This window comes from Paenibacillus sacheonensis (assembly GCF_009909195.1).
In the GTDB taxonomy this organism is placed as follows: Bacteria; Bacillota; Bacilli; order Paenibacillales; family Paenibacillaceae; genus Paenibacillus_Z; species Paenibacillus_Z sacheonensis.
Window position 1 is genome coordinate 1 of the sequence record NZ_JAAAMU010000023.1, and the last position, 57,671, is coordinate 57,671.

41 protein-coding genes (1 of these 41 running past the window's edge) are annotated in these 57,671 nt (G+C 57.7%); 12 read left to right on the forward strand and 29 right to left on the reverse strand.

Features of this window, described 5'->3' with window-relative positions; genetic code table 11:
* The 4 genes from GT003_RS27790 to kapB form a co-directional block, all read right to left on the reverse strand.
* Positions 1–1,179 (reverse strand): YhgE/Pip domain-containing protein (locus GT003_RS27790; protein WP_161704169.1); only part of this gene is annotated, 1,179 nt, incomplete at its 3' end.
* A gap of 162 nt (positions 1,180–1,341) precedes the next feature.
* On the reverse strand, positions 1,342–1,932 hold the full coding sequence (locus GT003_RS27795; RefSeq protein WP_161704171.1) for a TetR/AcrR family transcriptional regulator: 591 nt from the start codon (positions 1,930–1,932) through the stop codon (positions 1,342–1,344).
* 632 nt (positions 1,933–2,564) lie between these two features.
* The gene (locus GT003_RS27800; protein WP_161704173.1) at positions 2,565–2,741 is read right to left on the reverse strand and encodes a hypothetical protein; all 177 of its coding nucleotides are present in this window, start codon (positions 2,739–2,741) and stop codon (positions 2,565–2,567) included.
* A 270-nt stretch (positions 2,742–3,011) separates the two neighbouring features.
* Positions 3,012–3,398, reverse strand: coding sequence for a sporulation phosphorelay system protein KapB (gene kapB, locus GT003_RS27805; protein WP_161704175.1), 387 nt, complete (start codon positions 3,396–3,398; stop codon positions 3,012–3,014).
* Between the two features lie 250 nt (positions 3,399–3,648).
* Here kapB and GT003_RS27810 point away from each other — a divergent pair, with 250 nt between their 5' ends.
* On the forward strand, positions 3,649–4,764 hold the full coding sequence (locus tag GT003_RS27810; protein WP_161704177.1) for an MGDG synthase family glycosyltransferase: 1,116 nt from the start codon (positions 3,649–3,651) through the stop codon (positions 4,762–4,764).
* 17 nt (positions 4,765–4,781) lie between these two features.
* Here the strand turns inward: GT003_RS27810 and GT003_RS27815 are convergent, their stop codons facing one another.
* A complete protein-coding gene (locus GT003_RS27815) occupies positions 4,782–5,081 on the reverse strand; it encodes a cysteine-rich CWC family protein (RefSeq protein WP_161704179.1) in 300 nt (99 codons plus the stop codon).
* Positions 5,078–6,184, reverse strand: coding sequence for a LysR substrate-binding domain-containing protein (locus GT003_RS27820; RefSeq protein WP_161704181.1), 1,107 nt, complete (start codon positions 6,182–6,184; stop codon positions 5,078–5,080). The genes GT003_RS27815 and GT003_RS27820 overlap by 4 nt, the downstream gene beginning before the upstream one ends.
* Before the next feature lie 101 nt (positions 6,185–6,285).
* Between GT003_RS27820 and GT003_RS27825 the strand changes: the two genes are divergently transcribed.
* Positions 6,286–7,215, forward strand: coding sequence for a DMT family transporter (locus GT003_RS27825; protein WP_161704183.1), 930 nt, complete (start codon positions 6,286–6,288; stop codon positions 7,213–7,215).
* 120 nt (positions 7,216–7,335) lie between these two features.
* Here GT003_RS27825 and GT003_RS27830 read toward each other — a convergent pair whose 3' ends face one another.
* Together GT003_RS27830 and GT003_RS27835 are read right to left on the reverse strand one after the other, a co-directional pair.
* Entirely contained in the window at positions 7,336–8,343 is a 1,008-nt protein-coding gene (locus GT003_RS27830) for a C40 family peptidase (RefSeq protein WP_161704185.1), read from the reverse strand.
* Positions 8,344–8,667: 324 nt separating this feature from the next.
* Positions 8,668–8,904: a hypothetical protein gene (locus tag GT003_RS27835; RefSeq protein ID WP_161704187.1), complete on the reverse strand. Its 237-nt coding sequence runs from the start codon at positions 8,902–8,904 to the stop codon at positions 8,668–8,670.
* Between the two features lie 194 nt (positions 8,905–9,098).
* Here GT003_RS27835 and GT003_RS27840 point away from each other — a divergent pair, with 194 nt between their 5' ends.
* Positions 9,099–10,055, forward strand: coding sequence for an L-lactate dehydrogenase (locus GT003_RS27840; protein ID WP_161704189.1), 957 nt, complete (start codon positions 9,099–9,101; stop codon positions 10,053–10,055).
* A 139-nt stretch (positions 10,056–10,194) separates the two neighbouring features.
* Here GT003_RS27840 and GT003_RS27845 read toward each other — a convergent pair whose 3' ends face one another.
* The 3 genes from GT003_RS27845 to GT003_RS27855 form a co-directional block, all read right to left on the reverse strand.
* Positions 10,195–10,683: a zinc ribbon domain-containing protein gene (locus tag GT003_RS27845; RefSeq protein WP_161704191.1), complete on the reverse strand. Its 489-nt coding sequence runs from the start codon at positions 10,681–10,683 to the stop codon at positions 10,195–10,197.
* Positions 10,684–10,885: 202 nt separating this feature from the next.
* Complete coding sequence (locus GT003_RS27850; protein WP_161704193.1) at positions 10,886–12,508, reverse strand: ABC-F family ATP-binding cassette domain-containing protein; 1,623 nt, start codon at positions 12,506–12,508, stop codon at positions 10,886–10,888.
* An 80-nt stretch (positions 12,509–12,588) separates the two neighbouring features.
* Entirely contained in the window at positions 12,589–13,539 is a 951-nt protein-coding gene (locus tag GT003_RS27855) for an MBL fold metallo-hydrolase (protein ID WP_161704195.1), read from the reverse strand.
* A gap of 635 nt (positions 13,540–14,174) precedes the next feature.
* Between GT003_RS27855 and GT003_RS27860 the strand changes: the two genes are divergently transcribed.
* Positions 14,175–15,347, forward strand: coding sequence for a virulence factor (locus GT003_RS27860; RefSeq protein WP_161704197.1), 1,173 nt, complete (start codon positions 14,175–14,177; stop codon positions 15,345–15,347).
* Positions 15,348–16,964: 1,617 nt separating this feature from the next.
* Here the strand turns inward: GT003_RS27860 and GT003_RS27865 are convergent.
* The gene (locus GT003_RS27865) at positions 16,965–19,382 is read right to left on the reverse strand and encodes an alpha-L-rhamnosidase-related protein (protein ID WP_161704199.1); all 2,418 of its coding nucleotides are present in this window, start codon (positions 19,380–19,382) and stop codon (positions 16,965–16,967) included.
* 131 nt (positions 19,383–19,513) lie between these two features.
* Between GT003_RS27865 and GT003_RS27870 the strand changes: the two genes are divergently transcribed.
* Complete coding sequence (locus GT003_RS27870) at positions 19,514–20,353, forward strand: AraC family transcriptional regulator (RefSeq protein WP_161704201.1); 840 nt, start codon at positions 19,514–19,516, stop codon at positions 20,351–20,353.
* Here the strand turns inward: GT003_RS27870 and GT003_RS27875 are convergent.
* From GT003_RS27875 to GT003_RS27890, 4 genes are all read right to left on the reverse strand, one after another.
* Positions 20,350–21,120, reverse strand: a complete 771-nt coding sequence (locus GT003_RS27875; protein ID WP_161704203.1) for a transglutaminase domain-containing protein — start codon at positions 21,118–21,120, stop codon at positions 20,350–20,352. The two genes, GT003_RS27870 and GT003_RS27875, sit on opposite strands and share 4 nt — an antisense overlap.
* Before the next feature lie 200 nt (positions 21,121–21,320).
* A complete protein-coding gene (locus GT003_RS27880) occupies positions 21,321–22,022 on the reverse strand; it encodes a general stress protein (protein WP_161704205.1) in 702 nt (233 codons plus the stop codon).
* A gap of 140 nt (positions 22,023–22,162) precedes the next feature.
* Complete coding sequence (locus tag GT003_RS27885) at positions 22,163–23,155, reverse strand: zinc-binding dehydrogenase (RefSeq protein ID WP_161704207.1); 993 nt, start codon at positions 23,153–23,155, stop codon at positions 22,163–22,165.
* Positions 23,156–23,193: 38 nt separating this feature from the next.
* Positions 23,194–24,144 carry a zinc-dependent alcohol dehydrogenase gene (locus tag GT003_RS27890; protein ID WP_161704209.1) on the reverse strand — a complete coding sequence of 317 codons (951 nt, stop codon included), beginning with the start codon at positions 24,142–24,144 and terminating at the stop codon, positions 23,194–23,196.
* Between the two features lie 197 nt (positions 24,145–24,341).
* On the opposite strand from GT003_RS27890, the gene GT003_RS27895 reads away from it, so the two are divergent.
* The 3 genes from GT003_RS27895 to GT003_RS27905 all read left to right on the forward strand — a co-directional run bounded on the left by GT003_RS27895 (position 24,342) and on the right by GT003_RS27905 (position 27,041).
* Positions 24,342–25,178, forward strand: coding sequence for a helix-turn-helix transcriptional regulator (locus GT003_RS27895; protein ID WP_161704212.1), 837 nt, complete (start codon positions 24,342–24,344; stop codon positions 25,176–25,178).
* Between the two features lie 345 nt (positions 25,179–25,523).
* Positions 25,524–25,838: a hypothetical protein gene (locus GT003_RS32315; RefSeq protein WP_204798941.1), complete on the forward strand. Its 315-nt coding sequence runs from the start codon at positions 25,524–25,526 to the stop codon at positions 25,836–25,838.
* Between the two features lie 333 nt (positions 25,839–26,171).
* Positions 26,172–27,041, forward strand: a complete 870-nt coding sequence (locus GT003_RS27905) for an aldo/keto reductase (RefSeq protein WP_161704214.1) — start codon at positions 26,172–26,174, stop codon at positions 27,039–27,041.
* Positions 27,042–27,242: 201 nt separating this feature from the next.
* On the opposite strand, the gene GT003_RS27910 is transcribed toward GT003_RS27905, so the two are convergent.
* Positions 27,243–29,384, reverse strand: a complete 2,142-nt coding sequence (locus GT003_RS27910) for a right-handed parallel beta-helix repeat-containing protein (RefSeq protein WP_161704216.1) — start codon at positions 29,382–29,384, stop codon at positions 27,243–27,245.
* Between the two features lie 206 nt (positions 29,385–29,590).
* Between GT003_RS27910 and GT003_RS27915 the strand changes: the two genes are divergently transcribed.
* From GT003_RS27915 to GT003_RS27930, 4 genes are all read left to right on the forward strand, one after another.
* A complete protein-coding gene (locus GT003_RS27915; RefSeq protein ID WP_161704218.1) occupies positions 29,591–31,939 on the forward strand; it encodes an AraC family transcriptional regulator in 2,349 nt (782 codons plus the stop codon).
* Positions 31,940–32,795: 856 nt separating this feature from the next.
* Positions 32,796–33,725: an ABC transporter permease gene (locus GT003_RS27920; protein ID WP_161704220.1), complete on the forward strand. Its 930-nt coding sequence runs from the start codon at positions 32,796–32,798 to the stop codon at positions 33,723–33,725.
* Positions 33,726–33,742: 17 nt separating this feature from the next.
* Complete coding sequence (locus GT003_RS27925; protein ID WP_161704222.1) at positions 33,743–34,687, forward strand: carbohydrate ABC transporter permease; 945 nt, start codon at positions 33,743–33,745, stop codon at positions 34,685–34,687.
* A 140-nt stretch (positions 34,688–34,827) separates the two neighbouring features.
* Complete coding sequence (locus tag GT003_RS27930) at positions 34,828–36,402, forward strand: ABC transporter substrate-binding protein (protein ID WP_161704224.1); 1,575 nt, start codon at positions 34,828–34,830, stop codon at positions 36,400–36,402.
* Positions 36,403–36,676: 274 nt separating this feature from the next.
* Here the strand turns inward: GT003_RS27930 and GT003_RS32735 are convergent, their stop codons facing one another.
* From GT003_RS32735 to GT003_RS27995, 12 genes are all read right to left on the reverse strand, one after another.
* Positions 36,677–40,801: a fibronectin type III domain-containing protein gene (locus tag GT003_RS32735; RefSeq protein WP_239565970.1), complete on the reverse strand. Its 4,125-nt coding sequence runs from the start codon at positions 40,799–40,801 to the stop codon at positions 36,677–36,679.
* Between the two features lie 327 nt (positions 40,802–41,128).
* On the reverse strand, positions 41,129–42,010 hold the full coding sequence (locus tag GT003_RS27950) for a TolB family protein (RefSeq protein WP_161704226.1): 882 nt from the start codon (positions 42,008–42,010) through the stop codon (positions 41,129–41,131).
* 28 nt (positions 42,011–42,038) lie between these two features.
* The gene (locus GT003_RS27955) at positions 42,039–42,251 is read right to left on the reverse strand and encodes a helix-turn-helix domain-containing protein (RefSeq protein ID WP_161704228.1); all 213 of its coding nucleotides are present in this window, start codon (positions 42,249–42,251) and stop codon (positions 42,039–42,041) included.
* A 10-nt stretch (positions 42,252–42,261) separates the two neighbouring features.
* Positions 42,262–42,744, reverse strand: coding sequence for a DUF2975 domain-containing protein (locus tag GT003_RS27960; RefSeq protein ID WP_161704230.1), 483 nt, complete (start codon positions 42,742–42,744; stop codon positions 42,262–42,264).
* Between the two features lie 202 nt (positions 42,745–42,946).
* On the reverse strand, positions 42,947–44,974 hold the full coding sequence (locus GT003_RS27965) for a Na+/H+ antiporter (RefSeq protein WP_161704232.1): 2,028 nt from the start codon (positions 44,972–44,974) through the stop codon (positions 42,947–42,949).
* Between the two features lie 260 nt (positions 44,975–45,234).
* Positions 45,235–45,369: a hypothetical protein gene (locus GT003_RS32940; RefSeq protein WP_275589179.1), complete on the reverse strand. Its 135-nt coding sequence runs from the start codon at positions 45,367–45,369 to the stop codon at positions 45,235–45,237.
* 90 nt (positions 45,370–45,459) lie between these two features.
* A complete protein-coding gene (locus GT003_RS27970) occupies positions 45,460–47,127 on the reverse strand; it encodes a type 2 periplasmic-binding domain-containing protein (protein WP_161704233.1) in 1,668 nt (555 codons plus the stop codon).
* Positions 47,128–47,236: 109 nt separating this feature from the next.
* On the reverse strand, positions 47,237–48,136 hold the full coding sequence (locus tag GT003_RS27975) for a carbohydrate ABC transporter permease (protein ID WP_161704234.1): 900 nt from the start codon (positions 48,134–48,136) through the stop codon (positions 47,237–47,239).
* 13 nt (positions 48,137–48,149) lie between these two features.
* The gene (locus GT003_RS27980; protein ID WP_161704235.1) at positions 48,150–49,124 is read right to left on the reverse strand and encodes an ABC transporter permease; all 975 of its coding nucleotides are present in this window, start codon (positions 49,122–49,124) and stop codon (positions 48,150–48,152) included.
* Between the two features lie 1,192 nt (positions 49,125–50,316).
* Positions 50,317–52,524: a helix-turn-helix domain-containing protein gene (locus tag GT003_RS27985; protein WP_161704236.1), complete on the reverse strand. Its 2,208-nt coding sequence runs from the start codon at positions 52,522–52,524 to the stop codon at positions 50,317–50,319.
* 238 nt (positions 52,525–52,762) lie between these two features.
* Positions 52,763–53,569 carry a phytanoyl-CoA dioxygenase family protein gene (locus tag GT003_RS27990; RefSeq protein ID WP_161704237.1) on the reverse strand — a complete coding sequence of 269 codons (807 nt, stop codon included), beginning with the start codon at positions 53,567–53,569 and terminating at the stop codon, positions 52,763–52,765.
* Between the two features lie 272 nt (positions 53,570–53,841).
* Positions 53,842–57,671: the 3' portion of a fibronectin type III domain-containing protein gene (locus tag GT003_RS27995; RefSeq protein WP_161704238.1), read on the reverse strand. 202 nt of this gene lie beyond the right edge of the window; 3,830 of the gene's 4,032 nt are visible here — the last part of the coding sequence; its start codon lies beyond the right edge, outside the window; the stop codon is at positions 53,842–53,844.

A 57,671-nucleotide genomic window follows, 5' to 3' on the forward strand; every position in this document is an offset into this window, starting at 1 on the left:
GGCGTCCGCCAGCTTGGCGGCGCCCGCCGCCGTGCTCTTGGCGCCGGCGGCCAGCTCGGCGCCGCTCTTGTTCGCGGCTGCGAGCTGCGCGTGCAGCGCGGCCAGCCCTTGCAGCAGGGCGTCCTGCCCCTGCTGCAGCTGCGCCCCGCCGGCGGCCAGCTTCGCGCTGCCGCCGGAGAGCTCGGCCGCGCCCGCGGATACCGCGCGGGCGGCGCCGAGCAGCCCTTGCAGCGCGCTGTCCTGCGCTGCGTCAGGCACTGCGGCAGCGTAAGCGTCCAGCGCCGCCGACAGCTTTGCGGCTGCGCCGGCGAGATCGGCGCTGCCCTGCTGCGCCGATGCGAGCCCTTCGGCCAGCTTCGCGCCGGCCGAGGCGGCTTTATCCGCGCCGCCGCTGAGCTGTCCGCCAGCGGCCGACAGCTTGCCGAGCCCGGCGGAGAGCTTCGCCGCGCCATCGCTGACCGCGGCCGTTCCGGCCTTCAATTGTCCGGCGCCGCCATCCAGCGCCTCCACTCCGCCGGCAAGCTGCCGCGTGCTGCTTGCCAGCTTCGCGGCGCCGTCGCGGATCTGCTCCGCACCTGCTTCCGCGCTCTTCGCGCCGTCCGCCAGCTTGCCCGCGCCGTCGCTTGCCTGCGCGATGCCGCCGGCAGCCTCGTCGATGCTGCCGAATAACGCTTTCGCATAAGCTTTGGTCACCTGCTGCGAAAGCTCCTTCTGCAGCTTCTCGATCGCGGAGGAGCCGATCTTCGCCGCCAAATAATTCTCGCTGTCGTTCGTGAGGTAACGAAGCGCCGCCGGATGGGGTTCCTTGTCCAGCAGCGTCGTCGCCTGCTGCGAGAATTCGGACGGGATTTCAATCACATAGTAATAGTCCCCTTGCGCCAACCCTTTCTCCGCTTGCTTCGCATCGACGAATGTCCATTTGAACGTGTGACTGTCCTTCAATTGGTCGACCAAATCTTCCCCCACGGCGAGCGGCTTTCCATCAAAATCCGCACCGGCGTCCGCGTTCACGACCGCTACCGGCATCCGATCGAGCTTGCCGTAAGGATCCCAGAACGCCCCGACCAGCATGCCGCTGTACATAATCGGAATGAACAAAATCCCCAAAATCGGGATGAGCAGCTTCGGATTGCGTACGATTCGTTTCATTTCCTTGCCAAATAACGATAGTCCCAGCATGTTATTGCGCCTCCATTTACCTTCATTCGTATGCCGACTGAACGATTGACCGAATTGTACTTTTGGTCATTTTGGAACAAAAAAGATGCAGCCCTCGCTGCACGTCTTGCAATTCGGTTAGTCGACTTCAATTCCATACACGAAGCTTCTGCCTCATCAACTTTAACGAACCGCCAGCCCATCACGCAGCAGCTCGCCGAAATAGCCAGCCGCTTCTTTACGCGACAACGGTTTATGCTGCTTGCTCCACTCCAAGCTCAATGCCAAGTACAGCCGAAGCATAACGAACGCCGTCAGCTGGGGGTTCGCGCCGCGCAGTTCGCCCTTGTCGATTCCATAAGAGACCTCCTGCTGAATAAAAGCCAAAATCCCCTGCTCCAGCCGGGCAATGCCGTCCTTGGCCATCGGCGTGCCGATGTCCCGCACTTCCTGCGAAAGCTTCACGATCAGCTCATGCTTCTCGCGGAAAAGCAGCAGCTCGTGCAGCGCCTCCGATAAATTGTCGAAGAACGGCCGGTCATGGTCGATCGTCCGTTCCGCCACCTCGCGAAGCTCCTTGGAGAGCTGGCCGATGATTTCGCTGAACAGCTCTTCCTTCGTGGCGAAAAACGTATAGATGGTTCCTTTGCCGACTGCGGCGATTTTGGACACCAGCTCCATCGTCGTCGCCTTATAGCCGAACATCGCAAACGATTTGCTCGCCGCCTCCACGATCTGCGCCCTGCGATCGACCGGTTTCTTCGCTGCCGCCATCGCCGCAGCCTCCTTTCGCTACCTCATCTATTGGAGAGCTTACCATGAACTGACCAAAATTTCAATCCGGTCATTCGGTCAATAAAAAACGAAGCAGTTGTATGGAGGAGGCCAATCCCCTCCATTTCATGCAAGCAGAAATTGAACGTCATACCTGAAGACAGCATTCGTGTCTCGCTCAACAGTAAATTTAACGAAACACGCAAACCTTATTCGGGTTTTTTTGACCGATTTGAATTCTAACGAAACCTACAATCGCTATTCACCGCAAACGGTCCCTTTTTCAGGCTATTTCGCATGAATAACGATATCTAGTTGCGTTAGATTCCCAACGCACGCTGAAAGGCTCCAATAGCGTTTCCTCGTTTCGTTAGAAAATGGTCCGTGCCGTAACCCGACTTTGGTTCGAAGCACCACAGGCACTCATCGGCATTGCCGGCATTGGAGCGCCCAACTGCCTCTCCCCCTCTAGCGCAAAGACAGCCACGCCTTTTACCAGAGGGCTGGAGCGCGAGGCGCAACACTCTTCTAACCTCAAGCGAAGCGCAGCCACACCCTTCAGCCAGAGGGCCGAAGCGCAAGCGCCGGCATACCGAAGGAGAGCAACTTTGGTGCGAAGCACCACGGGAGCACTAATCGGCATTGCCGGCTCTGAAGCGCAGCTGCCTCCTCGCCTCAAGCGCAAAGCGCGACCAATCTTCTAATCTGCGGCGAAGCGCGGCCAAGCCCTTCAGCCAGAGGGCCGAAGCGCAAGCGCCGGCATGCCGAAGGAGAGCGACTTTGGTGCGAAGCACCACGGGAGTGCTCATCGGCATTGCCGGCTCTGGAGCGCAGCTGCATCCCCGCCTCAAACGCAAAGCGCGACCATGCTCTTCTAATCTGCAGCGAAGCGCGGCGACGCCCTTCAGCCAGAGGGCCGAAGCGCAAGCGTCGGCATGCCGAAGGAGAGCGACTTTGGTGCGAAGCACCACGGGAGCGCTCATCGGCATTGCCGGCACTGGAGCGCAGCTGCCCCTCTTCTCGGCACTGCCGGCTCTGAAGCGCAGCTGCCTCTCCGCGTCAAGCGCGAAGCGCAACCATCAATATTCCTTCTCCAGCGTCCGCAGCGCATCAATTCCACGCTCTGCCCAGCGCTTCAGCCGGTCCAGCGACTCGATTTCCACCGCCAGCGCGCGAGCCCGGGATTCCTTATAGTCCGGCACGTCGCCGTGGAAAGGCTCGATATCGCCGAGCAGTACGTTCGTTTTCTCCGTATAGCTGAGTGCTCTGCGCTCGTGAAACATCGCGACGTCCGGATTATACGGATTGTGCAAATCGCCCTGTTCGGGATGCTTGAGCACGGCCAGTGTCTTGACCAATGCGCGCGCGCCATTTATTTCCATCAACTCGCCTGCATAACGACCTGTTTTGTTCGTGAACGCTACTAGCGTACCTGGTTCATAATTCCGCTTCTGCTGCTCCTGCATCTTCATCGCTCCATTCATTCGCTGCTTACGCAATCGGGGCGGCACCGGTTCAATGCGCTCCGCGGCCCGCCCTCCCAAATATGATGTAAATCCGATCGCTCATGGGCTCAAACGCCCATGATTTAGGATAATTTAAAGCCTCAATCATACGCAAGTCTTAATTCCGTCCTTGTGCTTGCCGTCTGCCCGTCGTAATATGAGAAGAGAGTATTACGGCTATACTGATCAGGTAAGAGAAGCAGGTGAGAAAATGCATAAAAAACGAGTGTTGCTGCTTTCCGAAGGTTTCGGTTCCGGACATACCCAGGCTGCTTACGCGCTGGCCGTCGGTCTGCGTTCGCTCGATTCTTCGATTCAAACCCGCGTGATCGAGCTGGGCAATTTTCTGAACCCCGTGCTCGGTCCGCTTATCGTGTCCGCCTATCGCAAAACGGTAACGAAACAGCCGAAGCTGCTCGGCAAATTTTATCGCCGCAAATATGAGAAATCCTTGAACCGCTTCACGCAGCTTGCGCTTCACCGTTTATTTTATACCAATACTTCGCAGGTGATCACACAGCTGAAGCCCGATCTGATCGTATGCACGCATCCCGTTCCGAATGCCGTCGTATCCCGCTTGAAGCGGCTCGGCCTGCGGACGCCGCTTTATACGCTGATTACGGACTACGACGCGCACGGCACATGGACAAGCTCCGAGGTGACCAAGTACCTCGTGTCCACGAACGAGGTCAAGAAGAAACTGACGGACCGCGGGACGTCCGCGAGCCGGATCCAAGTGACGGGCATTCCGGTTCACCCGAACTTCTGGCAGACGCACGACAAATCGGAGCTGCAGGCGCAGTTCGACTTGAAGCCGATGCCGACGGTCCTTATTATGGGCGGCGGCTGGGGGATTATGTACAGCGACGACCTGCTCAGCTATATGACGCGCTGGCGCGACCGCGTGCAGCTCATCTACTGCGTCGGCAATAACGAGAAGGTACGGGAGCGGATGCTCGCCGATCCCAATTACCAGCACCCCAACATCAAGGTGCTCGGGTTTACGAAAGAAATCAACAAGCTGATGGACGTGTCCGACCTGCTCATTACGAAGCCCGGCGGCATGACCTGCACGGAAGGCCTCAGCAAAGGCATCCCGATGTTGTTTTACGAGCCGATCCCGGGACAAGAGGAAGTCAATTGCGAGTACTTCGTCGCAAGCGGGTTCGGAGAGATGCTGGAATCGACGGAGACGATCGATAAATGGTTCGAGCTGATGCAGGAGCCGTACTCGTCCGTGAAATTCCGCAACGATCTCCTGACCAAACGCAATCAGCACTATAATCCGATGGAATGTTCGCGCGCCGTTCTGCAGCTGATGCAGTAACGGCTTTTTTTTGCCATTTATTCTCCTTTATTCTCCTTGTATTCTCCTTCGATGGTTGCTACCCGCGGCTTAGCCGCTTTATTCCCGTCCGATTCGGAATCCGATTCGGTGTCCGAGACTACGCGCCCGCGCCTCTCCTGCTTGAACCGAACGAGGCATTGTTTGCAAACGCACGCCTTGCCGAGCAGCTCCGCGGGAATCTCCGCGAAGACCGATTTCGGAAACTTCTCCTTGGCGCACCAGCAGTCCAGGCTGCCCGCGCAAGCGTTGCGATTCCCGCAAACGGGACACTGCGACGTATCTGCCTGCGAAGTCATGACGTTACCTCCCCTTTCCCGGCTCCGGCATCTGCCATCCCATCTTCCGCGGCGTTAGGCATCGACATCTTGCCCTCAGCGACGCTGATTTCAGACCGTTCATCAATCGCAGCGCCTAACCCTGTCAAATTATCATCCGCCGTGCTGCGTTTGGACGCTTCGTCTTCCGCCGTCCTGCTTTCGGACGTTTCATCTTCCGCCGTATTCTGTTCAGACGTTTCATCGTCGGGCACAGCGAAGAGCTCCCGCGCGGTCTTCATGAACAGCTTGACCGCCAGCGACGCATCCTTCATCGACGGCACCGCCAGCATGATTTCCCGCACGGGCATCGGCTCGATCGCACGCATTCGGACGTTGGGCGGCAGATGCGACATGGCCATGGAGGAATCGGACACAATAGCAATACCGAGTCCCTCCTGCACCATGCTCACGGCGGTATTGATGTTGTGGGATTGGAACTTCGTGCGGAGCCGGGCGTCGGATTGGGCGAACAGCTCGACGAGCGGCACTTCGTAGCCGCCCCTGCACAAGATGAGCGGCGCATCGTCCAGGTCCCGGATGGCGATAATCTCCTGCCGCAGCAGCGGGTGATCCTCCCTCAGCAGCAGATACAGCTTATCCGTCAGAAACGGAACGGTCTCGAGCTCCCCGCTCGGCGGGATGATCCACCCTACGTCGACGACCCGTGATTCGAGCCATGAGCGGATATCGTCGATCGTGCCCTCGTGCAGCGTGAACGTGATGCCCGGATACCGCTCGCCGATTACTCTCAGAATGGCCGGCAGGTAACGCGCGGATACGGCCGGGAAGGTGCCGATGCGAACCGTGCCGACCTCGAAGCCCTTCTCGGACTTAATCTCCTGCTTGATCTTCTCGTAGCCGTTCAGGATGCTGCGGCAATGAACGAGCAGACGCTTGCCGACGTCCGTCAGCAGCACGCCGTTCTTGCGGTCGCGGATGAGCAAGGTCACGTCCAGTTCGGCTTCCAGCGCGGCGATGGCCCGGCTTACCGCAGGCTGGGTCATGTTCAGCTCCTGGCCGGCCTTCGTAAAGCTTCCGGACTCGGCGATTTGCACGAATAACGACAATTGGGATTGATTCATATCGAAATGGTTATCCCCCCTATAAGAAACATTCATTTTATTTATTCTCGTCAGGAGTATAACATGGGTACCAGACCTAAACCAACTGGAGATGAAGAACGATGCAGCCATTATCACGACAACAAACCATCCTCTATCTGGCCTTCCTGGTCCTCGTCTGGGGCGCCAACTGGCCATTATCCAAATACGCGCTCGACTTCACGCCGCCGCTGCTGTTCGCGGGGCTTCGCACCCTGATCGGCGGGCTGCTGCTCGTGCTCGTCGCCCTGCCGCATGCCAAGCGCATTCGCTGGAAAGAAACATGGCCGATTTATCTGATCTCTTCCGTGCTCAATATTATGCTGTACTACGGTCTTCAAACCGTCGGCTTGCTGTATTTGCCCGCAGGGCTGTTCTCGGCCATCGTGTTCCTGCAGCCCGTACTGCTAGGGGTACTTTCTTGGCTGTGGCTGGGCGAGAAGATGTTTCCACTGCGCGTCATCGGCCTGCTGCTCGGCTTTGCGGGCGTTGCGGTCATCAGCGTCAGCGGCGGGATGGGTCAGTTCTCACTGCCCGGCGTGCTGCTCGCGCTCGGCAGCGCCGTATGCTGGGCATTCGGAACCGTGTATATGAAGAAGATGTCCGCAAAAGCCGATACGACCTGGGTCGTCGCGCTCCAAATTACGATCGGCGGCATCGTCCTTCTGCTTTCGGGCTCCGTCTCCGAAAGCTGGGCGGCGATCGATTGGCAGCCGTCGTTCATCTTGGACTTGCTGTTTATCGCCATCTTCGTCATCGGGCTCGGCTGGCTCGCTTACTTTAAGCTCGTCGGCTCCGGCGAAGCGGCCAAGGTCGGCTCGTATACGTTCCTGATCCCGCTCGTCGCGCTGTTGATCAGCGTCCTGTTCATGAACGAATCGATAAGCATCAAATTATTGGCGGGCCTTGTCCTGATTGTCGGCAGCATCCTGCTCGTCAATGCCAAGTCAAAGTCGCAAAGAGCGTCCGGCAAAGCCGCCGCGGTGCGGCTGAAAGAACGTCCGCATCCTTGATGCGTATATTCGTTCCTCCATGCATGCAAAAACCTTCAACACGGGCCCTTGGCCCGGTGTTGAAGGTTTTTATGTTATCCGCTATTTAAAAATCCGCTATCTAAGGTATCTCCCTGCAAATTACAGGGCACTTCCGCCGAACAGGAACCGGTATTCCCAGTGGCCGGAGATGATGCTTGTCCGCACGCCGCCCGACTCCTTAGAGTATGTATGAAGAATTTGACCGTTGCCGAGGTAAATGCCGACATGAGAGATGTCCGCCGTTGCTTTGTTGATGCCGGCGTAGTCGGAAGCCTTCGTGCCCTTGTAGTCCATGAAGAACATCAGATCGCCGCGCTTCAGCTGGTGCCAGTCCGTCTTTACGCTGCCAAGATTGCGGACATACTTGCCCTGCCCGCCGGAATCGGAAGGCAAGATGAGGCTCGCGCCTTCACGGAAGGCAGTACGGGTGAAGTCCGAGCAGTCGAAGGTCTTCGTCGTGTTGCGGTCGGACCCGAATTCGTACGGCGTGCCTAAGTACTTCATGCCCGCGGCGATGACGCGCTCAACCGCCTGGCTGGTGTCGCCGGAATTGCCTCCGCTCGAACCGCCGTTCGAGCCGCCCGAGGTATTGCCGCTCGTCTTGATGTACTGGCTGTCCGAGCTGACGTAGCCTTTCGTTCCGTTGGACGCCGTGACGGCATACCAGTAGCTGTTCGGCTGTCCCGTTATGGTCACCGTCTCGCCTTTGGACAGATAACGGATTCTTGCGCTGTCGGTCGACGGTCCCGTGCGGAACGATACCGATGCGACGATCGTGGCGTTGCCGGTTACCGCTCCGGAGCCGCCGTTCGACGCGCCTCCCGTGATGATATCGACGTATTTGTCGTCGGACGATATGTATCCGATCGAACCGTTCGAACTTTGAACCTTATACCAATACGCATTCACCTTCTCCAAGATCACGACTTGCTCGCCTGGCTTCAAATACTTGTACACGGCCGACGATGTGGATGGAAGGCTGCGGAAGCTTACGCTGGACTGAATTTGCCCGACGGTTGCGGACGCGGTCGAAGCGGATACGGCTGCCGGAAGCAGCAGCGAAGCGCCAAGAACCAGGGACAATAACATGGATGTACGCTTGTTCATACTCTCTCCCTTTCATGTTCGAGTGGTTTTGAATAGCTGCACGACTCGTTGCTGTCTCCATTGTACGGAACCCTCCCAAAGGACCATATCGTTCAACCGTCTCATTTGTCGAATCTCTCCGTAGTTAATTTGAACCATGAGCGGGATCTGTTTCCATCAAAAAAGACGTCCCATATGAGGACGCCTGTACGTAAAACATGTGTAACCGCTGCGATTAGCCTGTTTCATGATTCGCTCTTCAGAGGTCCTAAGAACGCGGCTTAAGCCCTACTTTTCCCCTGTGGTTGGCGAAACATGTAAATAATGGTAAATGCTTAATCACGTCTACTTCTGTTCATATCCCGGAAACATACTGTGCAGCTGCTCTTCGGACTGGCATTTCTTCATGAGGCTCATCAGCGTATCGTACCGGTTCGGGGAATCGATGACGGTCTGGTAATCGGTCTTGCCGATCGACGAGAAAATAGCCACATCACCTGTATGGTAGTACAGGTATAAGGATGCCTCATCCTCATTGTACGAGCAGAATGCAATTTGCTTGGACTCCACGGGTACCAGCATGGTTAACGCCTCCCACATGTCAAAATTCGCAAGGACATTATTATATCTATCCCACTTTTACCCATTTCAGCACCGTATGAATCAGCTTTTGCCCATTTTGATCACGATGAAGCGTTTACTTGCCGCCGGCGGTGTATAACGGCCATTTCCGGCCATACAATGGAAGTACACCTTACATGGAAGGATGACGCAGCATGGGAAGCAAAGCACGGAAGGTCGTCATCGTGGGCGTTGGGTACGTAGGATCGACTTGTGCTTATTCCTTGATCAACCAAGCCGTCTGCGACGAGATTATGCTCGTGGACCGCACGCCGGAGCGCGCCTATGCCCAGGCGCTGGATCTATCGCACTGCATGGAGTTCGTGCATGCCCGGACGAAGATCACCACGGGTACGCTGGACCAATGCGGCGACGCGGACATCGTCGTGCTGAGCGTCGGTATCCGGCCGAAGAACATTCAGAGCCGGCTCGAGGTGCTGGAGTCGGCTTACGATATTCACAAGCCGTTGATCGGACCTATCATGGCAAGCGGATTTGACGGCATCTTCCTCGTCGCCTCCAATCCCGTAGACATCGTCACCCATATGGTCTGGCGCTTGTCCGGCCTGCCGCGCAGCCAAGTGTTCGGCACCGGCACCTCGATCGATTCCTCGCGTTTGAAGACGCTGCTGTCCTACTATCTCGCCGTGGATCCGCGCAGCGTCAGCGGCTACGTGCTCGGCGAGCACGGAGACTCCCAGTTCCCGGTCTGGTCGCATGTCACGGTGGGCGGCAAGCCCTTGCTCGACATCATCAAGCAGCATCCCGCCCGCTTCGGCCATCTGAAGCTGGACGAGATCGCCCGCCAAACGATGGAGAGCGGACTGGAAATCTACAAGCTGAAGGGCTCGACCTACTTCGGGATCGGCAATGCGCTGGCCTATATTATCCGCTCGATCTTGAATGACGAGCATAGAATCATCGCCGTGTCCGCCGTGCTGGATGGCGAATACGGCTTCTCGGATCTCTGCCTCGGCGTACCTGCCATCATTGCCCGCTGCGGCATGAAGGAGATCGTGGAGCTGAATCTGACGCCGGCCGAGCAGGAACAGCTGGCTCGCTCCGGCGCCGTCATTCAGCAGGCCATCAACAGTCTGCCGCTTGCGCCGTAGTTGTATCTGAACAGCAAAAAAACAGTCCCGGCCCACGCATTGCGGCAGCGTGCGGCCAGAACTGTTCGTCTGAATATCTAGTCATGATTGCGCTTTAACAGGCTGTTGTACGGCTGATAACAGCGTGAAGACGAAGCTGTTAATAAGTCGCCTCGGCAGCCGTACTGTTCAAGCCCCCGCCGCAGGATACGCAGAACTTCGCGTTCAGCTCGTTCTCCGTGTGGCATTGGTTGCAGATGACGACGATTTCGCCGACCGTATTCTCGGCCCTCGGCTCCTCGGCGAGCGCCGCTCCGCAGTCCGGACAGAACTTGGCATCCAGCGCGACGACCTTGCCGCAGGTACATGTCTTCTCGTTGCGCGTCATCTTGATCCGTTCTTCAAGCATCCGAATCTCGGCTTGCAGTTCGTCCGCCTGACGGCAGCAATCGATCACTTCCTGCTCGTTGGCAGCGATGTTGCCCGCTTGATGGCCGCGGTAGACCGCCGTCCCGATTTGGACGCACAGCTTCTCGATGTCTTTCTCTTTACCGGAAATTTGCGCTTTCAGCTTCGTGATCTCGACGGTTTGCTGCGCTTTCTTCGCTGCATCCGACGCCCCCTGTTTGACTTTATCGAAAAAGGACATAATAAATCGACTCCTTCATAATTTCGTCTAGCTTTGTCGCTTTCGCTTATTTTACCATAACCGCCCTGCCGAATCACTTCTATTCGCGTCAGATTGGCCGGAAATATTCAGCCGCGCTCTCTTCCTATCGTATGAGAACGGCGATAGCGCAAGAACTACAAAAAGACCGTACTCGCGGGGAGTACGGTCTGCCGTTCTTCTCTTATTCCGCCGGATACATACGCTCGCGGAGCGCTTTGACTTCGGCGCTCTCGAGGTACTCGTCATACGACATCATCCGGTCGATAATGCCGTTCGGCGTAATCTCGATGATGCGGTTCGCGATCGTCTGCACGAACTGATGGTCATGCGACGTGAAGATGAGCGTACCGTCGAAATCGATCAAGCCGTTGTTGAGCGCGGTGATCGATTCCAAATCCAAGTGGTTCGTCGGTTCGTCCATGAGGAGCACGTTGGAACCGGACAGCATCATCTTGGACAGCATGCAGCGCACTTTCTCGCCTCCGGAGAGGACGCTCGCTTTCTTCAGCGCTTCGTCGCCGGAGAAGAGCATCCGGCCGAGGAAACCGCGGATGAAGCTCTCGTCTTGATCCTTGGAATATTGGCGCAGCCAATCGACGAGATTCAGTTCGATACCGTCGAAATACTGGGAGTTGTCTTTGGGGAAATACGCCTGGGTCGTCGTGACGCCCCACGAGTACGTACCCGCGTCCGCTTCCGTCTCGCCCATCAGCACCTGCATGAGCAGCGTCTTCGGCAGCGTGTTCGGTCCGACGAGAGCGACTTTGTCGCCTTTGTTGAGCGCCAGCGTCAGGTTGTCGATCAACACGGTGCCGTCGATGGATTTCGTCAACCCTTCGGTCAGCAGTAATTGCTTGCCTGCTTCGCGTTCCGGCTTGAAGTTGATGAACGGATATTTGCGGTTCGACGGACGAATGTCGTCGAGCGAGATTTTGTCGAGCAGCTTCTTCCGGGAAGTCGCCTGCTTGGACTTGGATTTGTTGGCGCTGAAGCGCTGGATGAACGCTTGCAGCTCCTTGATCTTGTCTTCCTTCTTCTTGTTGTTGTCGCGCATGAGCGTCAGCGCCAGCTGGCTGGACTCGTACCAGAAATCGTAGTTGCCGACGTACATCTGGATCTTGCCGAAATCGATATCCGCGATATGCGTGCACACTTGGTTCAAGAAGTGCCGGTCATGGGATACGACGATAACGGTGCCTTCATAACCGCCGAGGAAGTTCTCGAGCCACTCGATCGATTGCATGTCGAGATGGTTGGTAGGCTCATCGAGGAGCAGGATCTGCGGATTGCCGAACAACGCTTGCGCGAGAAGGACGCGGACTTTCTCGTTGCCGGACAATTCCGCCATCCGCTTATCGTGCATATCCGGCGTTATGCCTAGACCGTTCAGCATGCCTGCCGCTTCGGATTCCGCTTCCCAGCCGTTCATGTCGGCGAATTCCGCTTCAAGCTCGCCAGCGCGCATGCCGTCTTCGTCGGTGAATTCGGCCTTCGCGTAGATAGCGTCCTTCTCCTTCATGACTTCGTACAGCTTCTTGTAACCCATGATAACCGTCTCGAGCACGAGGTTCTCGTCGTACTCGTAATGGTTCTGCTTCAGAACCGCGAAACGCTCGCCCGGCGTCATATGCACTTCGCCGCTCGTTTGCTCCACTTCGCCGGACAGAATCTTCAGGAACGTCGATTTGCCGGCGCCGTTCGCGCCGATCAAGCCGTAACAGTTGCCTGGCGTAAACTTAATATTAACATCTTCGAATAACGCGCGTTTGCCGTATCGAAGCGTGATGCCGCTTGTACTGATCATGTTCAGGTATCCCGTCCTTCGCTAATAATGTTACTCATCACACCATTATAGCACATATGCGCGGGGCGATGCTTACTTGTTTAGGTGACTTGACTCAGGCGTTTGCTCAGCTGCCACGTCTCGCCATGGGGCATAATTCGTACGGTGTCGTCCGTCAGCTGAAGCCGGCGCATCTCCGCTTCCAACCGGTCGAGCGCTTCCCGCGGCGTATCGTCAGCCAGCTTGTAAGAACCGTAATGCATCGGAACGAAGTGGCGCGCGCCCGTATCGCGGAAGGCCTGAAGCGCCTCTTCCGGCGTCACGTGCTGCGCGCTCATGAACCATTCCGGATCATAGGCGCCGATCGGCATGAGGGCAACGTCGATATTCGCGAAACGGCTGCCGACTTCCTTGAAGCCCTCGAAATACCCGCTGTCCCCCGCAAAATAAACGGTAGGCGCGTCCTTGCTCTCCACCACGAAGCCGCCCCAGCGGGACGAATTCGTATCGACGAGCGTGCGCCTCGTCCAGTGCTGCGCCGGAACGAAGTTGAACGTGACGCCGCGAACGACGGCCGACTGCCACCAGTCCAGCTCGATGATGGACGAGAAGCCTTTGCGCCGCAGCTTGTCGGCCAGGCCGACGGGAACGATGAGCATCTTGCTGCCGGTCAGCTGTTTGAGCGAAGCGATGTTGAGATGATCGTAATGCGAATGCGATATCAGAATCACGTCGATCGGAGGCACGTCCGCTATGTTGATCCCCGGCGCCGACAGACGCCTGTGGAAAGCCAGCTTCTCGGCCCAGATCGGATCCGTGATGATGTTCAGTCCGCCCAGTTGAATGAAGAACGTGGAATGGCCGACCCAGGTCAGCGTCGGGTCGCTTGTGTTGCCGTGCAGGAATACGAGGTCCGGCTCGACGACCGGAATTCGGAAGGAATAATCCTTGGCCTTCATTTTTCCGCCGCGCGACCTCCGCCATTGTCTGACTTCGCGAAACGTTTTGGGTACGGCCGTCGGATTGGAATTCGAATATCGCATTTCTCTCAACATCTCCCGTATATATGCTGGCGTCCTGGCGCCCGCGCCGCGCGGCGTAACCGCGCCTCCTCGCTCCCCGGAACCGGACTGCTCTCTTGTACTTCAAAGATACCAAGGTTAATTCTATTAATCAAACCGCGGAAAGCGCTATAATCGGGCGGATTGTGAACGGGAGGCGACACATTCGCGGGCAGAGAGGGAATGCAGGGTGAATAGCGCAAAAAACGAGAAGACCGTCCTTCCGCCGGGAGCTGCGGGAGAACGGCCTTAATCGGTCTAGCGATGAAAAAATAGGTCAAGCCTGTACGCGCGGAATGAGAGGGTAGCGTTAGCGGAATCGCGTTAGCGGTGTCCCGTTTGCGGAATCGCGTTAGCGGAGTCGATGGGATCCCCGTTCGACTCGGGTCGTCAATTCCCTTAGATAAGCTTGCATTAATTGGCCGGCATCCTATTCCGAGTAGATGTGGCTGGACAACGTGCTCACCAAGAAAAACGCTGGTGACAATCGCAAAGCCATACTCCCCGACTCGAAGTGCATCACCCGCGGGTTTGAGATTGGCAGCGCGAATGGTTTACACTAGGGGGACAGCAATAATTCCGATAATAGAAGAAGTCTGCATGCGCGGACATGGAGGTATAACAATATGAAATTGATTGGTATAGAACCTACGCCAAGCCCGAATTCGATGAAGCTGAACGTGGACGAGAAGCTGGCGCCCGGCATACGGTCGAGCTACACGCCGGCCGACGCGGCCGGCGCGCCTGAGCCGCTACGCAGTCTGCTTGCCATCGACGGCGTGCGCGGCTTGTTCCGCACGGCGGATTTCATTGCGCTCGACCGGAAGCCGGGGGCGGACTGGGAGCGCATCCTGACCGCGGCGCGGCAGCTGCTGCAAAGCGACGAGGCCGGCGGCGCCGGCAGCGGCGGCGGGCCGGGCTCGGCCGACGCCTTCGGCGAAGCGCACGCGTTCGTGCAGCTGTATCGGGGAATCCCGATGCAGGTACGCGTGCGCACGCCGGGCGGCGAGTCCCGCGCCGCCATGCCCGCGGCGTTCACGGACGCGGTCACCCGCGCGGCGGCCGCTTCGATGATCCGCGAGCGGAGGCTCGAGGAGCTCGGCGTCCGGTACGGCGAGCCGGACGAGATCGCCGCGGAGCTCGTGCGCGAGCTGGAAGCCGCTTATCCGCTGGAGCGGCTGGACGCCCTCGTCGAAGCGGCGCTCGCGCTCGGCTCCGCCGCGGGCGAGGAAGCTGCGGCCGCGCCTGCCGTGCGGCCTGCGCCGCTGACCGCGGAGCAGCTCGCGGAGCGCCTGGCGGACCCGGACTGGTCGGTCCGCTACGAGGCGCTCGACCGCACGGCGCCGGAGCCGGCGATGCTGCCGTCCCTCGCGCGGGCGATCGCCGACGACAACGCCTCCATCCGGCGGCTCGCCGTCGTCTACCTCGGCGAGCTGCGCCTGCCGGAGACGATGCCTCTGCTCTTCGCGGCGCTGAAGGACGCGTCGGCATCCGTCCGGCGCACCGCCGGCGACACGCTGTCCGATCTCGGCGACCCCGCCGCGACCGGACCGATGATCCAAGCGCTGCGCGACCGCAACAAGCTGGTCCGCTGGCGCGCCGCGCGCTTCCTCTATGAGGCGGGCGACGACACCGCCGTGGAAGCGCTGGAACAAGCCGCGGCCGACCCGGAATACGAGGTCAGCCTGCAGGCGCGCATCGCGCTCGAGCGCATCCAGCGCGGCGAAGAAGCTGCCGGCTCCGTCTGGCAGCAGATGACGCGCAGCCGCGAGAGCGGCGGTGACGCCGGAGGGCTATGAGGCGGAGCTTGCCGTGAAAGTGGCGCAGACGCCGGGGCGTTTAAGGCGGCACTTTCCGTGGAAGCGTCGTTTAAGCGTAGCACTCCCCTGGGCCGAACCAAAAGCTGCACCACAGCGCTTTTCATGCTTTTGGCTGCCGTAAACCTCGAAAAAGCTGCCACACGGCAGCTTTTTTGCTTCACTAGGACGCCGACGCCGGCCAAAAGCTGCAGAATAGCAGCTTTCCACCCTTTCCAGCACCCAAATACTCCGAAAAGCTGCCAACCGGCAGCTTTTTCGCTTTACTAAGACGCCGACGCTGGCCAAAAGCTGCAGAACAGCAGCTTTCCACCCTTTCCACCGCTCAAATACTCCGCAAAGCTGCCACACGGCAGCTTTTTTGCTTCACTAGGACGCCGACGCCGGCCAAATGCTGCAGAATAGCAGCTTTCCACCCTTCCACCGCCCAAATACTCCAAAAAGCTGCAGAACAGCAGCTTTCCACCCTTTCCACCGCTCAAATACTCCGCAAAGCTGCCACACGGCAGCATTTTCGCTTTACTAAGACGCCGCCTTGCCTCTCCCGGTGGCTGCTCAACAGCAGCTTTCACGCTCCCCACAGACGTAACACGCCGATATCTGCCAACCGATGCACATCGGCAGCTTTACCACTATAGCAAGCTGCTCTCCGGACCAAAGTTACACAACACGATGTGGTTCCAGCTCGCCATGCAACCCAATATCGTCCACGCTCGCGAACATAAACCTTTCTCCCTGCAGCCTAACGATCGTGAGAGAGGCTAATCGGCTCAAAGTGGCCATTTCTTTTAGCTAACGATTGTCAGGAAGCTTATTGCGGGAATTTCCCGTATCAAATAGCTCCTCTACGTATAATAAGGTCTGTCACAAACGTTAGCGTTTTATAAGCTGCCTTATCCGTAGAATAGCGGCGATGACAATCGTTAGGTTTCCGTCTGCATTCACATTGCTTGTTCAACGGCTTTCGAAGCCTGGGACGCTAGTTTGAAAACGATGCATAGTTGGGTATTGACCGCCGCTTGCCTAAAGCGCATCTAATATGGATTTCTGATATGCCTTCGGCATGGCAGGCGAAACATTCGCTGAAACGCTTCGCAATGGCTCGCTTCAGAATCTGCAAACCTCCATCTTTCCCTCGGAATCGCACCTCGGCGAAAGACACCTACAATGAGCACTGCACTGAGCACTGCACTGAATACCACAAAAAAGAGCTTTGGCCCCCTTGCTGCGGTAAGGTCCAAAGCTCTTGCTCATGATTTGCATACTTGCTGCTGGCAAGCATGTTCACTTATTCAATTGACTATGCTGGGTACTAGATAGCGAGCTAATTAGTTGCTGGTCTCGTCGTTTACTAGTTAAAGGTTACTACTTGTTACTTGTTACTTGTTACTTGTTACTTGTTACTTGTTACTTGTTACTTGTTACTTGTTACTTGTTACTTATTACTTGTTACTTGTTACTTGTTACTTGCCACTTGTTACTTGCCACTTGCCACTTGCTACTTGCTAATTGCTACTTGCTACTTGCTACCTGCTAATTGCTACCTGCTAATTGCTAATTGCTACTTGCTACCTGCTAGCTATTAACTCCACAACCTCTCTAGACTTCCACACTGCCCAGCGGACAGGTCAACACGATATCCGCATGCGTGCACGCATGGACGCTTCCGTCCGGCAGCACGACGGTCGACGGAATGCCGCCCGGAACCTTCGCTTGTAGCGTGAAGCTGCCCTCCTTGATCTCCCAACGAACGCTCACTTCGCCTTGCGGCGTCGGCACGGCGCCCTCTGCCCATGTCTGCCCGGCCGGCTTGGGCTCGATACGGAGCGCAGCAAAGCCCGGCTGCTCCGGCTTCACGCCGAGCGTCTCCGCCGGATACTCATACAGCGGGAGCGCGCTCCAGGCATGGCAGTCGCTGCGCTGCTGCACAGGGTCTTCCACCCACGCGGTAAGACCAAGGCCGATCTGATCCTTCCACGGCTGCCACAGCTGCTCGGTCCGGCCGTAAAGTCCCGCCTTGGACAACGCGCGGAACAGGAAGTGGCTCATCGAGAAGGATGCCGCCGGCAGATCCGTGCGCGCCAGCATCCGCTCGAGCAGCTCCCGCGCTTCCGCGCCTTCGACAGCGCCGGAGAGCACCGCCCAGATCTGGGCATGCTGGCTGAACATCGCAGCAGCCGGGCCGTCGCGGAACAAGCCGCTTGCCTCGTCGTAGCAGGCTGCGCGAACCTTGTCGTTCACGGCCTGCGCGCGCTGCCGATATTCTGCCGCCGTATCCCGGCGGCCCGCCGCTTCGTTCAGTTCGGCTCCCTGCTGCAGCGACATCGCGTACATCAGATTGTAAACGGTCAACGCGCCCGATCTTCTTGCCGGCGGAGCGCCTGCCGTCTCGTTCCATGCCTCGACCCAGTCCACGAACGCCCAATACGGCTCTGGAATGTAGCCGACCAGCCCGTCCTCGATTCGCCGTTCGAACCAGCCGAGCACGGCGTCAACCGTCGATAAATATCTGCGGACGAGCGCCTGGTCGCCAAAATGCGCATAATGGTCGCGGACCATTTGAATCCAGAACAGCGCGAATCCCGGGATAATCTGCCGATCCACGGACGGGTAGCGGCTTTGCAGCATGCCAGACGGAATGAGCGAGCTGTGGAAATCATGAATGGTTTTGCGGGCAAGCCGGTCGTCGCCGCTGACGGCATACGTGAACAACGCCTGCGATTTGGCGTCCATGACGTACTGCATTTGTTCATAATACGGCGTATCCTCGTACGAGTCCTGCATGCAGCCGCGCAGCGTATTCAAGCTGATATCCCACATGGCGTCCGTCTGCGGATCGGAGGAGCGAACGCGTCCCAGCTCCTGCAGCGGGTAGCCTGTCAGTCGATAACCGAGATTCGCAATCGTCAGCGGCGTCTCTCCTGCCTGCACATCGACGCGAACGAAACGGAATGCCCGGCGGCCCATCGGCTCGTACGTTTCCGGCTTGTCCGCGCTGCCCCAGCCCGCCGGGAAGTATCGGTCGCTATTGCCGCGAAGCGCCTTGCCTGCCGGATCGTCGCGGACGGTGCGCCGTTTGCCTCCATGCAGCTCGGGCTGTTCATACTCGTAGGCTTCGGAATAGAGTAAGTCCACGCTGCCTCCTTCTCCGTCCAATACGCTCAGCTGCACATAGCCTGTCGTTAGCAAACCTGCGTCCAGCTCCAGCCAAGTCGACTCGCCAGGCTGCAGCGTAAGCGGGAATAACCCATCGATTCCGTTTACCGCTGCCTTATTCCCCGCATCCAGCTTGTCCGCATTAGCCGCCATTCCAGCCCTGCAGATCACGCGCTTGAACGAGCTAGACGTCTCCGAAAGCGCCGGGATCGGACGCGGCTTCAACTGCCAGGGGAGGAGCTGCCCGTAGAAACGGTCGAGCGGATCGATCGGCCTGCCGCACACGCCCCATGACGCATCGTCAAAGTCGGGAAGGCGCCAATCTGCCGGAATCAGGCTGCTTCGAACCTCTTCCGTTCCCCCGACGAACAACGTGTGCGATTCTCGCCCGATGCCGACCGCCTCGTTGGCTGCGAGGCGCCAGCTGCTGTTCGTGTCCAGCGTGTCGAGCACCGTACCGCTTTCGTCCCGCAGCGCGCCCTGCAGCCACAGACCCCCAGCATCCGCGCGCCATTCGGACATCGGTCCGCCCTCCGACGGGCCTCCGACCAAGAGTCGCGGATAATGAACGACCTCCACGGCAATGACGTTCCGGCCTTCCTGCAGGTAGGGCGCAAGATTTACCGTATCGTAATATTGGCTCCAAGCGTCGCCCTTGCACGGCCCCCGAAGTACGAAATGCCCGTTCACGTACAACCGGTATTTGCTGTCGGCGGTCACTTCGACCGTCAGTTCCGCGTCGGCGGGATTCTCCGCGAGGAACGTTTTTCTGAAAAACGTTCTGTGCTGCTTCCTCTCCAAAACCTTGCCGTCGTTATCCGGCCAGATCCAGGCCGCCGTCCATGTATGCTGATGCTCCATCGCAATCATCCCTTCGCGTATAAGCTTGTAAACGCTTGACATTCTCATTATAGAGGGATAAAACGATAAGATGAGGGAGTATCGAATCAGGTTCGAGGCATATCGAGTCAACTCATACGGAGGCGAGACCGATGGCAGAAAAAAACCAGTATACGCATGCGAAGTTCATTCGTCCGGAAGAGCAAATCCGCATTCATCGCTTGAATAATGGTCTATATGGATCCGTCAGCCTGCACGGGCATGATTTTTTCGAGCTGCTCTACATCCGTTCCGGCAAGGCGGTGCACCGGCTGAACGACAAGTCTTTTCGCGCCGGAGCGGGGGACGTATTCGTAATCCAGGCGGGAGACACCCATGCCTTCGAGCCGATTACGCCGCATTTTGAGTGGATCGATTGCCTGATCATGCCGGGCTTCGTCGACTACGACGTGAGTTCGCTGCTCTCCAGCCGCAAGTATTATGCCAGCGACGGCATGGAAATCGAATATCTCATGCAAGCAATGCTGCGCGAATACGAGGAAAAGAAACCGGCTTACCTGATCAAGCTGAGGGGCTACCTGCTCGCGCTGTTGGCGGAGCTTGGCCGGCAAGGCGAGCAAGAAAAGGAACGCGACTACGTCAGTCGCAAAAAAACGCGGCTGCTGCAGGAGGCGGTCGAATACGTCCACCTGCAATACCGCGATAAAATCAAGCTGGACGATGCGGCCGCGAAGCTCGGCATCAGCCGCAGTTCGCTCAGCCGGCTGTTCCGCGAGCAGCTGCATGACAGCTTCGCCGGCTTCGTCAATGCGTACCGGCTGGAGCGCGGCAGCCTGCTGCTTCGGTCGGGCGATGCGCCGATTCGGGATATCGCGCTGGAATGCGGCTTCGCCGACGGAAAGCATTTTCGCACCCAGTTCCGCCGGCGATTCGGCATGACGCCCGGCGAATACAGGCGGGCCGCCCCGGCAGGCGCCGCCGTGCTGGTCTAGAGCGATTTCCATTGATGATCCCGCTTCATCTCGGCGTCCGTCTTCAGGAAATAATTCTCGCCCGCAATGCCCGGACGGTCGGGAACGGGATCATCCCACGTCGCATCCATGTGATACCATTCGCCGTCGATGCGGACGAGATTCCAGACATGACTGCCGGAGGCCACGGTGCCCTCCACGATTTTGGATTCCAACCCGGCATAGGACATCATCCGATGGGCCAGCAGCGTATAGCCCTGGCATACCGCGGAACCCGACATTAAGGCATCGTAAGCCGTATAGCGCTCCAAGCTGGTGTCGTATGCGACATGCGTGACGATCCAGTCGTGGATCGCTCGCGTTTTCTGCCGATCGGTGGCCGCGCCTTTCAAGATGGCCGGCAGCGTTTGGCGGATTCGCTCGTCGACCGCCGCCGTCTCCAAGGCGGATTCGCGATACGTCACCGACAGCTTGATTTTGGCGGATGAGCCCCATGTCCGTATGGTGTAGAGATACGACTCTACGTTATAGGCGGTGTAATCGTCTTCGGCGAACGCCTCCTTGAGCAGCGAACCGATCCGCTCGGACAGCTCTTCGCGGTTCCCGCCGTATTCGAAGCCGATATCGGTCTGCCGCTCTGCCAGCTTGCCGGCAATGGAAGCGCGCAGCTGCTCCAGCGTCAGATCGGGCGGAGACAGCGAAAAAGAAGCGGAGCGTCCGCCGTCGAATCCAAGTACGGCATACACGACCAACGCCGCGAACCCAATCACGAACAACCATCGCTTCATTCGCTTCCCCCGCCTTCCGCATCCCTGATTTACCTCTATTATAACCAGTATATGGAATGCTTGAACATGTTAGTCCTGCCGATGTCCCGGCCGATGCCGGTCAGATTCGGCGGGCCATACGCCAAAGAAGCCGACCATTTAGGTCGGCTTCCATCCCTGATTGCCGGTTAGATTGATAACAGAAGTCTGCCGCAGCGATCTTAACGCTGTCTGAACGTACCGTCCGGTCCGGCGCCGATCACGGGCGTATCGTCGTATACTTCGCCGGTATTGGCATCTACCTCTCGCGAATCGCGCATGACGCCTCGGCTCGAATCCGCACGATAGCCGGATCCGTTGTTCGACGCCGCATCGACGAGGTCATCCCGGTCTTCGCCATCCATGCTGACGTACATATCCGAATTCAAGGTGCCGTACCGGCGGAAAACATCCTGCGCCAAATTCCGCTGCGTGCCAACCGCTTCGACCAGCACGAGCAGCTTATGATCGTTGACGTAATCGTTGTAGCGCTCCGCGTCTTCCTTCGGAATGCCAAGACCGATCAAGCCGCCGACCAGGCCGCCCGCTCCGGCGCCGACGGCCATGCCCGTGATGGTGGCGACGATCGGCCCCGCCGCCAGCAGCGGCCCGATGCCCGGAATCGCCAGCAGCCCCAGCCCCGCAAGCAGGCCGGTCACGCCGCCCAGCACGCCGCCCGTGGCTGCGCCTGCAGCGGCAGCTTCCGGCGCATTCGTTCCCGTTTCCTCATGAATGGATTTCATCTCGTCCTTGCTCCGGCTGATGACCGATATCTGGTCCGATGTGTATCCGATGGATTTCAAATCCTCGATCGCCGAGATTACCGCTTGTTCCGTTTCAAACACGCCTACGACATGCCGATAGCTGTTTAATGGTTTTGTCATGATCCTTCGCCTCCCGAGTATGAGTTGAGTCGTGAATCTTGCAAGCTCATACTCTATATACCCAAGAATCGAAGATTGAATAGACGAATTTCGTTATTCGCTTGAAAATGATGAACGGCTATCGACTGCTCGGCTGTTTTTCACCATTCCAACACGACGCCCAAGCAAGGGCTGCCCTTAGCCGTTATTAACTGCCAGGCCTTCGCGGCATCGCCGGCCGGAAACCGGTGAGTAATAAGCGATTCCGTCCGCAGCCAGCCCTCGGCGATGCCGCGGATCGTCTCGTCCATGCGCGGCGTGCTCCAACCGGACGGCGAATGCAGCGTAATCTCCTGCTCGCGCAGCGTCTGAATATCGATGGCCCCGTTCTCGCCAAGATAGCCGGCCGAGACGAGATGGCTGTCATGCTTCATCAGCGGCTGCAGGCGGCGGAACGTATCTAGGCTTCCGACCGTGTCGACGACGATCCCGACGGAAGCTCCGGCGCCGCGAAGCTCGGCTGCAGGATCAACGCTGCGCCCGTTCAGCGCAACCGCATAACCGCCGGCTTCCGCCAGCCGCAGCCGCTCTTCCCGGTGACCCAGGATATAGACGGCTGCGCCGCGCGCATGCAGCGTCTGGGCGGCCCACTGGCCGACGAGGCCATCGCCGATTACGACGGCGCTCTCGCCGCGCTGCACCGGCGGACGGCTGCCGCAGTTGTAGCCGACCTGCGTCAAGACGGCGCCGGAGAACGCAATCGGAGAGACGCCTTCCGGCAGCTTCCAAACCTGGCCGCCGTCCGTCACGGCCGGATTGACATGGCCGGCAAAATCGAAATGCATCCCCTTGATCCAGCTTACGGTTGCAAATACCCGGTCGCCGGGCTTAATATGCGTGACGGCGCTGCCGACCTGTACCGCCCTGCCGACCTTCTGGTAGCCCGCCGCTATCGGGAACGGCCACGGATCGCCGGGCCTGTACGGCACCTCGCCGGATATACGCTCCCCGCGCAGGAAAGACGACTCCGTGCCGATGCTGATCCATGAATATTCAACCTCGACGACGACGTCGCGCTCGCCGGGTTCCGGTATCTCTACCTCCCTGAACAAGACTTGATTACGGTCATCGAATACGACGGCTTGTGCTTTCATCTGGGTTTCTCCTCCTTATTCGAACGCCGCGCGTTCGATTAATCGGCCATCTCCTGCGGATCGAAGCAGATCTTGACCGCTCCCTGCGCCTTGAGCACGTCTACGGCCTCCGTGTAATCGCTGAACGACATTTGTCGAGACTGCAGGCATTCCGTATTAAACGACGGACGGGTCAGCAGATCCAGCAGCAGTTCGCGGTACCGGTCATTCATGAGTCGTCCCCTGAACGATTCCAGTTTAAGGCCGCCTCCCCAGAACGAGTCGCGGAACGTCAAGCTGCCGCGAAGCACGCCGAAAATAACGACATGCTCTTTCGTCCGATCAAGCACGTTTTGCACGGACGCTGCAGCCCCGACGCAATCGTAACCCAGATCGAAACGCCGGTCGCCGAGCTCGTCTGCATGGACGGCCGTTCCGATTCCGAGCGCGTTCACCGCGTCGACCCGCTCCTGGCTGACATCGATGGCCGTTACATGCGCTCCCCATGCCGCAGCGACCTGCATGGCCAGCAAGCCTGCGGGTCCGAGGCCAGCGATCAGCATGCTTTTGCCCCTCAGGTCCGCGAACTGATCAAGTCCGAACACGATGCATTTCAGAAGTTCCGTCGACACGGCCCTACGGTCGCTTACGGAATCCGGCAGCTTCAGCAAATCCCGCTCCCTGTATGCCAAATATTGCGCGTACGCGCCCTGCCCCGGGAATAAATGCTCCAGCGCCGCAACCCTGTCGCCCGGCTGGATGCCTTGCACGGAAGCGCCTACCGCCTCGACGACGCCGACCGCTTCATGTCCGGGGAAGCCGGGGGGCAGCGGATAAGCCGGACCGCGTGTCGCGTCGAACATATCCTTGCCGCCCAGCATCGCGATGTCCCAGCGGGGACATGTCGCTACGAGATGAATCCGGACCAGCACCTGGTCGTCCGCAATAGCCGGAATCGGCACCTCGACGATTCTGTGTTCGCCGACGCCGTCAATTTGCAATGCTTTCATGACCTGCTCATCTCCTTGGATTCCGCGTTCTGTAACGTGCCGCGGATAATACCCTAAGAATAAGCGCTTTCAACGCTTCAGTCTTTGCACTCTATTGTCCGTCTGCTGCAGTAACTGATTATTTGGCCGTATACAGCACTGCAATTGCGTAGTATCATTTGCACATCATTGACATTACGACTTCGGGAGGGAACGGCATGAGGCTGAGAAGCAATGGATTCGCCGAGTCGGTCGGCCGAATCGGCGATCGCGCGGGGGGCGTGCACCCTTATTGCGAGCTGCTCTGCATCCTGGAAGGAGAGGCGGATCTCGAATGGTCCGGCGTCACCTACAAGGCCGATGGAATCGCCTTGTTCGTTATTCTGCCGAACTCGCCGCATCAGCTCGTTCAGCGCTCGCATTCGCTTCGCTACTGGTATGCGGAGTTTCATACGGAAGATACGGATCCGCTCCCTGCGGTGGATGTCATCTATAAATGGAATGGCCTGCAAGGTGCCATCGATTGGACCGCCGCGCCTTATCCCGCGCTGACGGCAGCTTTCGGTGCCGTCGGCATGCTGATGCAGGCCGAAGATGCGCTGCCCTGGGACAGGTTCGAGGACGCGCTGCTGTCCGACCTGCGCAAGCTGCTCATCCTGATCGGCAGCGGAGCCGCGGCGCGCCAGCCCGCTCCTTCCCGTTCTTCTGGCGAGGCGCTTGCCGCGGAAGTCCTTCGCTTCCTGGAGTCGGTCTTCCCGCAGCCGATTACCCTGCAGACCATTGCGGACTACACCCACTACGACCCTTCTTACCTGGTTCGCTTGTTCAAACAGCAGACCGGCAAAACGCCGTTCGCCTATCTGAACGAGCTGCGGTTGAACGCCGCCGCGGAATACCTGCTTCACTCGGAGATGAGCGTGCAGCAGGTTTCTCAGGCCTGCGGCTTCCAGAGCATCCACTATTTCAGCCGGTCATTTAAACAGCGCTTCGGCTCGGCGCCGAGCGAATGGCGGCGGGACAGGCGGGGGCAAGAGCCGGCGTTAGGCGACAGGTAATAAGCGATATTAATAGTGAGAGCGCTGATACTCAGTAAGAAAAGACAGATGCGGCGGGGGTGAATTCGGGTATAGATACGCCGATCGCGAAGTCGGTTATGGCTGCGCCGATCGCGGAGTCGGGTACAGAATTCGCCAAGACGGAGTCGGGCGGGTGCGCCGGGGAGGAAGCGCATGCGCCGAAGGCCGGTCTGTGTCGTCGTACCCCAGGCAGCCGCTGCCCGGCATTTGCCTCTCCCCTCCGGCTGTCCCCGAGGGCCGATGTCCTTCCATGGCATTCATACAGACAACTTCCCTCCTCTCGACATAGGATATACAGAATCGAACGAGAGAGGAGTGAACGAGATGAGCTACATGAACCCTATGAATGCTGTCAGCCCAGCGAACACTATGAACCCGATGGATCATTTCTGTCCAGACTGCCCTACACAAACCGTCTATGATCCACCAGTCACTTTATATGAAGATTACTATCACCCGCAATTGGTGAACGTCGTGCAAGCCGTTGAGGTCGTCAAACAACATCACTGCTGCCCGGTTTACCATAAATCCTGCGTTTACACCGAAAAAGACGTCATGGTCCGCGTTTCCAGCAAACGCGCAAAAACATCCTCCAAAAAACCAGCTTCCCGCACTCGCACGCGCAGCAAAAAACGCTAATCTTTGCCTAATCCCCAAAATCGCAGCCCAGCCGTTCTACTAGACTCGCGCGTATACGCAGCTTGTTCATGAGGAATAACCCGGCGCCTTGAGCGCCGGGTTATTCTTTGCTTCGTTTGCCGAAATTCGGTCGTTATCGGTACGAGCCGTATGACCGGCCATTGCCTGACGGAGGGCAGCTCCAAACAGGCTATTTCTAGTAAACTTCTCTCATCAGTACGCCTAACGATTTGCTTTTGCCTGTCTGCTGGACTACAATCTTGGCACAGGGCGACAACCCGGCTTCACAGGCAATCGAATAGGTTTCATTCAATCGAATCGGAGGGAATTTCAATGACAATTCAGCAACATAACGCTGCCGCTTCCGGCACGTACGCAATCGGCGGCGAGCTTACAGTCAACCGCCTGGGCTACGGTACGATGCAGCTGACGGGACCTGGCGTATGGGGCGATCCGAAGGATCCGGACGAAGCCATCCGCGTTCTGCAGCGGACAGCCGAGCTCGGCGTGAATTTCATCGACACGGCCGATTCCTATGGTCCGTTTACCGCGGATTTGCTGCTCCGCAAAGCCCTTCATCCGTACAACGAAGATCTCGTCATCGCGACCAAAGCAGGCCTGAGCCGTTCCGGCCCGAACGACTGGCGGCCTCTGGGCCGTCCGGAATATTTGCGCCAGCAGGCAGAGCTGAACCTTCGCCATCTCGGACTGGAGCGTATCGACCTGTTCCAATTGCACCGCATCGATCCGAAAGTTCCGCTCGCGGAGCAGCTCGGCGAGCTTGCCCTGCTCCAGCAGGAAGGCAAGATCCGCCACATCGGACTAAGCCAAGTAAGCGTGGCGGAGCTGATTGCCGCAAGCGAGATCGCCAAGATCGCTTCCGTCCAAAATTTGTACAACCTCTCCGACCGCAAGTCCGAGGACGTGCTGAACTACGCGGAAGCGCATGATATCGCGTTCATCCCGTGGTTCCCGCTCGCAACCGGCGCATTGGCCAAAGAAGGCGGCCCGCTCGATGCGATCGCGAAGAAATACGAGGCCAAGCCGTCCCAAATCGCACTCGCCTGGCTGCTGAAACGCTCCAAGGTCATGCTGCCGATTCCGGGCACCTCGAGCGTCGCGCATGTCGAGGAAAATATCGCGGCTGCAGGCATTTCGCTCAGCGACGAAGATTTCGCCGAGTTGTCCGCGCTCGCCAAATAATCCGAGGCCTTCATCGGCTTGCAGCTGCCTGTTTGTCTGCTTTCTCCTATAAGATCATTTCCTATAGAAAAAGGGCGTACGGGTTCATTCACCCGTATGCCTTTTCTATTCTTAGCTTTTCAGACGCCCAAACGCATTTCATGCTGAAATGCTGCCCAAGCGACTGCTCCTGCTGCCACGTTCATTTTGCAACAGCGGCGGTCAGTCCTCCGTCTCCAACGCCTGCCAGCCCAGCGACCACACCGGCGAATCCGGGCTGAACCGGAATTGCCCGCGCTCGGCTTCCTCCAACAACGGCGCCGTCGACAAGGTATGTTCATCAAAGCGCCCGCCGAGAAAGGCGCGCCACTCCTCCCAAGCAATCGGAACTTTCCCGTACGTATCCCCGCCGCGGAAGCCGCTTACCGTCGGAGCCCCGCCGTCCGCGCGATAGAACAGGTTGAAGTCCGCCTCCTTCAGCCGCTCGTCCCCCCAGTTAATGAAATGATACAGCTGCTCGCAGGAATCGATGACGACATTGCGCCGCACGGTCAAATCCCGATTCGGTTCGCCGGCCATTTCCTGCGTCCCGATCGCCGCTTTTGCGCCGTTGCGGACGAGCAGATTGTTCTCGATGACATTATCGACCCCTTTCGCGAAAATCACGAACCAAAGCGAGCCTTTACCGGAGCCATATAAATCATGGACCACGTTGCGGGATACGAGGAAGCCGTCCGCGGCGTCATCCAAATAAATGCCGTACCCGACGGAGAAATAAATACCGCTGTCGTGAAACCGATTGCCGACGATCCGGTTCCCAAGCCCGGCCCCCCACGCCTCGAACATCCCGCCGTCCTGGCTGTCCTTCATCACATCCGAAATGTCGTTGCGGACAATCCGATTATTTCGCGCATGGAGCAAATCCCAATGATTCTCCCATGTAACATCCGTCCCGTAATAAGCCTGCTCCATCGCTTTGTACCGAAGCCCTTTGAGCGAGATGCCGTACCGCGGCATGCCGCTGATGACGTTGCCGTCGATCGTGCAGTTTCCGCTCTGATACAGTTGGATACCCGAACCATGGCCGATCAACTCGCCTCCGGCACGCACCGTATTGCCGGCCATCGCATGCCCGCGGTTAACGTCGGATTCCGCCACGCTCTCGAATTCGCCCTCGCCCGGCGCAAAGCCGATCGCATAGATGCCGTTGAAGCCAAGATGCTCGATGGCGTTATTCACGATTCGGATATCCTTGCAGCGACCGTTCAGGACGATGCCGCTCAGACCCGAATGACGCAAAACGCAATCCGCGATCGTAACCTGCTCCGCGTTCTCCAGTCGGATGAGCCCTTCTCTTGCTTCCATGCGCTCCCGATTGGATTCCGGCATCCGATACGAAGGAAGGAAATCCGACATCTCCACCGTGAGCCCGCGGAATTCCAAATGTCGGACGATACCGTTTGCCGCTCCTGTATCATCTATCAAGCCTGCCAACCCTGCTTCTTCCTCCGAACCTGCCCGTTCCCGTTGGCCATCGCCGCCAGCGATATCGATGACCCGCTTCATCAGAGGCAGCACGATATCCTGCTTCTCGATGGGCAGCGAACGCGGCATGTAATAGAGGTAACCCTCCCGCTCGTCCCGGTAAAATTCCCCGCCCTCCGTCAGCAGCTCCCTCGCCCCTTGCAGCCTATAGCGCGAGCCTTTATCGATGCCCCAAGGCGCCGGATCATAAAAGGATACCGTATCCTTATCCCAATCGACGGCAGCGACCGGCTTCGTCTCCGAGAACCAGTTCCACTCGCCCTCGCCTGGCCAAATGAACACCTTCAACCCCTTGTTCGCAGCATTCGCAATCGTCGGCACGTCGCCGCGCTTGAACCGGAATCCGCGTCCGCCGCCGCTGCCGCCTTCGCCTTTGCCCTCTACCGCGAAATACCCCTGCTTCGGGCTTCGCGCCTCGAAGGCTCTCTCCCCGTTCTCGAACAGCGTATAGCCAAAGGAACGGAGCGCTTCCGCGCCGATAAAGCTGCGATAGACGCCGTCGCCCGCAGGTTCCCAATCCGTCAGCCTTCGTCCGCCGCAGATGACCGGCGCGCTGCCCGGGAGCGCGCGATAAGCCGTGCGTCCCTCGTTCCCCGCACCGGAATCTTCGGCCGTGAACGTAAGCGGCTCGTTTAACATGTAGCGGCCTTCTCCGATCCACACGTTAACAGGACCGTTATATCCCGAGGATCGCTGTTCCCTGACGGCGTCCCGCGCCTGCGCGATGCTTTTCCATGGCCGCAGCTGCGAGCCGTTCGCGATCGTATCCCCTTGTATAGGACTTACATAATATTCCAATAGAGAATTAGTGCTTTCCATGTCCGTCTGCTCCCTTCTTTGTCTATAAAAGCATGCCAAAGTCCCGCCTCGGAGCCAACTGCGCGATTTGACCAGCACTGCTGCAAGGGCTGTGAATTTCATCAATCGCTGCGCAGGGATTCGCAAATATCATAGTGGAAAAGCAAGCCCGCGTATGTAATGCTTAGTGTAATCCGATTTATTCGTTCGAGGGGGACACAGATAGAATGAGAATGCTGCATTTCTACAAATCCAAGCGCTACTTGCTACGCATGCTGCTTTCCATATCGATCCTGCTCGTCATGCTCCTGTCGCTCTCCTCGGCCGTTATTCATTACAGCGCGGAACACCGCGTTCTGCAGATGCAGCAGGAAGCGAACCGCAAAGTCATGAACCAAATCAACCACAACTTGACCTTCATGCAGGAGATCATCAACAATATTGCGTTGTCGCTTTATAACGACGAGCGATTCTATTTTCCGCTGATGTCCACCACGGAGCAGGAAGACATCGATCTCATCTACTCCGTCAATCTATTGAACAAAGCGATGGATTCCCAATCGTTCCTGCATTCCATTCTCGTGTATAACGGGCACAGCGACAAGAGCTACGCGCTGGGGCCGCTCGCGGACCGCATGGAGCAAAGCTATATGACCGGCCGGCTCGTCGACATGATCAAGAAGCCGGATAAGCTTCCGCAGCTGCAGCTCATTCCGATGAACTTCAGCGGCCGTGCGAATGCGGTCGATTTCTTCTCCGTCATTATCTATGAATCGTTCACGAGCATGAACGACCGCGAAAGCGCGATCGTGCTGAACGTCAAGCCCGAATGGGTATTCGACAACCTTGCGGTCGTAAACGGCTTCTCCGCCCCGAATGAATCCAGCATCTTTCTAATGGACAACGATGGCCGCTTCATTCTCTCCGGGGACGAGAAAAACCTGCCCGAACTGAACGATCTCAGCTATGCGCTGAAGAACGATCAATCCAGCCACGACGAGAGCTTCGGTTTCTTCTCGCACAAATTCGATCACCAAGGCAAGACGATCGTCAGCTATCTGCAAATGGGCGTATCCGGATGGAAGGTTATCAGCGTGCAGCCTTATAACGCCGTGCTTGGCGGCATCTCTCAAATGCGAGAAACGTTCACGATCGTCATCATCAGTTTCCTGCTGCTTGCCGTGGCCGTCTCGTTCGCGCTCGCGCACAAGCTGTACCGCCCGATCGAAGCGCTGCTCTCCCGCGTTACCCGGCATGGCGGCGTCTCCAACGAGGATGCGCGCGAACCGATCCGCGACGAATTCGCGTATGTCGGCAACGTCTATGGCCGGATGGCAGAGAAGCTGGTCGTCGTGACCGACGAGAAAGAGAAGCAGAAGGAAATCGTTCGCCATTCCTACCTGCGAAGCATACTTACCGGCAGCTCTTCCTTCAGCCGCCATCAACTGGAGACCTGCATCGCGAAATACGAGATGAAGCTGGATCCGGCCGGACCGTTCCTGGTCGTCGTCGTCAAGATCGACGATTACGCAGCGGTCCTCTCGCGCACGAGCGAGTCCGAGCGCCAGCTGTACGCGTTTGCCACCGCAAATATTGCCGGGGAAATATTAGCGCCGCTAAAGATCTCCTGCGAGATGATCGACGCGCGAAGCGACCATCTCGTCCTGCTGCTCAGCGGCGGCGCGCTCGGCTCGGAGCTCTTGGAGCTTCCTAACCTGCTGCAGCAGCTGCAGGATATCGTGCAGCAGTATTACAAGATTTCGCTGTCGCTCTCGTTCAGCGAAATCGAACGCTCCCATGAAGCCATTACCGAGCAGTATACGGATGCGCTGCATTATGCCATGTATAAGATCTTGTTCGGCAGACGGTCCATCATCACGCCGGATCTCGTGCGAGCGAATGTGGCGCATACCGAGAACAACGGCTCGTCGGAAGCAGAGAAAAAGCTGACCGAAGCCATCAAGACCAACGATCTCAACGCCATGGAAGCCTGCGTGAAGCTGCTGCTTGCTCCGCTGCATGAATGTCATTATGACCGGATCATTCATGGCGTGCTGCATGTGGTCGACGTCATTAAGACGACGATTCGCGAGATCAATCAGAACCGGATCTCTGCGCTCCCCATCGACCTCAGCGCGCTTAGCAGACAGGTTTTGGATCAAGAAACGCTTTCCGATATCTCAGCCTTGCTCCAATCCACCTTGCTCGACATTCACGAGAAGCGCCGCGGGGCTGATCAGGACACGAACTCCGCGCTGATCGACGCGATCAAGGATATCATCGAGACGCAGTATGCGGACATGAATCTCAGCCTGCAAGGCATCTCCGCCACGCTCAAGATGACGTCCGCTTACGTCGGACGCATGTTCAAGCAAAGCGAGCTCGTGTCCGTCAGCGAATATTTGAACGAGGTCCGTTTGACCCGGGCGCGCGAATACTTGGAGACGAAGAGCTTCAGCATCAAGGAGATCATGGAGCTCGTCGGCTACGTTAACGAAAGCACGTTCTTCAAACTCTTCAAGAAGAAATACGGCGTCACGCCGAAGGAATACCGCCTCAAGAGCAACATCGGCTGAGGAGGATAGGATTGCGTTATATTCTGGTGTACCTGTTTCATGGTTTTTCTTGAATGCAAGGGCCTTCCGGCGACTGGATCCGGAAGGCCTTTTGCGTTTGTCCTTGGCTCAGCCCCCGGGCAGGGGAAGGCGGCAGCCGGCAAGCAACCTCCGGCAGTGCTTGCCTTTTGAACGGGCGATCGCAGGGCTGGCATCGGCGGGCTGCCGCCGGCTTGGCCGATTTTGTCGAAGTTTCGGATACGCCGGCCGCGCCAAATGCACCGATAGTTGCACATTTTGCATAATAACAGCCTAATTTCCTAGGCCAACTCTGGGATTTATGTATGTTGTGCAATTTTTTCTTGCTACAATCGACTCTCAGCAACTCTTTAAGAGCCTAGTGTTGTATTTCATGCAAGAAATCGCCTCTAATACCCACTAAATCCCAAAATTATTGTATAGAAAACAATTTTCAACGCGCACTTACGAAAGTAATGCTCTCGTTCATCGGGGCAATGTTCTCACTCGCGTGCTGCTAGACAACACGCCACAACATGCCATACGCCTCCACTGTCATTCGCGCGTTATCCCCTCGTTCTTCTCTCTTCAATCCCCGTCCAACTCGCACTGCTTCCTGCATCAATCAAACAAGAACGTGCCGCGCACAACCCCATTTCTAGGGACGCGCCGGAGAAAATCCTGCATCTACCCCAATACGGGACCATTGAATCACCTATTCTTCGCATTCTCAACAGTCAATCGCAAAAATCATAGTTATTCGCAGACGAATTTGACGTTTGCACAGTTGTCGCCACAGCCGTAAGGGTGCCATGATGGGTTCACGGACACCGTCCAGTATTTCCCCGGAGGTAAAGGCATGATCAAACAACGCAAACCACGATCGGAATGGTACTACCTGAAGAAAAACTCGGAGCTGCTCCTGCTGCTGCTGCCGGGCGCGCTGCTCATCCTCGTATTCGCTTACCTGCCGATGTTCGGAGTCGTCCTTGCCTTCAAGGATTTCCGGTACGACTTGGGATTCTGGGACAGCCCATGGGTCGGCTTCCACAATTTCGAATTTTTCTTCGTCTCGGATACGGCTGCTCTCATCACCCGCAACACGGTCGCGTACGGTCTGACGTACATGATCCTCACGACGGTAATCGCCCTTCTGTTCGCCATTCTAATGAACGAGATGAGAAAACGCTGGCTGCGAATCCACCAGACGGCGCTGTTCATTCCGTACTGCCTGTCCTGGGTCGTCGTCGGCTACCTCGCGCTAGCGCTGCTCGACACCCAGAACGGCTACTTGAACAAAGTGCTGGAAGCCCTCGGCTTCCAGACGCATATGTGGTATCTGGAAACCGCCCCTTGGCCGTACATTCTGATTTCCGCTTATCTATGGAAGAACATCGGCTTCTCCACGCTCGTCTACTTCGCGGGCATCATGGGCATCAACCAGGAGTATTACGAAGCCGCTAAGATCGATGGCGCGTCCCGCTGGCAGATGGCGACGAAGATCACGCTGCCGCTGCTCTCGAACTTGATCACGGTTTTGCTCATTTTGAGCATCGGCCATATTTTCGTCGGCGATTTCGGCTTGCATTATTTCATCCCGAACGACTCCGGAATGACGATTCCGACGACCGACATCATCGACACCTACGTGTACCGGGCGCTCCGGGTCAACGGCGATATCGGCATGTCGACCGCCATCGGCTTGTACCAGTCCGCCGTCGGACTCGTGCTCGTCATCGCAGCCAATTTCGTGGTCCGCAAAATCAACGACGAGAACTCGCTTTTCTAGAAAGGAGCACCGCCATCATGAACACCACGCCGCAAGCGCTGTCGGCCAAATCTCGATCCGTCAGGGAAACCGGTACGCATAAGGAACCTTTTTCCCTCGTCAACCTGCTGTCCCATATTATGTTTACTTGCATTACGCTCGCCATGATCCTTCCGTTCATTCTCGTTATCGCCATATCCTTTACCAAGGAATCGTCGATCGTCGAACACGGCTACCAATTCTTCCCGAGCGAATATTCGCTCAAAGCCTACCAGTATATATTCGAGGCGCCGACCATCCTGCTCCGCGCCTACGGCATTACGATTATGACGACGGTCATCGGCACGCTGCTGTCGCTGCTCGTCACGGCCATGCTCGGCTACGTCACGTCGCGCCGCGATTTCCGCTACCGGGGGCCGACCTCCTTCTTCATCTTTTTCACGATGCTGTTCAACGGGGGACTCGTACCCTCTTACATTCTTATCAAACAATACCTGCATTTGGACAACACGATCTGGAGCATGATTCTGCCGTTTCTCGTATCGCCGTTCTACATCCTGGTCATGAAGGGCTTTATGAGCAAAGTGCCGTTCGAAATCATCGAGTCCGCCAAAATGGACGGCGCTCGGGAAATCCGCATCTTCTTCACGATCGTCCTGCCGCTGTCGACGCCAGCGCTCGCGACGCTCGGGCTGTTCCTCTCCTTCGGCTTCTGGAACGCCTGGTTTCCGGCCCTGCTGTACATCGATAACGAGAAGCTCATTCCGATCCAACTCCTGCTTGTCCGCATGCTGCAGAAGCTGGAATTCCTGACGAGCGGCAGCGACTTCTCGAGCCAATTCGGCATCGACGTCAGCAAGTTCCCTTCTCTATCCGCCCGTATGGCGATGGCGATCCTGGCCGGGGGCCCGATGGTCTGCATCTTCCCGTTCTTCCAGAAGTATTTCGTCAAAGGCTTGACCGTCGGCTCGCTGAAAGGCTAGAGCCGCGAACGTCTCTTGTTTTCATATCTAATGCCGGCCCATAGGAATAAAGGGGGGTTACGTTGAACTAGTATCTCAGCCGGCATTAGCGTTGAAATAGATAAATAATTTCATTGAACCATTACCAAGGAGGTCTATCCATGAAAGTTTGGAAACGTTCTATGGCCCCGCTCGTGCTGGCCAGCCTGATGATTATGCTTTTGGTAAGCGCTTGCGGCAATAACAACAACGGCGGCAATACCGCAAACGGCGAGAATACGCCGGCACCGGCCAACAACGCGAATAAAGACGCGAACGCAGCCGCGACGAACGACGCCAACGAACCCGCGAACGAGCCCGCCAAGGCAGAAGAACCGCCTGCGGAATTGACGTACTACTATATCGTATACGAAATGCCTGCCGATCAGCAGGCGGTCGAAGATGCGATCAACGCTTACATCAAACCGAAGATCAATGCCACGATCAAGCTGAAGCCCGTTATGGAAGCCGGCTATAAAGATAAAATCAACACGATGCTGGCCGCCAACGAAAGCTTCGATCTCCTGTGGACGTCCAACTGGGGCGGCGGCGACTACGACAACAAAGTGGCCAAAGGCGCACTCCTGCCTCTCGACGACCTGATCGCCAATACGCCTGCTCTGAAAGACGCTATTCCGCAAGTCGCTTGGGACGACACCCGCGTCGACGGTAAAATCTACGGCATGCCGAACATGCAAATCGCGGCGAAAGCCGAAGGCTTCGCGATCCAAAAACGTTTCATCGATAAATACAACATCGACGTCAACAGCATCAAAACGCAAATGGACATCGAGCCCGTTCTAAAAACGATCCACGAGAACGAGCCGGACATCATTCCGATCGCGAACACCTCCAATATGTTCGACTTTGGCCGTCAATACGGCTATGCATCGCAAGGCTATAAGATCGGCGATCCTGAATACAAAATCGTCGATACGATCGACAAACCGGAATACAAAACGTTCCTGGACATGGTGCGCAGATGGTATACATCCGGCTACATCTACAAAGATGCCGCAACGATGAAAGACGACCAAATGGTCGCGCTTCTGAACACGGGCAAAGTCGCCGTGGAATGGAACACGACCATGAAACCGGGCGGCGAAGCCGACGACAAGAAACGCTTCGGCAACAACGACGTCGTCTACGTCCGCGTCTCCGAGCCGGAATTCACGGGCGTCCGCGCTACGATGAACTCCATCAGCCGCACGTCTAAGAACCCGGAGAAAGCACTGGAATTCCTGCAGTTGACGGCTACCGATCCGGAACTCTTCAACCTCATTACGTTCGGCATCAAGGACAAACACTACACGATGATCGGCGACAACACGATCAAGATCAACCAAGACGGCGGTTACAAAGGCGACCAAGGCTGGGTATTCGGCAACGTCTTGATCGGCTACCTCAAGGAAGGTCAAGCGCCGGATACATGGGAGCGCACGAAACAATTGAACGAAACGGCCAAACGCCCAGAAGTCACGGGCTTCAACTTCAACATCGAGCCGTACAAGACGGAATCCGTCAACATCTTCGCCGTCTCCGAGCAGTACGGCAAGGCGCTGAACACCGGCTCCGTCGATCCCGCCAAAGTACTGCCGAAATACCAAGCGGCGCTGAAAAAAGCCGGCATCGAGAAACAAACGGCAGAGAACCAAAAGCAGCTTGACGAGTGGCTCAAAGCAAACGGCAAGAAATAAGCCGGCGCGCATAAACGAACACCAACAAGGCCCTTCAATTCCACGTTCCATGTGGGATTGAGGGGCCTTTATCTTGGACATCTACTGAAATAGCTCTCTTCTATTGCTCTCTTCTATTGCTCTCTTCTATTGCTCTCTTCTATTGCTCTCTTCTATTGCTCTCTTCTATTGCCCACTTCTATTGCCCTGCACGCCGATCGTAGACGTCCGCGCTGATTCGACCAACAAGAAAAGCGGCCCCTCGGGGGACCGCCTCTCCGGTATGCCGACTCGCCTAGCTGCCGCTCGTCAACGAATAGTCGTCGAAGAAGAACGTGCCGCGCATGTCTTTGAAGTACGTATAAATCCGAACCTTGGCCGTATTGGCCGGCGCCGTGTACGTGCCATGCACGTTGACGAAACCGGAGGTCGTCGTGCCGTTGTACGTCGTAATCGTGTTATCGGCGAGCTGGCTGCCGGAAGCGTCGTAGAACTGCACTTTGAACTGCAGCGTGCTGCCGGTATTGGCCGTGATGTTCACGTAGCCGTCGAACGTATACGACGTGCCTGCCGTCGCGTTGACGTCCTGGTACCAGCCGAACCAAGGCCCGGTATCGCCATTGATGCGGATCGAAGCGGAGCCCGAGCGGTAGGTCGTCGTGTTGCGGGATACGTAATAATCCTGCTCGTAGGTCCAGGAGGCCGGACGGTTGCTGCCGTTATCCGTCTCGAAGCCTGCGTTGGTCAGCAGATTGCTGCCGCCCGAAGCCGCGTTCGTCGTCACGTTCAGCGCGCTGCTGGCTGCCGAGACGTTGCCCGCCGCATCCTTTGCTTTGACCGTGAAGCTGTATGCCGTGCTGGCCGTCAGCCCAGTCGCTTGAAATGTCGTCGCGCCTGTCGTTGAGCCGGCAAGCGTCGTGCCCCGGTAGATGTCGTAGCCCGTCACGCCAACATTGTCCGTCGAGGCCGTCCACGATAAGTCAACCGTCGTCGATGTCTTCGCCGGCGAAGCCAAGCCCGTCGGTGCCGACGGTGCCGTCGTGTCCGCCGCGGCGTTCGTCGTCACGTTCAGCGCGGAGCTGGCCGACGAGACGTTGCCCGCCGCATCCTTCGCTTTGACCGTGAAGCTGTACGCCGTATTCGCCGTCAGGCCCGTTGCTTGGTACGTCGTCGCGCCCGTCGTGGAGCCGGCAAGCGTCGTGCCCCGGTAGATGTCGTAGCCCGTCACGCCAACGTTGTCCGTCGAAGCCGTCCAGGACAAGTCAACCGTCGTCGATGTCTTCGCCGGCGAAGCCAAGCCCGTCGGTGCCGACGGTGCCGTCGTGTCCGCCGCGGCGTTCGTTGTCACGTTCAGCGCGGAGCTGGCCGACGAGACGTTGCCCGCCGCATCCTTCGCTTTGACCGTGAAGCTGTACGCCGTGCCGGCCGTCAGTCCCGTCGCTTGGAACGTCGTCGCGCCAGTCGTGGAGCCGGCAAGCGTCGTGCCCCGGTAGATGTCGTAGCCCGTCACGCCAACGTTGTCCGTCGAAGCCGTCCAGGACAAATCAACCGTCGTCGATGTCTTCGCCGGCGAAGCCAAGCCCGTCGGCGCCGAAGGAGCCGTCGTATCCGTCGTGCCGCCGCTGCCGTCCGTCGTCAGCGAGAAGTCGTCGAAATACAACGAGCCGCGCAGATCCTTCAAGTAGATATAGACGCGTGCCTTCGCCGTGTTTGCAGGTGCCGTACGGGTACCGTTGACATTGGCGAAACCGGTATTGTTGCCGGTCTGCGTCGAGAGCAGATTGTCCTGCAGCACGTTATTGGAAGCATCCAGGAAGCGCAGACGGAATTCGATCGTCGCGCCGTTGTTGGCCGACGAATTGAAGTAGCCGTCGAACGTGTAAGCCGTTCCCGCCGTCGCCGCCGCATCCTGATAGAAGCCGAGCCACGGGCCGCTGTCGCCCGACATCTTCATCGAAGCCGTGCCGCTGCGTTTCACCGCCGTGTCGCGGTAGCAGAAATAATCGTTCTCGCAAGCCCAAGCATCCGGTTTGCCGCTGCTGTTGCTCGTATCGAAGCCGGGGTTCTGCAGCTTGTTGACCGGGATCGGCGCAAGCGTCGTCACGCTGATCGTGCCGCTGGCCGCCGACGTATTGCTGCGCGCATCCCTTGCTTTTACATAATAGGAATAGGTCGTCAGCGCCGTGAGCCCCGTATCCGTGTACGTCGTCGAGGTGCCACTGACGGTGCCGGCAAGCGTGCCGTTGCGGTAAATATCGTATGCCGTCACGCCTACGTTGTCCGTCGATGCCGTCCAGGACAGGTTGACCGAGATATCCAGCTTGGAAGGCGAGGTCAGTCCCGAGGGCGCTGTCGGCGCCGTCGTATCCGGCGCGTTGGTCGTTACGTTCAGCGTGCTGCTGGCCGCGGAGACGTTCCCCGCATTGTCCTTCGCTTTGACCGTGAAGCCGTACGCCGTGCTGGCCGTCAGTCCGGTTGCGGTATACGTCGTCGCGCCGCCGGTCGAGCCGATCTTCGTGGAGCCGCGATAGACGTCGTAATCCGTGACGCGGACATTGTCCGTCGCCGGCGACCACGACAGATTGACCGTCGTATCCGTCTTCGAAGGCGACGTCAGGTTGGTCGGTGCCGTCGGCGCCGTCGTATCCGGCGCGTTGCAGCCTTCGCATTCGATTTTGACCGCGATGTCGCGGCTGAAAGCCGGCACGTTGTTCAAGACGAGATTGCCGCCCGTCGCCTGAATGCTTGTCGTCGCGCCGTACGTGCCCGTATACGTGTTGTAGTAGGAGACGTTATAGAAATTGTTCGGCATCGGAAGCGTGAAGCTCATGCCGCTGACGGTTCTCGGACTCGTCACCGTATGGTTGGCCTGCGTATCGTTGATCCACAGGTACGCGCGGGAATTGTCCTTGAAGCCGCCGACTTTCGTGCTGTTCGACTGCAGGCCGTAGTCCACGAACGGCATGCTGATGAGGTGATCCTCCTCCGGCTGCACGAAATTGGCGAGCTGCGTGTAGATCGTCTTGAAATTCGCCGGCAGCGCGAAGCCGGTTTCGAAAATCCACCACAGGCTGCCGCCCGCCGCTCCGGCCCGGAAGATCGGACCCCACAGCGAGTTATGCATATATTCGTCGATGGTCGGATCCGTCGTCTGATCCGTATCCGCCTTGCCGACCTCGCCGATAAAAGCCGGCTTATTCGGCGCCAGCGCATGGAGGTTGTCGATCTGCTGCTCCCACGCGTCCACGACGCCCGCGCTGGAGTCGTACCGGTGCACGTTCGTCGCGCTGAGCGTCGTCAGCGTCTCCCACGACTGCTGCCCGGAGCCGGCATGGTCCTTCCACGCGAAGCTCGTCGTCGTCGGGTGATGGTAGAAGTCGAGGCTCTTCCAGTAGTTATCCATCGTCGCATGCCAGCTGGCTCGGATGGCCGGCGTCGTGTCGACGCGATTATCGGATTCGTTCCAGTATTCCAGCATGCCGAGGCCGCGGCTGTAACCGAAGCGCGCGAACATATACCGAAGCAGCTTCTTCTGGTAGGCAATCGCCGTCCCATTCGTCCAGAAATCGGCATTGTTCTCGGAGTACGTGGACGGGCCGCCGTTCGCTTGATTGTAAGCGTTTACGTTCCATTGGTAGTACATGTCGCCGAAGCTGTTCATCGTCAGCATGATGTACACGCCGTTGGCCGCCGCGGTGTCCAGCATCTGATCCATGCGGGCCTGATTATCCAGCTGGTATTTGCCGATGCCTTGATAAGGGATCGTCAGTCCTGCTTCGTTGGCGGTAATGGGGCCCCACTCCGCCGCGAAGCTGCTCCACCAGCAGGAGTACCAGACGCGCAGAAAGTTCATCTTGGCCGGCTTCAAATTCGGGATTTCCGTGGTGACCGCGACAGGGTCGGACGTATTGTTCCAGGCGAAGTTGGTGCCGAGCAGCGTCAGCTGGGAGCCGAAGCTGTCCGCGAACCGGTCGCCCTGCGCCGTCATGAAGCCGCGGTTGTTCCCGGGTCCGCCCGCCGTAAACGTATACGCCGAAGACGTCCCCGTTCCGCTCGCGTCCGTAACGCTCAAGACGACGCTGTGAACGCCCGATTGCCTAGGGGAATAACGCACCGCCCATTTGGGCGAAGAGTCGGACTTGTAGAAGCCCGGAACGGTCTCGACGGCGCCCGATGGCGTCGTGAACGTCGCATTGACGCTGACCTCGTCCGGATTGAAGGGGTTCGTGTACGTGGAGCTTAAGTTAAACGCGATTTCGAACTTGTCGTACATCGCCGGCGTCGTCGTATTCATCGTGACGCCGCTGAACGTCGTCGCGGCCGAGACTTGATGATTAGCCAGAGGCAGACTGCCCAAGGCCAGCAGGAAGCTCATGATCATAATAAATAGCGGCTTGTGCATGATTCCCGTTCTGCGCATGAATGTTCACTACTCCTTTTTCGTTTGGATAGCGTGACAGTCCATCGAGTCCAATCTGGGTTGCCGTTCTTTTTTGCTGCTTCTTCGCACCTGTCCGTGCCGTCTCCTCATACGCCTCCCTTCTTGGTCGTGGTTCCCATTCTCATCGATTAGGGACGGATTCACAACCTAATAAAGCTGAGATGTTCACCCCTTAAACTAGTGATGCGTCGGTTAATGGCCGGAATCGCGATGATTTATGCCTCCCCGCGCGCAAACAGAGCGCGGCCGCCCGCCTGCAGCGAACGACCGCGCTCTGTTTAACCTTCGAGCTTGCCAAGCCTTCTTCTACTCCCGATACCGATAGCTGACGAAAGCGAGCCGGCGGCTGTCTGGCGACCACGATTTCACGTTGATCGTCCCTTGCCCTCCGAATAGCCGCGCCAGGCTCCGGGATTCCCCTCCGACGCTCGGCATCAGCCTGAGCTCGACCTGCTTGTTCGGCGGATGGTCGCCAGGTTCCACGTCGCCCTTGCGGTAGGCAATGTAAGCGATGCTGCGGCCGTCCGGCGACACATGCGGAAACCAGCTGTTGCTTTCGTCGAACGTCATCTGCGTCTGCCCGCTGCCGTCCGCGTTCATGCGCCACACCTGCATCAGCCCGCTGCGCGTGGAATTGAACCAGATCGACCGGCCGTCGGGCGAATATTCCGGTCCGTCGTCGAGTCCCGGCGTATCCGTAAGCTGGGTTTCTACGCCGCCCTCCGCCGGAATCGCGTAGATATCATACTGTCCGTTCCGCGCGGCACAGTAAGCCAGCGTCCTGCCGTCCGGCGACCAGCCGTGCAGGTAGCTCGGCGCCATCGGCGTAATCAGCGTCGGGGTTCCGCCGGCAAGCGGCAGGACGTAGATGCGCGATTGACCGTCCTCCTGCGTATGGTGACTGACCGCGATGCGCGAATTGTCCGGCGACAGGACATGGTCATTGTTGCAATGAATCGCGAAGCCCGTGTCGATAATCGTGGACTCGCTTGTCGCAAGATCGAACGAATAGAGGCGTCCCCCGCTGTTATAGACCAGCCGGTTCCCGTCGTTCGTCCAGTTGGGAGCCTCGATCAGATGATCGAATTCGGCCAGCGTCTCGCGTTCGCCCGTCTCGATGTCGACCGTCTCCAGAGTGCTGATGACCGCGCGCGGCGTCGGGGTAATTTCTGCTTGCGTCGTAGGCATAAGTCCGTTTGTTCCTCCTCATGAATTGCTAGGCTTCGTCACCCTTATATTCTAATAGATCGCCCGGCTGACAATCCAGTGCCTTGCAGATCGCTTCCAACGTCGATAATCGGACCGCTTTGGCCTTGCCGTTCTTCAAGATCGATAGGTTCGCCATCGTAATGCCGATCCGTTCCGATAGCTCCGTTACGCTCATTTTCCGTTTGGCCAGCATCACGTCAATATTGATTATAATCGCCATGTTCTTCACCTCAGACCGTCAAATCGTTTTCGGATTTTATATCGATCGCTTCTTGCAGGAGCCTTTGAAGTACGGCAGCGAAGAAGGCGATCACGAGCGAAGCGAAAATCAGCAGCATCCCGACGACGATGACGCCTGGGGAATCGTCTCTCTCCGCGAACAGGTAGAAGAGCGGCATGCCGAGCACGAATATAATGCTGCAGGCGATCGCGCAGGATTTGATATTCTTCAGCGAGCGAACGGATAAGTCCGAGAAGGCGACGTTCTTATCGATGTAGCTCAGCAGCCGAAACGATTGAAACAGCGCCAAGTAGAAAGGAATCGCCGACGCGTACAGATCGATGTAGATAAGCACCCTCAAATAACCATGGCCCGGATACAATTCTACCGCATAATCCGCGATCTGAGGAACCAAAAATATGCACAGGGCCAGAATCGGAATGCCTAGCAAAATCAGTGTTGCCTTCAAAAAAAGCGTTGTCCCTCGTTCCATGAAACTCCCTCGCTTATCAATGATTTTAACCTAACATTATCATAATACTTATCGTTTTACAATATATAATTAGCGAATTTAAATACATAATTGTTGTTACAATTGAACCAAAAAAAAAAAAAGATACCCCCGCGTCACCATCGTCCATGACTTTTGGGATACCCAAGAATATGCATGTTGCTTTCGAAACCACGCGGCGTCATCATGCTTGAAGGAAATTCCCCCAATTGCCGTCCAGCACCTCCGCCTCGTGCATGCTGATCTGGAATTGCAGCTTGCTCAGCTGCTTCCGCCCGATCATTCCCTGACGGTACTGTTCCTGCAGCGATTCGCGTTCCGCCCGCAGCGACAGCATGCGCAGCATCTGTACCTGCTCCTCGACGATGTCATCCGGATTCGGCTCCGCAAGCCGGTTGTTCAGCACGTTGATCATCTGCCGGTAATGCCCGCATACCCGGTTCAGGACCGTGTCTCCGCAGTCCTGGCTGACCTGCAGCTTGTCGAGCGCGTAGGCGGCCGTCGCGATCCGCATCCGGATGAACGACTTGCGATCCTTCAGCTTCAGCGCGTCGAACGATCTGCGTTTGGCCGGGTAGAAGAACGTCACGACCCGGTTCACCAGCGAATAGAGCAGCAGGTAGAAAATATGAAATCGATTCGAAACGACCATCTCGATATTCCGGAAAATATTATCCAGGACGGCGGCCTCCTGCTCTTTGATCTCTCCCCGCTCCTGCAGCAGCTGCACGCATCTGCGCTCCTCGGCGATGCCGAGCTGACGCAAATGCATCTCCTCCGTGCGGGATTGGCGCGACTGCATCTCGTACTGCGTCCGCTTGATGTCCGACAGGCGCTGATCGTTGTCCGAGATCACGATCGCGGCCGAGCGCGCGTTGCCGTCGTCGATGGCCAGCCGGACGGCCTGATTCGCCGCTTTGATCGCTTCCTTCTGCACCCGAAGCTCCAGCTCCCGATTCATCGCCTCGTCGTCATCGGCCGCATCCGCAAGCAGCGGCAGCGCGACGCTGGAGATAATGAGCGACACCATGATGACGCCTGCCGCGAGGAAGAGCATGAGATCCCGCCCCGGGAACGGCTCGCCGCTGCCCAATACGAGCGGAATCGTGAACGCGCCCGCAAGCGTAATGGCGCCCCGTACGCCGGACATCGACGTCAGAATGATCGCCTTCCAATCCTGTCTCCGTTTCCCGATCGATTCGAACAGCCAGGCCGACAACGTCAGCCACGCGAAGCGCAGGGCGATCAGCAGCAGGTAGATCAGCAGGACATCGATGATGGCGCTGAGATTATTGTAGGACTGGCTGCTGAAGATGCTGTGAAGAATATCCGGAATTTGCAGGCCGAGCAGGACGAACACCAGTCCATTCATAATGAACAAAATGACGTTCCACGTAATTTCGGATACGAATTTCTGCTCGATGGTCGTAAAGCCGGGACGATCCTGCTCGATCGCATGCATGATGCCGCCGGCGACCGCTGCCAGGATGCCCGACAAGCCGAAATGCTCCGCGACGTAGAACAGGATGAACGGCGTCACGATTTGGATAAGCACGTGTACCGACGCGTCCTCGATGCCGAATCTGCGAAGCGCCATTCTCGCCCAAATAATCGCAAGCGCCAGCACCGCGCCGATCAGCAGGCCGCCGATCGAGATGACAAGGAAGCTCCAGGATGCGTTCCAAACGGAGAACGTCCCCGTCACCGCCGCGGCGATGGCGAATTTGAACGCGACGAGGCCCGAGGCGTCATTCATCAGCGACTCCCCTTCCAGCAAGCGATGAATGTTCGACGGCAGCCGGACCCTTGACGCGATGGCGCCTACGGCCACCGCGTCCGTCGGCGACAGAATCGCGGCCAGCGCGAACGCCGCCGCGAGCGGAATGGCGGGAATCAGCGCGTGAATGAAATAGCCGCCGACGATGACGGTGACGAACACGAGACCGACGGCCAGCAGCAGGATCGGCAGCTTCAGCTTCCACAGCTCGTCGCGCGGGGTCCGCTTCCCGTCATTGAACAGCAGCGGGGCGATGAACAGGATGAAGAACAGCTCCGGCTCCAAAGAAATTTTGCCATGCCATGGCAAATAGACGACGGCGGCCCCGAGCGCGATCTGAACGACCGGCAGCGGGACGTAAGGCAGCATGCGCTGCACTACCTGCGAGAAGGCAAGCACCAGCAGCAAGATCAGTACGATTAGAAATAATTCCATAGGATCCTCTCCGGCAACCGATTTTTCGTACATAGGGACTTTTCGATTGTTAGACATGGTTTCCCATTCATGCCCACGTCAACAGGATACCCCGTTCGCGAATGGTCAAAACTGCCATCCGGCTTGGAGATATATTCCATGACCCCGATTCGCCCTTCGAGATTTTAAAGCCGCACTCGGGAGCGTCCGTACCCGCCGCGAAAAAAGGCGCCGTCCGAATGGACGACGCCCGCTTTCTGATGGAAACTCGTTGCAATCGCTCAGCAGCTCTTGCCGTTATCCGGCTGCATCGGCTTGTTCCCACTCTCTTCCGACAGCCTCTCGCCGTATTGCTCGAGTCGGCCCGGATGCGATTCGGGACCTCTTCGCTTCGGCTTGTTGTTTCTGCCCGTCATGCGCTCACCTCCATCTTCACTAAGATGAGCGGAGCGGAATATTTTCATGCACGCGACTTGGCCGCCCTAAGCTTACGGCTAAGCTTATGGCTAAGCTTTCGCCTTCTGCTTGTCGTACGCTTTCTGGTAGATTTCCAAATATTTATTCAAATTCAAGCCGTCGAAGCCCTTCACGTAGCTGTCCCATTCCGAATCCGTCAGTTTCTTGGACCCCGTTACGAACTGCGCCATGTTGGAGCGGACATATTCGTTGATCTGCGTGCGCAGCATGATCGCTTCGTTCGCTTCGCTCTCGTCCATGAAAATCGTCAGCGGGAATGTCTCTTCCGGCTGCTTGTTCTCGTAATTTTTGGCCGTTTCGGTGAAGAGGCGGAACTCGTAGCCCTGCTGCGAGAACATATCCGCCGGCGCCGTCCATGATTCGCGGATCGCGCGCGTCCGTCTCGTAATGCCCATTTGGTCCCAGTTATCGTTGAACGTCGTGCTCAGATTCCAATATTCCGGCTTCAAGGTGTACTTGGACTGATTGCCGTGCACGTCCTTCTCGCCCGGCTGCGCTTTCGTCCAGTATTTGCCTTCCAGCCCGTATTCGTTCATGATCGCGAATTCTTCGGAATACATGTAATCCGCCATCTTGATCGCCGCGATCGCCTGCTCCTCCGTGGCTTTGTTGGTAATGGCGAATTGCCCGTTGCCGTAAGCCTTGTAGTAGCCGGCATAGGCCACGCCCCCAGGACCAGTGAGCGGCGCTACCGTCACGTATTCCTTATGGCGATTCTGCCCTTCGGCCAAGCTGAAGTACATGCCGATATGACCGGCCGTTACGCTGCCGCTGACGTTATCGCCTTCCCGGTTGCCGACCTGCGCCATTTGGTCGTTATTTTGCGTGAACGCTTCTTTATCGATGAGGCCTTCGCCGAACAGCTTGTTGATATACGTCAGCCCGTCCCGCCATTCCGGCTGGTTCGCCGCGAGCTGTACCTTGCCGTCCTTCATGAAGAAGAAATCCTCGTTATTATCGTAGATAAATGAATTCATCAGAAAATCGGACGGAATGCCGTGCCACGTATTGAACGCGCCGGACAGCGGGATCTCGTCCGCCTTGCCGTTCCCGTTCGGGTCCTTGGTCTTGAACGCCTTCAGCACTTCGTAATACTCGTCGGTCGTCGTCGGCATCTTCAAATCCAGCTTATCCAGCCACGTCTTGTCGATCCACAGCTTCTGCGAATACCAGCAGTGGAAACAGTCGTTGATATGCGGAAGCGCATAGATGTTGCCGTCGGGCGCGGTGATGGCCGCCTGCAAGTCCTTGTCCTCGGCGAACGCGCGCTTGATCTCGTTGCCGTATTTGTCGATCAAGTCGTTCAGCGGCTGCAGGATGCCCTGCTTGCCGTAGGAGATTTGCTCGGCTTGCGTGAAGTCGCCGGACAGGAAGACGGAAGGATAATCGCCGCTCGCCATGATCAGCTTCTTCTTGTCCGCGGCGTTGGCGCTCGGCGTCGCGTCGAATTTGAATTTGATATTCAGCTTGCTCTCGACGGCCTTCGTGACGTCGTTGGTGTTGATGTCTTCGATGCGCGGGGATACGCTGATGTAGGTATCCAGCGTGACCGCCTTCCCGCTGCTGCCGGCGTCGCCGTCGTTCTCTCCTGCGTTCGACCCCGCGTCATTCTTGCCCCCGCCGTTGCTGCAGCCGGTTACGACCAACGCGACCGCCAGAATCAAGCCAAGCCATTTCATGCTCCTCTTCATCTTCAATCGAGACGCCTCCTTGTACAATTCATCGTATCATTCGAACTTGCAGCCCATCGTCATGCAATCGTTCTCGGCCTCCTGCGGCACCACCCCCATGCCAGCGCAAGCGCCGTCAACCCTTCAGCGAGCCGATCATGATGCCTTGGACGAAATACTTCTGCACGAACGGATAGATCGCGAGCACCGGCACCGTGGCCACGACGATGAGCGAGAATTTGAGCAAATCCCGCAGACCCTGCATAGCCGCCATTTTGTTCGCGTCCACCATCATGCTGGAGTCGATGGAATTCAGAATGAGAATGTTCCGCAGAATAATCTGAAGCGGGAACAGGTTCTGCGACTTTAGGAAAATCAACGCCTCGAAGTAGGCGTTCCACTGACTGACGGCATACATGAGTACGAGCACCGCCAGTATCGGCTTGGATAAGGGGAGCACGACGCGCCATAGAAATCCGAGATCGCTGCAGCCGTCCAGCTCGGCCGCTTCGCCCAGCTCCTTCGGGATGCTCGACTGGAAGAAGGTTCTGGCGATGATGACCTGCCAGACCGCCATCGCGCTCGGCAGGAGCATCGCCCACCGCGTATCGAGGAGATGCAAGTTCTTCACCGTGAGGTAGTACGGAATCAGTCCTCCGCTGAACATCATCGTCACCACCAGCAAGCCCATCAGGACGCCCCGGCCGTAGAACGTCGATCGCGAGAGCGGGTACGCCATCATAACGGTCAGGCTGACGTTGATCAACACGCCGAAGACGGTGTAGAACAAGGAGTTGCCGTAGCCTGTCATGATCTGGGGATTGGAAAAGATCGCCCGGTAGCCCGCCAGGCTGAAGTCTACCGGCAGCAGCCATACCTTGCCGCTGATCACGGCCTGCGGCGAGCTGAACGAGGAGCTGAGTATATAGAGCAGCGGGTAAATGACGACCAGCAGTACCGCGGCCAGGAAAACGTACACCAGCGTCAGGAAGATTTTGTCGCCAAAGGATTCTCGAATTGCATTCGTGCGTGTCATCGGTGAACGCCCCCTACCATAAGCTGCTCTCGGATATGCGTCTTGCCGCATAATTGACGCCGATCAAAAGGATGAGATTGATGACGGAATTAAACAGATCGACGGCGGCCGAGAAGCTGAAGTTGGCGCCGAGCAGGCCGATCTTGTACACGTACGTCGATATCACTTCCGAAGTGCTCGTATTCAGCGGATTCTGCATGAGGTAGATTTTCTCGAAGCCGACGTTCATGATCTGGCCGACGTTCAGTATGAGCAGCACGGTCGCGGCGGGCATGATGCCCGGAATATCGATGTGCCATACCTTCCGCAGCCGGGAAGCCCCGTCCACCTTCGCGGCTTCATAGAGATCGACGTTGATGCCGGAGAGCGCCGCCAAATAGATTACCGCGCCGTACCCGATCCCCTGCCAGACGTTCGACCAGACGAAGATACTGCTGAAATAGTGGGGGATGCCCATGAAATTGACCGATTCCATGCCGAACGCGTTCAGCAAATGATCGACGAAGCCGAGCCTTGGCGACAGGAACAGGATGATCATGGATACCATGACGATCGTCGAGATGAAATACGGGGCGAAGGTGACCATCTGCACCGTTCGCTTGAAGCGCATGCTGCGAACTTCATTGAGCGCGAGAGCCAGCAGGATCGGAGCCGGAAAGCCGATGATGAGCGAGTAGATGCTGATGACCAGCGTGTTCTTGATCAGCATCCAGAAGTTCGGGGATTGGAAGAAGGTCGTGAAATGCTTCATCCCCGCCCAATCGCTGCCCGTGATGCCTCGCACCGGACTGAAATCCCGGAACGCGATCTGCGCGCCGTACATCGGAATGTACTTGAAAATAACGAGGTACGCGATCGGCAGCAGCACGAGCAGGTACAGCTGCCAGTGCCGCTTGATTCGCTTCCCCCTGTCCCTCAGCATGAGCGAGCTGCCTCGGACGGGCGACTGGGCATTCTTCTTGGCGAGTAGTCCCGTAGTGGACGGCATGTCGTCTCTCACTTCCTTTCGATCGGTGTCTGCCTTATTTCTTGGATCAATCAGAATGCTCCATGAGAAGTTTTGGCTTCGAGCGGCAGCCACCCTGATTGAATCTCACGATAATGGAACGGGCGCGAATGGACAACGGCCACTAATCCGCGGCTGGATCATTTTTCCGCGCCCGCGCCGCGCTTGGGCTGGCGGCGATCGGCGCGCAATTTTCGGCTGGCGCGCAGCTTTCCGCGGCGGCGGTTTTAGGCGGCGGGCGCGGGGGCGCCGGGCCGCTAGTCGCGGGAGGCGGAGGCGCTTGGCGCGGAGGCGATCGGCGCGGAGGCGCGGGGATGCTAGCCGCGGAGTCGCTAGTCGCGGGAAGGCGGAGGCTGGAGCAAAGCCGTGGAGGCATTTGGCGCGGGGGGCGTTTGGCACTGAGGCGCTAGAAGCGAAGGCGCTTAGTGCGGGAAGGCGATGGTGTTCGGCGCCGAGGCGCGGGGGCGCTTGGTGCGAACCGCTAGACGCGGAAACGGATGTAGTTGCCGTGGAGCCGCTTAGCTGCTTGTAGCCGGGTCCCGGGGGCCGCTGGGCGAGGAGCCGTAGGTGCGGGCGTCATCACAATGAACTCCACCTGCGCTAACGCAACTCAGCGACCTTATTTAAGGCTTTTGAGCCTCTCCAGCAATCTAACGAAACTCAGAAACGTTATTTGGCTAAAACCAGGGTGAACGAGGCGTTTTTTGACTAAATAACGATACTGACACTCGTTACAATTTTGAAACGCCCAAAAACAAGCAAATAACGCTTCATAGTATCGTTAGCACGGATGAGCACTGAAAACCGTGTGCCGCTTCCTGCCATTGTCGCTTAAACGTCACGATACGCCGCCGCTGCCTCCCGTCGCCGCTTGCACGCGCGACACCGTCGCGAGGCACCGTAAAAGGCGCACATAACGATACCTAGTTTCGTTAGGCGTGCACGCTAGCGATTTCGTGCACGCAGACGTTGGCGAGTACCAAGCCCGCCAACGGAGTTCGTCACCTCTGCCGTCCGCTGCCACCATCCTGCGCCGCCCCTGCCTTCCCCGCGTTAACGCAAAAAAGGCCTCGTGCAGGCAAGCGCGCTTCTGCTGCCTGTGCGAGGCCTTTACGCCATCACCAAACCCAAGCAGCTCGCCGGCGCATCTTTCGGCCGCTGCTCCTGCCGCTTCTTACATCGCGTTTCTCTTTCGGTAATCGACGGGAGATAAACCTTCCACCTTGCGAAATACCCTGCGAAACGTCGCCGCGCTGACATACCCTACCCGCTCGCCGACCTCCTGAATGGAGTCCGGATGCTCCAGCAGTTGCTTCTTCGCGGCCATGATGCGCAGCTGGGTCAGGTAGTCCAGGAAATTCTCGCCGAATTCCTCTTTGAACAGCTGGCTGATATATTTGGCGTTTAAGCCGAATTTGTCGCCGAGGAATTCAAGCGACAGCTCCGGATTCGCATAGTGGAGCCCGATATAGGACCTGATCTCCTGCAGCAGCTGGTGATGCTGGCGGCTGCCGTGCAGCCGTTCCATCTGTGCGGCGAATCGCGCCAACGTGCCGGCGCATAGACGCTGCAGCTCCTCAAGCGTATCGAACTCCTCGATGATCTGCCGAAGCGACGGCGCTGTCTCGTTCACCCAATACTCATAGTATTCTTTCGAAGCTTCCGACAGCTGAACGTCCATATGCGCGGCGAAATACCGGCACAGCTCCGCGATTTCGCTCTTCGTCAGGCGACAGGCGCGCATGCCCGCGAAGAAATGATCGCAGCTTTCCTGCCAGGCTTCTTCGTGAAGCCGAAGCTGCCGAATCAGGAGATGAATCGCCTGAAGATGCTTGTTCGTCGCCTTTTCCGTCTGCTGCATCGCCGTATCCGGTCCGCCGATGACGCGGTTGTGGCCAAGCGTCGCTTTGTACGACAGCGCTTTCTGTGCCTGCTTGTGGGATTCGCCGGCCGCCCCCGCTCCGGCCTCCTCCGTCTCTCCGAGTCCGATCGTCACGGAGAATGCCAGATGCCGGCTGACCCAGTCGGTGATATGAGCCGCGGTCTCCGCAGCGGTATCCTCGGCCGCGCCGTTCATGAACAGAATGCCGGTCATCTGCAGCGGCGACGTCCATTCCAGCCAGACTTGAACATCGGGCTGCGCGGTGAACAGCTCGTGGGACGCGCTGCTGACGACGAACTTGAACAAGGACTGGTCGCGGAGCTTGTATTGGTTGAACATCTGCTCCGGGTGGTCGATCTCGAGCACGAAGACCCGCAGCCGGTCATGCGGCGGCAGCAAGGAGGGCTCCAGCCATTCCGTCTGCTCCCCTGCGGTCAACAGCAGCTCGCGGAAGAGCGACTTCTGCTTACGGGCCGCCGTCTCGCGGGCTTCCTTCCGGAACAGCTCCGTCTGCTCGGCGAAATTGTTGATGGCCGTCTCGATAAACGTGAACTCATCAACCGCCAGTCTTCCGAGCGTAGGCTTGCCCGTGCCGAATTGATCTTGAATGCGAAAGACGAGGTCCGCGATCGGTTTATAGTTCTTGCGCGTCACGTACACGATCGAAGCGCCGCCGGCCACGAAGCTGAGCAGCCCGAGCACCAGCCATACGCTCGACAGGCTGGAGATCAGCTCGCCCGTCCGGCCGTTCGTGATGCCGCTCTCCGCTGTCCAGCCGGTATATCTCGAAGTCTGGCTGGCCAGAACTTTTCGTTTGCCGGCGCCGCCGTCCTGCTTGAACAAGGGCTGGCCTTCATTGTCATACAGCTGGACGAAGGACTGCCCCGGCTCGTACATCTCGCGCATCATCATGCGCAGCGATGCCAGGCTAATGTTAACGACGATCATGCCGTCCTTGCTGCTGCTGAACGACACGTTATGGACGAGACTGATGACATCCTTCGGTTTCTGGGACTCGAATTCGCCGTACGTGCGAAAAGCGCTCCATGTGGAAATATAGGTCGCTTTGGCACGCTGCTGGCTCCGGATGAAGTCGATGTCCGCAAACTGATCCATTGACTTCGTATTGCCGTTAAACACGATGCCGTCCTTGTAGCGAACCAGATAATACGAATCGATCATCGGCATCGCCTGCTTCATTAATTGCATTTGATTGACGATCTGGTAATTGAGATACACGTTATCCTTGCCGCGTTCCTGAAAGAAATCGGAGAGCAGTTTATTGGATACGAAATCCCGTATCAGCATATTGTCGAGCGAACGCAGGCTGATGTCCACGGATTGAAGCAGCTGATTCACGAAGACTTCGCTGGATTCCTTCGTGTTGCGGTTGTTTTGCTGGACGAGCGTCTGGAAGAAGACGAAGAAGAGGAAGGAGAAGAGGAGACAGAAGATTGGCAGATAGGACCAGATCATTTTGTGCATCCAAGTTCGATTCAAGCGTCATCATTCCTTTTGGGAGGTTAAGATCTGAACGCATGGAGGGTGCTCTACATGAATGTAAACGCATTCATTACTCTCTATTATAAACCGGGCCGGAAGAAGTTGTCTGCCTTAAAAGTTATTATTTTCCATCCTTATAAATTAGAGCCGGTCGGACGAAAAAAGAAACCCGCCGAGTAAAGCGGGTTCCTAGCGATTCACGGATGCGGTCCTATATAAGTTACATATGGGTCAGTCAGTCTTCGAATGCCTTGGCTGGATATCCGGCTCCGAACGGCGCGTCGGGACGCTCGAATTCTCCCGCCAAGTAGCGGCGTACGGGGGTCGTGCGCGCCAGGTAGTCCTTGTCGTTCGCGAACCGATCGGAGAACCGGACCCATGGCGGACTGTAAATATAATGCATGGTATAGCGGTCGTAATCGCCGTCGTGGGCAAAGGTGCGATGCCATACGGCATTGTGGAACAGCAGCACGGAACCCGCAGGCGCGCAGATGACCTGTCCGATCGGCACATCGCCCTTCTCGCGGCGAATATCCGCCGGGAGCGGAACCTGCGCCCGATGGCTGCCCGGAATCATCTCCATATTGCCCATTCGCGGCAGCGATTGGTCGGTTAAGAGATACGAAGCGCGAAGCTGCAGCAGCGGGATCGGATACGACAGCTGCTTGAAATCATAGGCGCCCGAGCCGTCCTGATGCCAGCCGCCGAAGCCGCCGAACGCCGGCTGCTTCGTGCACCAGGCGGACTGCAGAATGAACCGGACGCCATATAGCGCCCGCACCTTCGGCAGCACGGCAGGATGATCGATCAAATCCTCGAGCACCTGCTCCGTCTCGAAGCCGCGTCCGACCTGGGCCCAGCCGGTCGTGCCCTCTTGCTCATGAAGACGCGTCGCGGCTTCCAGGCAGGCCTTCGTTTGCTCGGCCGACAATACGCCCGGAATCACGAGATATCCCCATGATTCAAACATAAAACGATCCAGCTCGGTAAATGCGCCGGGCTCGGAAATGGCATTCAATCCTTGGAATGGTTCAGCGGTCATGAGGACAACCTCCCGAATTGGATGAACGAGCAGTCCGCGATTACAGCTGCCGCAGCTGCTCCCATAAATATGCGATCTACCAAAATCTATCATACCTTTCGCCTGGAGGCTAGTCTCCAAACGTCCCTGCTGCGATGGTCGCAGAGGAGCTTATGGGGGAGTAGTCCCTGGCTGTGCAAACTCACCTGCGGTATACGCAATTCAAAAAGAGACCGCAGCTTTCGCCGCAGCCTCTCTTGTCGACATTGCCTCTCTTATTTCCTCTAGTTCGGTCAGCCGTTAGACAAGACGAGATCATCCACATAGATCGTGCCGTTCACGTCAAGGGTTTGGATCACGACCCGTACGCTTGCCGTATTGGCCGGCGCCGCGTAGCTGCCGTGAACGTTCGTCCAGCCGCTCGGCGTTGCGGCGTTGAAGCTGCCAGCCGTATTGCTCGAGAGGACTTGGCCGCCGCCGTCAAGAAACTCGACAAGAAAATTAATATGGGATCCGGTAATCGCCGGAATGTTTACATAACCGTTCAGTACATATTGCAGCCCGGCGGTACCCGTAACCGTCTGCTGCGTGCCGAGCCATGCGCCCGAATCGGTTTCGATTTTGAGCGACGCGTCTCCCGAACGCTTCACGACCGTATCCCTTGCAATGAACCATGCTTTATCCGACGTCCACTCGGTCGGTTTGCCAGAGCCGTTATCCGTCTCGAAGCCCGGATTGAGCAGCAGATTGACGGCCGGAGCCGGTTCGGAAATATCGCAATGCTTCTCTACGCCGACGACAGGATCGCCGAAGACGGCATTGGTGCATGAGACGCCACCGGTGAACGTCCCCGTCGCATAGGTTCCGTTCGCGCCATAGCGGACCGTCTTCGTCCCCGTGAAGCTGCATGCGCCGCCTTCGGTCGCGCAGAAGGTCCATGTCCCTGCGGCATTCGGCTCCGTCGTCACGCTGAGCGAGCCGCTCGCAGGCGATACGTTGCCGGAGGCATCCCGCGCCTTGACGGTGAAGCCGTAAGCCGTACCCGGCGTTAGACCGGTGACCGTATAATTCGTTTGGCCCGTCGTGGATCCGGCCAAGGAATCGCCGTTATAAATGTCGTATGCCGTTACTCCGACATTATCCGTCGAAGCCGTCCAAGCCAGACTCACGCTCGTGGACGTCTTGGCAGGCGAGGTCAAGCTGCCGGGCGCCGTCGGCGCCGCCGAATCTCCGCCTCCCGTCCCCGTCGTCGTTACCGTGACCGCCGTGCTGGCCGGCGATGCATTGCCGGCGGCGTCCTTCGCCTTCACCGTGTAGGTGTAGGCGGTACCTGCCGCAAGACCGGTATCCGTAAACGCATTCCACCCCGAGGAACCGACCAGCGCGCCATTGCGGTAGACATCATAGCCCGTCACGCCGTAATTATCCGTCGATTCGTTCCAAGAGAGATCGATCGTCGAAGCGGTTTTGCCGGTCGAAGCGACTCCCGCCGGAGTCGAAGGCGCCTGCGTATCGGCCGCTGCCTTGGCAAGCGAGAAATCGTCCAGATGAAGCGTCATATCCAGCGTGGCGAAATGGATATAGGCTCTCGCGAAAGCCGTTCCGGCCGGAGCCGTCGTCTTGCCGTTGACGTTGACCCAGCCGTTCGTCGTCCCCGTCAGCGCGGCGAAGGTTTGCTCTCCGATCGCGTTCTTGTCGGCATTCAGGAATTTCAGCATCACTCTGACCGTCGTTGCCGCATTGCGGCCGATGTTGACATAGCCGTCCAGCGCATAGGCTTGACCCGGCACAGCCGGAATATCCTGCCCCGTGCCGAACCATGCGTTCGTGTTTCCATCCACCTTCATCGACGAGGCGCCGCTGCGGGCGACCGACGTATCCCGCGTGCAATAATAAAATTGCTCGCAAGGCCAGTTCGCCAGTCTACCCGTGCCGTCGTCGATTTCGAAGCCCGGATTCGCCAGGAAATTGGCATTCGGGGCAAAGGTCGTTACCACCGCCGTGCCTGCGGCGGATACGTTATTCCGGGCATCCTTGGCCTTGACCGAATACGCGTACGCGGTCGACGGCGTCAGCCCGGTATCCGTATAGGATAATGCGCTTGTCGTCGAGCCGATCAGCGCCGCGCCCCTATAAATATCGTAGCCCGTGACCGAGACATTGTCGGTCGACGCCTCCCAGGAAAGCGAAACCGCGGTATCGCTCTTGCCGGATACGATTACGTTCGCGGGAGCCGTCGGCGCGACGGCGTCCAGCGGGTTGGTCGATACGACATACGAGACGGCGGACGACGTGTTGCCCGCGGCGTCCTTCGCGGCGATCGTATACGTATACGACGTATTGGCCGCAAGGCCGCTGTCCGTAAACCCGGTCTTGCCGTTGTTTGTTGCCGCTACGGTCCCGTTACGGGAGATAACGTAACCCGCGACGCCTAAATTATCGAACGAAGGATCCCAGCCCAGGCTGACCGTCGCATCCGTCTTCCCGGTAACGACGACGTTGGCGGGCTGCGTCGGCGCTTGGGCATCCGCCGCGGCGCTGCCCTGCCGCACGACCTTCACCGCGATGTCGCGCGCGAAAGACGGAATGGCAAGCACGAGATTGCCGCCCGAAGCAGCGGCCGTTGCCGTCGACATCGTCGCGCCGGATACGGTATCGACGAAACGAATGTCGTAGGTGCCGTTATTCATGGACGGCAGCGTGAAGCTCATGCCGCTTACGGTTCTCGGCGTACCGACATCGTAGGTCGCCTGCGTATCGTTCACCCACAGCAGCGCCCGATCCGCGTTCTTGAACGCTCCGACCTTGGCGTCGTTGCTCTGCAGGCCGTAATCGACATGTGGCATGGAAGGCAAATAATACTCTTCCGGTTTGATGAAACCGGCGAACGCGTTGTAAAATTCCTTGTACACCGGCGGCAGGTTAAATCCGCTTAAGACAGGGTCCTGATCCTCGACCCACAGTAGATTCGCGCCGGCGGCTCCCGCCCGGAACACCGGTCCCCAGATTCCGTCATGGACGAAACGCTTCGTCAGCGGAGCGCCGAGCGTCCCGGCGCCGGGCCCGGTATAGCCGACCTCGCCGATGAAGGTCGGCCGATTGCCGTAGTTGGCCAGCGAATACTTAATATTGGATTCCCAAATGTCCATCCCGTTCTTCGAATCGATGTAGAAGTGATGATTGACGGCATTCAGCGTCGTAAGCGGTCCCCACGAGGTCTGATTGAAGCCGAGCTGGTCCATCCAGGCGAAGCTTGTCGTCGTAGGATGATGATAGAAGTCGAGGCTTTTCCAATACGTGTCAACGGCTTCATGCCAGTATGGTTTATTCGCGTAGTCGTTGACGTGATTATCCGCTTCGTTCCAATATTCCAGCATGCCGAGCGAAGTACTGTAACCCCAGCGTGCGAAAATATAGCGCAGCAGCTTCTTCTGGTACGCGATGGCGGTCGGGTTCGTCCAAAAGTCCGTGTTGTTGTCCGACCACGAGGACGGACCGCCGTTGGCCGTGTTGTACGCATGGTACGCCCAATCGTAGAAGAAGTCCCCGAAGCTGTTCAGCGTCAGCATAATATACAGGCCGTTGTCCCTGGCCGTCTCCATGAGCGTATCCATGCGCGCCGAATTCTCCAGCTGATAGCGGCCGATTCCCTGGTACGTCATGCCGATTCCATTCTGATAGGTCGTCACCGGCCCGTATTCGGGCGCGTAATTGGCCCACCAGCAATTCAGCCAGACGCGCATGACGTTCATCTGCGCCGCTTTGTACTGCGGCATCGCCGATAGAATCTCGTTCGGCGAAGACCAGGCGTAGTTCGTGCCGAGCAAGGTGATCTGTTTGCCGAGACTGTCCGTGAAGCGAGAGCCGGCGGCCGCCATGAATCCTCGGCTTCCCGCCGCGGCGGGACCTGCCGTAAACGCGGACGCGGACGATTGACCCGTCCCGTTCGCATCCGTCACTTTCAAATAGGCGCTGTACGAGCCCTGCAAGCGGGGAGAATAACGCACCGCCCATTTGGGCGAGGAATCGGAGCGATAGAACGCGGGCACGACCTCCGTCTGCCCGCCCGGCGTCAGGAAGTACGCCCTGACGTCCGCTTCGTCCGGATTGAACGGGTTATCGT

Coding starts and splice junctions, on each gene's coding strand:
- GT003_RS27795 (WP_161704171.1), bottom strand. CDS start 1,932: ATGGCGGCAGCGAAGAAACCGGTCGATCGCAGGGCGCAGATCGTGGAG.
- GT003_RS27800 (WP_161704173.1), bottom strand. CDS start 2,741: ATGAGCACTCCCGTGGTGCTTCGCACCAAAGTCGCTCTCCTTCGGCAT.
- kapB (WP_161704175.1), bottom strand. CDS start 3,398: ATGCAGGAGCAGCAGAAGCGGAATTATGAACCAGGTACGCTAGTAGCG.
- GT003_RS27810 (WP_161704177.1), top strand. CDS start 3,649: ATGCATAAAAAACGAGTGTTGCTGCTTTCCGAAGGTTTCGGTTCCGGA.
- GT003_RS27815 (WP_161704179.1), bottom strand. CDS start 5,081: ATGACTTCGCAGGCAGATACGTCGCAGTGTCCCGTTTGCGGGAATCGC.
- GT003_RS27820 (WP_161704181.1), bottom strand. CDS start 6,184: ATGAATCAATCCCAATTGTCGTTATTCGTGCAAATCGCCGAGTCCGGA.
- GT003_RS27825 (WP_161704183.1), top strand. CDS start 6,286: ATGCAGCCATTATCACGACAACAAACCATCCTCTATCTGGCCTTCCTG.
- GT003_RS27830 (WP_161704185.1), bottom strand. CDS start 8,343: ATGAACAAGCGTACATCCATGTTATTGTCCCTGGTTCTTGGCGCTTCG.
- GT003_RS27835 (WP_161704187.1), bottom strand. CDS start 8,904: ATGCTGGTACCCGTGGAGTCCAAGCAAATTGCATTCTGCTCGTACAAT.
- GT003_RS27840 (WP_161704189.1), top strand. CDS start 9,099: ATGGGAAGCAAAGCACGGAAGGTCGTCATCGTGGGCGTTGGGTACGTA.
- GT003_RS27845 (WP_161704191.1), bottom strand. CDS start 10,683: ATGTCCTTTTTCGATAAAGTCAAACAGGGGGCGTCGGATGCAGCGAAG.
- GT003_RS27850 (WP_161704193.1), bottom strand. CDS start 12,508: ATGATCAGTACAAGCGGCATCACGCTTCGATACGGCAAACGCGCGTTA.
- GT003_RS27860 (WP_161704197.1), top strand. CDS start 14,175: ATGAAATTGATTGGTATAGAACCTACGCCAAGCCCGAATTCGATGAAG.
- GT003_RS27865 (WP_161704199.1), bottom strand. CDS start 19,382: ATGGAGCATCAGCATACATGGACGGCGGCCTGGATCTGGCCGGATAAC.
- GT003_RS27870 (WP_161704201.1), top strand. CDS start 19,514: ATGGCAGAAAAAAACCAGTATACGCATGCGAAGTTCATTCGTCCGGAA.
- GT003_RS27875 (WP_161704203.1), bottom strand. CDS start 21,120: ATGAAGCGATGGTTGTTCGTGATTGGGTTCGCGGCGTTGGTCGTGTAT.
- GT003_RS27880 (WP_161704205.1), bottom strand. CDS start 22,022: ATGACAAAACCATTAAACAGCTATCGGCATGTCGTAGGCGTGTTTGAA.
- GT003_RS27885 (WP_161704207.1), bottom strand. CDS start 23,155: ATGAAAGCACAAGCCGTCGTATTCGATGACCGTAATCAAGTCTTGTTC.
- GT003_RS27890 (WP_161704209.1), bottom strand. CDS start 24,144: ATGAAAGCATTGCAAATTGACGGCGTCGGCGAACACAGAATCGTCGAG.
- GT003_RS27895 (WP_161704212.1), top strand. CDS start 24,342: ATGAGGCTGAGAAGCAATGGATTCGCCGAGTCGGTCGGCCGAATCGGC.
- GT003_RS32315 (WP_204798941.1), top strand. CDS start 25,524: ATGAGCTACATGAACCCTATGAATGCTGTCAGCCCAGCGAACACTATG.
- GT003_RS27905 (WP_161704214.1), top strand. CDS start 26,172: ATGACAATTCAGCAACATAACGCTGCCGCTTCCGGCACGTACGCAATC.
- GT003_RS27910 (WP_161704216.1), bottom strand. CDS start 29,384: ATGGAAAGCACTAATTCTCTATTGGAATATTATGTAAGTCCTATACAA.
- GT003_RS27915 (WP_161704218.1), top strand. CDS start 29,591: ATGAGAATGCTGCATTTCTACAAATCCAAGCGCTACTTGCTACGCATG.
- GT003_RS27920 (WP_161704220.1), top strand. CDS start 32,796: ATGATCAAACAACGCAAACCACGATCGGAATGGTACTACCTGAAGAAA.
- GT003_RS27925 (WP_161704222.1), top strand. CDS start 33,743: ATGAACACCACGCCGCAAGCGCTGTCGGCCAAATCTCGATCCGTCAGG.
- GT003_RS27930 (WP_161704224.1), top strand. CDS start 34,828: ATGAAAGTTTGGAAACGTTCTATGGCCCCGCTCGTGCTGGCCAGCCTG.
- GT003_RS32735 (WP_239565970.1), bottom strand. CDS start 40,801: ATGCGCAGAACGGGAATCATGCACAAGCCGCTATTTATTATGATCATG.
- GT003_RS27950 (WP_161704226.1), bottom strand. CDS start 42,010: ATGCCTACGACGCAAGCAGAAATTACCCCGACGCCGCGCGCGGTCATC.
- GT003_RS27955 (WP_161704228.1), bottom strand. CDS start 42,251: ATGGCGATTATAATCAATATTGACGTGATGCTGGCCAAACGGAAAATG.
- GT003_RS27960 (WP_161704230.1), bottom strand. CDS start 42,744: ATGGAACGAGGGACAACGCTTTTTTTGAAGGCAACACTGATTTTGCTA.
- GT003_RS27965 (WP_161704232.1), bottom strand. CDS start 44,974: ATGGAATTATTTCTAATCGTACTGATCTTGCTGCTGGTGCTTGCCTTC.
- GT003_RS32940 (WP_275589179.1), bottom strand. CDS start 45,369: ATGACGGGCAGAAACAACAAGCCGAAGCGAAGAGGTCCCGAATCGCAT.
- GT003_RS27975 (WP_161704234.1), bottom strand. CDS start 48,136: ATGACACGCACGAATGCAATTCGAGAATCCTTTGGCGACAAAATCTTC.
- GT003_RS27980 (WP_161704235.1), bottom strand. CDS start 49,124: ATGCCGTCCACTACGGGACTACTCGCCAAGAAGAATGCCCAGTCGCCC.
- GT003_RS27990 (WP_161704237.1), bottom strand. CDS start 53,569: ATGACCGCTGAACCATTCCAAGGATTGAATGCCATTTCCGAGCCCGGC.